Genomic DNA, 57671 nt, shown 5'->3' with positions numbered 1-57671 from the left:
ACCTAACTTACTAGGTTTGACGGTGTTTGTATTTGTTCCGATGGTCTATGCATTCTATGTAAGTCTTCATGATTGGAATGCATTAAGCCCAAAGGTATTTATTGGTTTTGATAATTATAAAAAACTAGCTGAAGATAAAGATTGGTGGCAATCGGTTTATCGAACCTTTATTTTTACGATTATCTATGTTCCACTTCTGGTGGGTTCATCGTTGTTTTTCGCTGTTGTCATGAATAATATAAAGAAAAAATTTGAAGGGTTGGCAAGAACGCTGTTTCTACTTCCTTTCGCGATTACTTCGGTTATTTCAGCTGTGATTTGGATGTTTTTATATGATCCACGTAACGGCTTCATTAATCAATTTTTCGATCTTATAGGGATTCCAACACAACAATTTTTGGGATCAACGAGTCAAGCGATGATTTCTATAATTATCGTCATTCTATGGATAAACCTCGGCTATAATATGATGATTTTCCTGGCTGCGATTAAGGAAATTCCAACAGATTATTATGAAGCTGCTCAAATAGATGGGGCGACTGGCTGGAGAGCCTTTTGGAACATCACGCTCCCTTTGCTGCGCCCAACGACAATTTTTATCCTGATTGTTACGACAATTGGTTCATTTCAAGTGTTTGACCAAATCATGGTTATGACAAAAGGTGGACCTGCAAATTCAACCATGGTAAGTGTACTTTATATCTATAAACAGGCATTTGAATTTTTAAATATGGGTTATGCCTCTGCATTAGCTGTTGTATTGTTCTTAATTATTTTTGTACTTTCACTTACTCAGCTAAGGATGTATTCCGATAAAGATTAGGAGGTGCAATAATTTATGACGAAAAATAAACGACTGTTAACCATCTTTACAATAGCGTGCGGAATTCTAATTGTTCTTCCTATTTTCTTTTTGGTCATCAGTTCTTTTAAAGCTCCAGAAGATGTTTTTAAACCAAATTTAAACATTACAAAACTGACGATGGAAAATTTCGAAGCAGTTTTGGAAAAAAATATCTTGCGGGCAATCTGGAACTCTCTAATTGTCTCAACTACAGTCACCGTCATTGCATTGCTTTTCCATTCCATGAGTGGATATGCATTATCGCGCTTAAACTTTCCGGGTAAGAATTTAGTTTTTGGCTGGATGATCAGTACGTTAATGGTTCCATTTACCGTTATTATGATTCCTCTTTATATGGTGACGAAAAATTTAGGGATGGCCAACTCCTATTTAGGGTTAATTGTTCCGATGATTTTTAACGCGTATGGTATCTTTTTATTTCGACAATTCTACAAAGATTTTCCTAAAGAGCTGGAAGAAGCCGCCTATATGGAGGGGTTATCAATTGCCGGGACCTTCTTCCGGATTGTTCTGCCATTGTCGAAACCCATGATGATTCCTCTTACCATCGGCTTTTTCACAGCAAATTGGAACAATTATTTGTGGCCGCTGATTATCAATCAGAAAGAAGAACTGTGGGTTGTTCAAGTAGCACTGGCAAATATCGTTGGTGGCGGCTACGAAACACCTTGGAGTGTCGTTTTAGCTGCGGCATTATTATGTGCGGTTCCAACTTTCATCGTCTTCTTTTCGATGCAGAAGTATTTAGTCGAGGGGATTAAAACGTCAGGAATTAAATAATAGGAAAATGTCCTGCCAGTGTCCGCCGCTGGTGGGTTTTATTTATTTCACCAACAAAAGAATGGAAAGGTGTTGAAATAAAGTGGGTAAAGTTATATAGTAAATGTGTAAACGATTACACAATGAAATGTTCGTTCACTCTTTCAACAAGATAAATATACATATTTTCATCACATCAATTGTAGTAGAAATGATAGTAAAGGCTCTTTTCGTAAACTTCGTTGCTATTGGAGCTTTATAAGGGTCATAACTTAAGTTTCTAGGCAATTTTCGCACAGGTTCTTACGAAAAGATGCCACGAAGCATATAGGTATACGGGTTGATGAACTTATACGAAAAACAAGAATCTATGCGAAAATAGCCATAGGAAAAGAGAGGAGCAAATACTTTGGAAAAAATTGGTATTGTAAAAGTTGGAACGATTCCACAAGTCGTCAGCGTCGTAATTGATCGGTTAGTCTATTGGTTCCAACAGGATCCCAATACGCATGTAACGGGGATTTACACGAGCAATGTGAATGAATCAGCGCTGGAGGAATTAACGTTTAGCGAATTGGAACAAGGAACAAGGCTTCCGTCTATTTCATATTCTAGTTTGGTTGCTCATCTAGCAAGCGTTGTCGAGAAAAAAGATATTTTATTCCTATTTTATAATGAGAGGGAACAAATAGATTACGAGTGGCTGAAAGGAAATGATGCCTGCCGGATCCTATTAATCCCAATCAACCTCTTTAATGAACAAAATCCGAACCTGTACCCATTAGGATTTGATAGTGCGATAAATGAAGTGGTTAACAATATCAATAAAGTGAAAGATACCGCAGGTTCTTTGGTGTTCACAAATAAAAGGCTATTCCTGGTTAAGATTCCGGGCGAGATAACGGGAGCCTTTATACAAACAGCAGCAAAAGCGCTTGAATGTGAATATGTAAAGGGAGAATTGCAATCGGATTTTCAACAGATCGCTGGGAAGTTAGTCGAGAGATATCAAGAGGGAAGTAACTATGCCCTTTTATTATTTAATGAAATGGTAAACGAAGCAGAGATAAAAGAACAGATCTCAGGAAACATTGATGTGGATTTTCGGTCGGTCAGTATTGAAGAAGCACAGTGTATCGGTGGAAATCCAACGGTTTGTGATCGAGTCAATGCGATTGAATTAGCTGAGAAAATGGTTCACTGGGTAAGAACTGGCCAATCAGTTGATATCGTCCGATTTGAAAGAAGTGATCAAATTACCATCGATGCCCTTCATTAAGAACAATGGAATGGTGAATTCAGCTAGTGAATTAATGGGCATAAACATATCTACGAATCTATCATCATACCAATGAGCGAATGGAGTCATTAGCGAACATGTATAGAGGTTTCTCACTACCGAACATATGGGAGGGTTATCATGCCCACATTTACATCAAATGGTGTCCAGCTGCATTACGTTGAGGAAGGAAAGGGTATGCCTTTACTACTCATTCATGGCTTGGCATCAAGTGTTGCGATGTATAAAAATGAAATAGCCCATTTTAAAGAGGACTTTCGCGTTCTTGCTGTTGATCTCCGGGGGCATGGCAAATCAGACAAACCTCTGGAATACCTTCTTCGGGACCATGTTCAAGATGTGATCAACCTTTTGGATTACCTTGGCATCGAAAGAGTTAGCATCCTTGGTACATCAATGGGGAGTTATGTGGCACAGGGGGTAGCGATAAAGCGTCCTGAGCTTATAAACAAACTGATCCTAGTTGTTGCAAAGGCACATGGGAAATTCTCATCCTCACAAGAAATGTTAAACCGGCATGCTAATGAATTACCCCATTTAACAGCTGAAGAACAGCAAAGCTTCCTATTTCGGCATACCTTTCACAATATTCCAGCTGTCGTAAAGGTGATGGAGGAGAACCAACAAGATGAGATCCTATTAACACCTGCGCAACAAGCTGCGGCTAATAAGGCCTTAGAAGGTTTTGACTTTCGGCCGAAGCTTGGCGAGGTAACAGCCGATACCCTTGTTATTAGCGGAAGGTATGATGGCTTAAATCCCCCCGAACGCGGGATGGAAATCGTAAGACTGATCTCAAAGGCGGCTTTCGTTGAATTTACGAAATCTGGTCATGCCCCTCAAGTAGAGGAACCTGAGCTGTTCTTGGAGCAGGTGACGGATTTTCTGCAAAAATAAATGAGTACATCAGAGGAATCATAGATAAAACCCTGCAGCCTAAATTACTGTAGGGTTTTATACAGTTTAGCGATATTGCTGCCTAAATTTAAGTGGAGTGATATGCATTTGCTGTGAAAAGGAACGGGTAAAAAACTGGATGGTTGAAAAACCAACCCTTTCAGAAATTTCACCGATAGAGATGTCTGAGTTTAACAGGTAAATCTTTGCTTGTTCAATCCTATATTTTTTCACATACTCCTGCGGTGTGCATCCATACACCTGCTTCATGCATCTTGTAATATACACAGGATGGAAATTCAATTCTTCACTTAGCTTTTCATTTGTAATGGACTTTTGAAAGTTTTGCTGCAAATAGTGAGCGGCCTTCTCAGCAACCTGAATGACAGAAGAATGTACCCTCGGCTTTTGTTCGCCATGCAATTGAACCAACAATTCTTGAAAAAGTGTTTGTTCCTGCCATCTTGCAGTTAGGGAAGGCTGTTTGGATAATAAGATGAGCTTTTGCAATTTTTCAAAGAAATCCACTTTATTCGTTAACGTACTGGTACGCGGCAAGGAAATTCTAAAAAGGTCACTTTGGTGGAATGGGGGAATTGGAAAGTTGAAGGGTGACAGGGTATCCCCTTCATGATCGTCTAATTCCTGCCATGTTCCTTTTGTCTGAAAATGAACCCAATAAAAATGGGTTTCCGTCACACACGGCTTTAGTGCGTAATGGTATTTGTCTGGTCTAAGGATCAGCATATGATCCGGTCCCAGCTCCCACTCTAATCCTTCTTCTTCGCCAATAAACAATTCTCCTTTTGTCACGACAATGAGGTCAAAAACATCAATATTTCTTCGATTGGGGTGGGCTTGATTTGGTATGTATGTATCTTCTCCACTCAATATATAATGCGGGAGTGGCGGAACGCTAAACTCAAAGTGCTTCATAGTGGGGTCCCTGCTTACTAATTAGTTTAGATTGGATAAAAACTAGTTTAAAAACCAAGTTTTTTTACAAAAGTATACCATATAAAATTCTAGGTAAGCAGTGGAAGAAGGCTGTTTTAAAATATTGGAAGAGGTGACGGATAGATGACTACCTATGTTCACAATCAAAAACCATTACAAAGCACACCATTCATAGAATTACCACTAGGAGCCATTGAACCGAGGGGCTGGATCCGCGATCAATTGGAAATCCAAGCGAACGGGTTCACAGGGAAACTTGGTGACCATTGGGATGATGTCGGCAGTAATAGTGGCTGGCTTGGTGGTACAGGAGAAAGCTGGGAGCGAGGACCCTATTATCTAGATGGTTTATTACCGTTAGCCTATCTACTAAAGGACGAGGTCTTAATCAAAAAGGTACAGCCGTGGGTGGAATGGACATTAAACAGCCAGCAAGAAAATGGCCAATTTGGTCCTGTAACGAATGACGATTGGTGGAGTCGGGTCGTCATGTTAAAAGTGCTCATTCAATATGAGGAAGTAAGCGGCGATGAAAGAGTCATCCCATTTATAGAAAGGTATTTTCACTACCAACGCAAACATATTGAAGCACGTCCCTTACAAGAGTGGGCAGAAGCGCGCGGAGGGGAACATCTAATCTGCCTGTATTGGCTGTATAATCGTACGGGTGAAGACTGGTTACTGGAATTAGCAGATATAATTAGAAAACAGACAATTGATTGGACGAATATCTTTGCAAAATTCCCATTTTGGCGCTACCAAACAAAGTTCGACCATCGTGTCCATGTTGTAAATGTCGCCATGGGTCTCAAGTATCCGGCCCTTTATTATCTGCAAACAGGGCAACAATTGGATTTTTCTGCTTCTTGGCAGGGAATTGACAGTCTGATGCATTATCATGGCCAGGTTCATGGAATGTTTTCAGGGGATGAATGGCTGGCGGGAACCCATCCAAGCCAAGGGGTAGAGCTATGTGCTGTTGTTGAATATATGTATACGTTGGAACATCTTGTACGAGTTTTTGGAGAGGGGAGATATGGAGATATCCTTGAAAAGGTGGCTTTTAATGCGCTTCCTGCTACGATTTCACCAGATTGGCGTGGACATCAATATGACCAGCAGGTAAATCAAGCTATTTGTAGCATTGCCCATCGGAATTGGACGCAGAACGCCGATGACTCTAATATCTTTGGGCTTGAGCCAAACTTTGGGTGTTGTACAGCAAATATGCATCAAGGATGGCCAAAATTAGTCGCTAGATTATGGATGGCGACAGAGGATCATGGGTTAGCAGTGGTTTCATATGCCCCATGCCACGTAAATGCTCTTGTCGCTAACGGAGTCGAGACATCGATTGAGGTGGATAGTCAGTATCCTTTTAATGAGAAAATTATCATGTCTGTAGAGCCAGCTAAAAAGGTTACCTTCCCTATTAAACTACGAATTCCGCAGTGGTGTACGACGCCAATCATAAAGGTGAATGGACAACTGATTGAATTAGCGAAAGCAGTCAAAGGGTATGTCACGATTACAAGGGAATGGAATAAAGGGGACCGAATTGAATTAGAGTTGGCGATGGAGATTCAGCTTGACTATAGAGGACATCATGCAGTCGGGGTTAATCGCGGACCGCTTGTTTATGCCTTACCGGTCGAAGAGTCATGGATTAAACGGGGCGGAAATGATATGTTTCCTAATATGGAGATATTCCCAACTTCCGCCTGGAATTATGGAATCTCCTTAAATGAAGAGAATCCAAATGATTCATTCCAGGTAGAAACAGCGCCATTGGAGAAACAGCCTTTTCAGGCAAAAGCAGCACCGATTAAATTAATTGGTAAAGGAAAACGGATTCCAGAGTGGACCATTGAAAATAATTCAGCAGGGACACCACCAATTGGGCCAGTCATCTCCAATGAGCCAGAAGAGATTATTGAATTGGTTCCATATGGCAGCGCAAAATTGCGGATAGGAGAAATTCCACTGATAAAAACCACCTAAGGGATTGGTATCCACCGTTTGAAATTGATCCTATAATTAAACAGCAAAAAAGGTATAATCCCTTGAATAACGAGGAATTATACCTTTTTAAATTTAGGCTGTTTAATATGACCTTATTAATTGGAGCGGAAGGCACGAAGACTCCTGCGGGAGGACGGGGCTGGGGAGACCCCACAGGCGCTTGCGCCGAGGAGGCTCCCCGGACCGCCCGCGGAAAGCGAAGTGCCTGGAGCGGAAATTAACATCTAAATTCGACACAGCCTAAATTTAAGGGACATTTTCAGTGACCTCCCCCAATAGGGTCAGGTTATTTTTGCTGTTTGATTTTTAGCTACCGTTTTTTCTTGAATCTTCATAAATGTCCGGTGCGAAATACTGGTCAATAAAATACAGAGAAGACTGCCACTAAAGAATGGGAGCAGAAAGGTAAAGGACTTATTTAAATAAACAACCACCAAAGCGGTAGCTAACATATAAGTAGAACGCAAAGGATATGTGATTGCCATTAAAAAAGAAAATTTAATAATCTGAAATAGTTTAATATCGTAAAATACTATAGTAGGAAAAATGTATAAGGTTGTGAGTAAAAACATTACCCCCATGATAAATAAGACATAATAAACTACCTCAAATAGGATTCCTTCAAGGTCCTGGATATAACGCAGATCCATAAACAAAATAAACCCGATGGCGAACAAGACAAGACCCATGATATTTGCTCTAAAGAAGTCCCTTCGATATGTTTTCCAAAATAGTTTAAAAACGGGTACATGATCATTTCCTTGTATCCATTTACGGGTCACTGTAAACATGGCAACCGTAGCAGGCATGAATCCCAATAGAACGAAGCCTAGCGCCGTAAATAAAATCCATAATAAATTTACATAGGCCAACCGCATAATCCATTCAGACACCGTATACACTTTTCCCCATTTCCCATCCAAATGCTCATCCCCCTCGTTTTAGAGAATTGTTTTTAAGAGAATATTAAATTTTGTATGGAACGATAGATTCTTTCACAAGTAAAGTTGGTTCTAATTGAATCTTAACTTTTTCAGAGATAGGGATTTTTCCTTCAATTTTATCAATTAATATTTCACATGCTTTTTTTCCTATTTCTTCAATAGGGGTTGAAATAGTGGTTAGCGTCGGATCAATAATAGAACCTAAGTACACCCCCTCGTATCCACCGATGGAAACTTGTTCAGGAATCTTTAGTCCCAATCTTTTGACAACAATATAAACAAAGGAAGCAGTAATATCGTTACAAACGAATAATGCCGTTGGCCGTTTAGCGCTATTCATACGTTCAGTAAAAACAGCATTTTCCTGTACTAAGCTTTGATGATTTGTTTTATTATAGTTTTGCAAATTAAAAGGAATCAGTAAATCTTCATCAAATTTCAAGCCATGATCTTGCAGGGCTGTCCTATATCCTCTTTTCCGTTCAAGCACTTCTGAAGATGTCATTAGGTGAGAATCAAATACAAAGGCAATGTGTGTGTGACCTTGTTCAATCATATACTTCGTCATCTTATAGCCACCATTAAAATCATTGCAAATGACATAATCAGTATCCATATCAGGGAAATATTTGGTGTAGAGAACAAACGGGATATCCTTACTCTGCAGCTCTTTATACGTATCCCTATTATTGCAATGGAAGGCTAGATAGCCATCTACCATCATATTGTTATACTTTTTTATAAATGAGTTTTCTATTATTGGATCGCATTCTGCGGGACCAATAGAAATGGTATAACCTCTTTCTAAGGCATAGGGTATGGCCCCTTTAATAAATAAATTTTGATAATCGTCATGCAAATATCCACCAATTAACAGTCCGATATTATAGGAACGTCCTGTTGTTAATCCTTGGGCCATACGGTTGGGAATATAGCCTAATTCGGCAGCAATTTCTTTTATCTGTTTAGAGGTTCCATTACTAATGGAAGGATCTCCACGCAAAGCTAGTGAAACGGTCATCTTTGAAACACCAGCAATTTTTGCTATATCTTCTAGTTTAATAGGTTTATTAATAAGAACTCCCCCAATTGTATGATATTGGTAAAATTATTTTATTATAACATTGGTGTGAGAACAAGTAACTTTTATATTGAAAGAGTATCGGATTGCTATCATTTAATCAAGCCTGAAATATTATAATTTTAGAAAAATATTGAATATACAAAAAATATATGATATTTTTACTTTACCGTTAAAACTACTTTACCGTTAAAATGGTAAGCCCTATCAAGAACAACGTTTAAAGTGGATCTAAAAGTGTCCTAATCCATCTGTGGAGATAAAGGACTTTTAAGTTTACTTAAATGAAAGCGTTTTAGCTAGAAGGGGTAGAGATGCATCTTCATTGAGAGAAATGAACGGTAGAGCAATGACTAGATTTGATCAAAAAAGGGGAGGGTTATGGGTGAGAAAAACAATCAAAATGACAGTTTGTTTCTTGATTCTACTTACTATGATTATTTCTTCAGCATGTTCACCAAAGAGCAGTGAAACATCGTCAAGCGGTAAAAAAGTAGAAATTCGGTTTGCTTTCTGGGGAGTTCCAGAAGAAAAAGAAGTTCAAGAGAAATTGAAGAATCGTTTTGAAGAGTTACATCCAAATATAACGGTCAAGTTAGAACATATTACAGGTGACTATTATCCGCCACTTTTAACACAAATTGCCGGTGGAAATGCACCTGATGTCTTCTATATTGGGGAGGCCATGGTCAGCAGTCTTGCTGATAAAGGGGTACTAATGGATTTAATGCCATACGCCAAAAAGGATAATGTTGACTTTAATGCCTATTTTGAAGAAATACTTAAACCGGTTGGTGTAGATGAAAACAAAATGTGGGCGTTTCCGAAAGATACAACACCATACATGATGTACTACAACAAGGATCTATTTGACAAGGCTGGTGTAGAGTATCCAACAGAAGATTGGACATGGAAAGAATTTGAGGAAAAAGCTAAAGCGTTAACAATCACTGAAAACGGGAAAAAGACTCAATACGGATTCGCACAGGATTTAGGATGGACAGCTTATATGACAGCGATTTATAGGAATGGCGGAAACATCCTTAGCAAGGATCATAAGTCATTTGCCTTAGATGATCCGAAAACCATGGAGGCATTAGAATGGTTTAAAGATCTTATGTACAAGGATGGGGGTGTCTCACCGAGTCCAGAAGGGTTAAAAAGCCTTGGTGTCGGCCAACAAGACTTATTTAACTCGCAAAAGGCCGCGATGATTTCAGGTGGAAGATGGATTTCTTTCTTTATTAAAGATGTCAAAGCAAAGTGGGGCGTTGTACCATTCCCTAAGAATAGTGATAATGCAGCATCGCCACTCCTTTTTGTCACACTTGCAGCACCTAAAGCTACCAAACATCCAAAAGAAGCATGGGAGTTTATTAAGTTTGTTACTTCAGAAGAAGGACAAAAAATTAATGCCTCAACAGGACTTGGAATGCCAGTATTAAAGTCCGTCACGGAATCCGGTGACTGGTTACAAGCGGGAGAGCCGAAAGAGCATATTGATATTTATACAAATCAAATGAATCAAGCTAGAAACCTGCCATTCCATCCTCAGTGGGGGAAAACCATTGATGAACTGGCTGCCAGAGAATTGGATAAATTTTTTAGAAATAAAGCCACGGTAGAGGACACAGTAAAGAAAATTGCCGAAGAGGGTAATCCTGAGCTTAACAAGAATTAGTGCAAAATTTCTCGATAATTGTAAGACATTCAGTAGTAGATCAAGGAAGTTTGAGGACTTCCTTGATTCCTCTTTTTTGTACGGATGATGTCAGAGGTTTGGAAAGGGGTTAACAATGAATGAAACAAATATTGTTATAGAAAGTGTAGTACCTAAAAAGACTGTCATTAATAAGGCAAGGCGAAGAGAAGCACTAAGCGGTTATTTATTTATCGTTCCCAATTTATTAGCCATGTTTGTTTTTGTCGTTATTCCCATTTTAACTTCTTTAGTGTTGAGCTTTACAAACTGGGATCTATTAAATCCTCCGCAATTCGTTGGACTCGAGAATTATACGAAGAAAATGATGGAAGATGATCAATTTTGGATATCGTTAAAGCATACTGCCGTATTTTCTCTTATTACGATCCCTGTAGGAATAACTCTTTCGTTATTTTTTGCGTTACTTCTTAACCAAGCGATAAAAGGTGTCAATATTTATCGGGCTGTTGTTTTTTTGCCGGTAGTTATTTCGATGATCTCTATTTCCATGGTATGGCGCTGGGTGTTTAATACCGATGTAGGGATCTTGAATTATCTTTTGAACTTTTTTGGCATCGACCCTATCGGGTGGATTTCAGATGAGAAATTTGCTTTGGTTTCCGTAGCGATCGTAGCCATTTGGAAGTCAATCGGCTTTAATATGGTGATCTTACTTGCAGGGTTAAAAAATGTTCCACCACATCTATATGAAGCCGCTAAGATAGATGGAGCAGGTACTATGACGAAATTGTTTAAAATTACGATCCCGCTCTTAACACCTTCCCTTTTCTTTGTGACGATTATGTCGATCATAGGTTCCTTTCAGGTATTTGATGTAGTTTACATGATTACAGGGGGCGGACCAGGGGATTCAACAAGGGTTTTATATTATTGGTTGTGGCAAAACGCATTTAATTTCTTCCAAATGGGTTATGCCTCGGCACTTGCGTGGGTAGTGTTCATTCTTTTGTTTATTGTCACACTCTTACAAATGAAGTTCTTTGGAAATAAAGTAAATTATGAATTGGATTAGGTGATCAAGAATGAAAAAATCTCAACACTTTTCCATTAAAAAGCTAGTGACCCACCTTATTCTTATTTTGTCAGGCATTACGTTTGTTTTTCCTTTTTTCTGGATGATTATTACTTCGTTAAAATCTCCAAATGAAATATTTAGTTGGCCGCCTATTTTTATACCAGAGAAAATTATGTGGAGTAACTATGCTGATGTGTTCTCTTCGATTCCCATTATTAGAATGTTTTTTAATTCCTTATTTGTCTCTGTTACCGTGACGCTCGGTACAGTCATATTTTGTGCCTTGGCCGCCTATTCGTTTGCGAGACTTCGTTTTCCTGGAAGAGAATTTATATTTAAATTGTACCTTGGCACCATGATGGTTCCTGTTATGGTAACGATGATTCCCATGTTTGTCATTATGAAATATTTTGGCTGGATTGATACCTACTACGCCTTAATCGTTCCAGGCTTTTTTGGGAATGCATTTGGGACGTTTCTTCTACGCCAGTTTTTTATGAGTCTGCCCACTCAATTAGATGATGCTGCACGGATCGATGGGTGCTCATACTTCAGCACTTTCTATCGTATCTTACTGCCATTAATGAAACCACCAATGGCGGCACTCGCTGTCTTTACATTTATGGGTGTGTGGAATGATTTTCTCTGGCCTTTGATTACCGTCCAAAGCGATGAGATGAAGACACTTAGTATCGGGCTGGCATCCTTCCAAGGGTTATATGCGACACAATACCACTTATTGATGGCAGCAGCCGTTATCTCGGTTATTCCAGTTTTAATTGCTTACTTGAGTAGCCAGAAATATTTCATTGAAGGAATTACTCTTACAGGGATGAAGGGGTAAATTAACCGTGTTCATGAGTTTGCCCGGCATTTGAAATGATTCTCATGTAATATGGCGCTGAAAATGTAAAGGTCTTGTAGACCCTTTACATTTTCTTTTTTTTCTCCAAAAGGAGTGTGGTGCTAGTAAACATTCGTTGGAACATGGATAGATAAACAACAATCTATAGAAGACAGATATTTGTTAATAAGTACGATCAATCAGGAGGGTAAGAGATGCCAGTTATTCAAAAACACGAACAAAGTCATTTCCCTGAGTGGAGTGAAATTAATCATTATGGAATTAATCAGTTAAAGGTAGGTCAAGAAGTACCATTACACTATCATAGCTGTAATGAATATTGGATTATTATCAGTGGTAAAGGGATTTGCACAAGTGAGGGGGTCACCTATGAAATCGGTCCCGGCGACATGGTTTTAACCAAAAAAGGGGATGAACATTCATTAATTGTGACCGAAGAAATGGTCGCGGTATATATTTATGGAATATTAGGCCCTGATGGTCAAATTGGTTACCTCTATCGATAAAAATAATAAAGGCTCTTTTCGTAAACTTTGGTGCTATTGGAGCTTTATAAGGGTCATTTATTAAGTTTCTAGGCAATTTTCGCAAATGTTCTTACGAAAATATGCCACGAAGCATATAGTTTTACGGGTTGATGAACTTATACGAAAAACAACAATCTTTGCGAAAATAGCTATGATAAAAAACAAGGATGGTGGATATGAAATTAAAACTTATTCAGGTGGGGCTTGGAGCCCATGGCACAAATGTAGGGAAACATTTTGTCTTGTCTTCACAAGATTTTGAGTATGTAGGATTAGTTGATATCGATGAAAAGCGTCTTGAGGAGTGCGCAAAACTTTTTGATGTTCCGAAAGAGTGTTGCTACAGCCATTACCAAGAGGCCTTTCAAAATCTACAAGCAGACGCCATTCTCATTACGGCTATCTCACCTGCCCATTATGATATTTGTAAAGCAGCCCTTCTTCATGGTTTACATGTATTGCTAGAAAAACCATTTGTATTAAATATGAATGATGCTATTAAGTTAGTAGAACTGGGGATAAGCAGGAAGAAACATATCATGATCAATCAAAATTACCGTTTTTTTCATACGGTGCAACTAGTAAAAAAAGCACTGCAGCAGAAAATATTTGGAAATCCTTTATTTGTAAATGCCCAGTTTTATTTTAATCATCAAGGTAAACCCTATCAGATGGTGATGCATGATTATATGTTATTAGAAATGGCTGTTCATCACATTGATATGATTAGGTTTTTGTTTGATAGTAATATAGAAAATGTTCGTGGAAAGACATGGAATCTAACGGAAAGTGGTTATAAAGGTGATCCCAATGTAAGTGCCATATATGAATTAGACACAGGTCTACCTGTATTTTACTTTGGTAGTCTGTTGGCAAAAGGCCTGGCAACACCATGGGAAGGCACATGGAGAATCCAATGCGAAGAAGGATCGATTCATTTGGATGATTTAGGACAGGGCTATGGAGTCTACTTGGTGGACGCGAATCAGCAGAAGGTCAAATGGACTGAACAGATCACGAATCCTGATGGTATTCATGGGACTTTAATAGAATTTGCCTTATCTATTCGTGAGGATCGCCAACCAATGTCATCTGGTCAAGATAATCTTCATACATTAGCTGCATTATTTGCAACAAGTACCTCTTCAAAGGATGGAAAAGTAATGTATCCGATAGATTTAATTACATCCAACTTGTAATTCTATTGACATATTAGGATGAAATTTTAAAAAGGCGTCTTTCTAAAAGCATAAATTAATATTGTTTTAAAAATTTTACAAAAAAATCTGAAAAAGTTGAATGATTTTTATTGAAAAATATCTAGAGTATGTAATAATATTAATGTGTAATCGTTTACAGAAAGAATAATAGTTTTAAATGAAAACGCTGTATATTCTATCTTATGAAAACGATGCAGATTACAAACCTGCTTAAGTTTAATTGGAAAAGTGGGTTTGAATAGTACTGTTATTTTTTCGGTGGAATGGAAAATTGAAATTCATACAAATTGGAGGAACCAATAATGTTTAATGGTTTTGGTATGGGCTTAGGCCAGTTGTCTCGTTTATCACATGCAAAGACTCGTTCGATTAGTCCTGAGAATTTTACCGGTGAGAAAGGTAAAGGGGGAATGGCAACTGAAGGGACAGGGGCTTCGTGTGCAAGAGATTTAGGTCAAGGATGGAAAGTATCCCCTTCAGTTCTAATAAATAAACAATCTACCCTAACAATGGCGGAAATCCATGATTCCGGAGTGATTCAGCATATTTGGCTAACCTGTCATCCCGATACCTGGAGAAAACTAATTTTCCGTATATATTGGGATGGGGAAGAAAATCCCTCTGTAGAAGCGCCGATTGGTGACTTCTTTTGTAATGGCTGGTGTGAGCGTAGTAATGTCAATTCCTTGCCAATCGCTGTGAATCCGGCAGGTGGTATGAATAGCTACTGGGAAATGCCATTCCGTAAAGCTGCTAAGATTACCGTTGAAAATATTTCTAATGACGATATTATTCTTTATTACCAAGTGGATTACACATTGACCGATCTTCCTGAGGATGTTGCTTATTTCCATGCTCAATGGAATCGGACAAACCCCGTCAGCTACAAAGACGTCCATACAATCATTGATGGGGTTAAAGGTCATGGTCATTATGTCGGAACCTATATTGCTTGGCAGGTTAACAGCTGCGGCTGGTGGGGTGAGGGAGAAATTAAGTTTTATTTAGATGGAGATCAGGAATTCCCAACTATATGTGGCACCGGGACCGAAGATTATTTTGGCGGGGCTTGGAACTGGGAGCAGCCAAAGGGTGAGTATTGCACCTATTCCACACCGTATTTAGGAATGCATCAAGTGATTAAACCGGACGGACTTTATCGGAGCCAGCAAAGATTTGGTATGTACCGCTGGCATGTGATGGATCCAATCCGTTTTGAAGAAGACTTAAAAGTAACCATTCAAGCTTTGGGCTGGCGCTCAGAAGGCAGATATTTGCCATTACAGGATGATATTGCCTCAGTTGCGTATTGGTATCAAGCAGAGCCGCATAACGCATTTCCGAAAATGCCTGGTAAGGATGAGCTTGAAGTTATTTAATAATCATACATGTATGGCGCACTAGAAAAATTGGTAACATATTAACTAGACGACAAATTCAGTAGTTGATTATCGGAGGGATAGTAACATGATTGGAACTTCATTAAGAGATTTATATAAACCTAGAAAAGGAAAAAGCAAACGTGCATCCAGCTATGATACAACTGGGGGGAACAGAGACTTTTTAAAAGTATATCCTGGAGATGTGATAGATGTATGTAATATCACTGGGTCCGGATGTATTACCCATATTTGGATGACGATGGCGCCACTTGAAGATACAGGAGTGGAGGAGTTCCTTCATCGGAAGGTTGTTTTACGCATGTATTGGGACGGAGAGACCAATCCAAGTGTCCAAGCACCAATCGGCGACTTCTTTGGTATGGGCCATGGTATTACTAGGAATTTTAGCTCTGCCCCATTAGCAATGAGTCCAGAGGATGGTCGTTCATTAAATAGTTTCTTCCCTATGCCTTTTGGTAAACAGGCACGCATTGAAATCGAGAATAATGCAGATGCCCCGATTAAATTCTATTTCTATATCGATCATGAAATATATGATGAAGAAATTGACAGCCCGCTTCGTTTTCATGCCCTCTGGAAGAGAGAATTAACAGATGGAATTGTGGACAATATTTCAAATGCCTTGTTTGAATTCGGCGGTAAAAATACTACAGGTGATGGAAATTATGTTTTCTTTGAAGCAGAAGGAAAGGGTCATTATGTAGGTTGTAATCTAAATATTCATAATTTACGGATGACGAGAGAGTGGAACTGGTATGGTGAAGGAGATGATATGATCTTCATCGATGGAGAACCATGGCCTCCTTCATTACATGGAACAGGGATGGAGGATTACTTTAATACCGCTTGGTGCCCAACCCAAGAATATAACTCTCCATATCACGGCATCATTCTTGGCGGTGGACCAAACTGGTCTGGCAAGGTTTCTTATTACCGTTTCCATATCCAGGACCCAATTATGTTCGACAAATCCATAAAAGTTACGATTGAACATGGTCATAATAATAACCGCAGTGATGATTATTCAAGTACGGCTTATTGGTATCAGACTGAACCACACAAGGATCATCCAATCATTCTACCAGTAGCAAGAAGGCTGCCATTATCCGATATTTTAGGGTTTAATGAAGATGATTTGAAGAAGTGCTTTGATTATTAAGATCGACTGCACGATTATGGAGTGACTTTCTTGAAAAGAAAATGTAAGGGTATTTTTATACCTATTACATTTTCTTTTTATCTTTATGGAAGAACTAAGGGGGTTCAAATAATGGTCCAATCTCTTATTAAATATAATTATGAATTCGAGAAAAAGCTTAAGGTTTGTTTCATTGGTGCTGGTGGTCATTCCTATCGAAATATATATCCGACATTCCAATATGCCCCTGTTGAATTATTAGCTATTTGTGATAAAGATGAGAAAAAAGCAGCAGCGTATGCGAAACAATTTGGTGCCAATGCCTATTATACTGACCACCTGAAAATGTTAGAGATGGAACGCCCTGATGCAGTCTTCATAGTGACCTCTTACCATCCGGATGGACGTGTCCAAGCAACCGATCTTGCCATGGATGCATTAAAAGCGGGTTCGCATGTCTGGATGGAGAAGCCGACAGCGGCCACACCGCAAGAAATCGAACAATTGTTAACTGTGAGTAAAAAATATAACCGCTATTGTATGACAGGCCTTAAAAAGATTTTCTTCCCAACTATAGAGAAGGTAAAGGAAATTATGAGTCTACCAGAGTTTGGGCGGCCATCCTCTATCTATATTCGTTATCCTCAACCAATGCCACCACTCCAAGACCGTCAAGATTTAACGAAAATTACAAGTTTACTAGATCATATATTTCATCCCGCCGCCATTATTCATTTTTTAATGGGGCAAATTGGCCAGATTACTTATGAATGGGAGCCTTTCAATGGTGGGAGTGTGACCTCCATAAGATTTTTATCGGGAGCGATTGGGACTTTGCACATGGCAGCAGGGATTTCTGGCAGCAGTCCATTAGAACGATTGGAAATTGTCGGAGAAGGAGCTAATATCGTTGTGGAAAATGGAGTCAAAGTAACCTACTACCGAAAGGCCTCATTACCAGCTTACGGCCGGGCTCCATCCTTCATGGTTGAAAATGAAGCAGCACCGTTACAGTGGGAACCTGAATTTTCATTAGGGCAACTCTATAATAAAAATCTCTTTTATTTAGGGTATGTACAAGAGGTAAATCATTTTTGTGAGAGCGTACTCAGCGGGAAACCACTCAAAAAAGGAACATTAGAAGAATCATTAGAAATTCTCAAGCTCCTAGACGCATATCGCAACACACCACCAGGAACGAAAGCAATTATAAATACAAATTGAAAGTTGGAGGGGAATCTATGGCGACTATTACTAATTTAAAAGACAAAAAGCATGTTTTAGAGATGGATTGGGGAAAAGTTCAATGGCTTTGCGGTCAAGAAATTGATCAAGAAGCTGAAATGACCTTCGGGATGGTGTATATCCATGCCGGCCAATCTAATTCAAGACACTATCATCCTAATTGTGAGGAATTAATTTTTGTCCTTTCAGGTGAATGTGATCACACATTAGGGGAAGAAACCTACCATTTGACACCTGGAATGATGCTTCGCATTCCAAGGAATGTTCCGCATAATGCGACGGTTACCAGCTGGGAGCCTTGCCGTATGATGATTGCATACTCAGCACCGGACAGACAAACCGTAAATGAATAATCACATTAACATACAATTCACCTTATCTTTTCTATCTTGTATATATGGAGGTTTCTTAAAAAAATGGCCGCTATAATTTCGATTGAAAATGTTGAAAGAGAATTTGGGAGCGGTGAGAAAAGAGTTCGAGTCCTTAAGGGAATCGACCTTTCCATAAAACAGCATACCCTTGTTGCATTGAAAGGAAGATCCGGGTCGGGGAAAACAACACTGCTTAATTTAATTGGTGCTCTGGATCAGCCCTCGAAAGGTTGTATTTTCTTTGAAGAAACAGACATTGGTCAATTTTCTGAGAAGGAAAGAACTGAGTTTAGAAGAAAAAGACTGGGTTTAATCTTTCAATCTTTTGGTCTTGTTCCCTTTATGACAGTTGAAGAAAATGTTGAATTTGGCCTTCGCGTTGCCGGGACCCCACGGGAAGAGTGGCAAACTCGAATCAAGGATGCCCTTGAGCTGGTTGGTTTAACAAAAAGGGCAAAGCATCTTCCCTTTGAATTATCGGGAGGAGAACAACAAAGATGCGCCATCGCTAGAACGATTGCATCATCGCCTTCTGTCATTTTAGCGGATGAACCAACAGCTGAACTTGATAGTAAAATGGCTTTTCATATTATCAAACAATTTAAGTATTTAGTAGATACGAAAAAAACGACAATCATCATGACTACACATGATCAGGACATTTTGGACATGATGGAACATGTTTTTGAATTGGAGGATGGAAGAATTGCCCATGAAAAAACAGAAGCATTTTCATAATATCCAAACAAAATTATTAGCAGCAGGATCGATTATGGGACTATTGGTGCTGCCTCTATCAGCTTGTTCTTTGTTACCGAAAGAGGAAGCAGCTCTTGCACCACCGTTGGTTCAGCCCGCTAAAGTTCAATATAATGTGGCTGAAGTAAAACAAGGCAATATCGTGAAAAGGGTAAAAGGGGTCGGAACGTTAACCCCGATAAATAACAATAATTTATTCTATTCCGAAGCGGGTGGCAGACTTAAAAAGATTCATGTTGCAGAAGGTGACGTGGTGAAAAAAGGGCAGGTGTTGGCAGAAATCGATAATGGAAATCTTAACTTTGATATTAAGCAAACGGAAATAGACCAGAAAAAGGCTGAAATTCACCTGAAACAATTACAAAGCCAGCAGGCTGATCAATATGCGATTGATATTGCTAAATTGGACGTAGAGTCAGTCCAATCGAAATTACAGAATTTAAAAGAACAGCAGGCAAAGTCTGTCTTAACATCGCCCATTAAGGGAATTGTTACATTTGTTGGAGAACAAAAAGCAGGCGATATCATTGAAGCGTTCAAGTCTATTATTCAAGTGGCCGATACGAAACAATTACAACTTTTATATACCTCAACAAGTGGTGATGAAATTGCCGATATAAAGATTGGGATGAAGGCAGGTTTGACGCTGAATGGAAAGGAGTTTACGGGAAAGGTAGTGCATACCCCGCAGGATATTCCAGCAGATATCGTTGCCGCCAATCCTGACTTATATAAAAATAGTATTTTTATCAGTATTGACTCCTTACCGAAAGCTGCTCATGTAGGAGATTCTGTCGATTTCGAGGTTATTACCAAGCAAAAAGATAACACATTAATTATTCCTAAAAATGGATTAAGGACATTAATTGGCCGTAATTATGTCCAAGTATTAGATCAAAATACAAAGCGAGAATTGGATATTGAAGTTGGGATTATTTCATCAACTGAAGTCGAGGTATTAAAAGGTCTTAATGCAGGAGATAAAGTCATTTTAAAATAAGGGGGCAAGCAGAATGGCGATTGCAAAGATAATTTTCCGGAAAATGCTTAATAATCGTTGGCTTGTTGGGAGTTTATTTCTTGGTCTTCTTATAACTTCATCCCTTGTAGCTAGTATTCCTACCTATTCAGCCAGTATTCTCTCAAAATTACTTATAAAAGAATTAGAAAATTATCAAATAAAAGAGAATCACTATCCTGGGGAGTATTCCTTCTATCTAGATACACAAAAAGATCCGTCCATCAATCAAAATAAGTTTGTAGAAGAACTAGATAGGATGAATGATCGGCTAACAAAGGATACTGGCCTGCCGCTTAAAACCAAAGTGACAGTTATTAGTACGATTCCGATGGCCGTTTCAAAACAGGAGGGTGACCAGTCTACTAGTAAACCACAAAAGTATGGGAGTATTAAATCACTCACGGAGCTTCAGAAGCATATGGTTTTAACAGATGGCCGATTACCAAATTTATCAGTCAAAGATGGGGTTTACGAAGTATTAGTAACAGAAATGGCCTTACAAAAAAGAGATATGGTATTAAATAAAATCCTATTAGCGGGTGAAGGGAAAAAACAGATAAAAATAAAACCTGTTGGTACATTTAAGGCGAAAGATGAACGAGATCCTTATTGGTTCCTGTCTCCGGATTCTTATAGTAATGATTTTATTCTTCCTGAAACAACATTTAGAGACTCCTTTTTAAAGGGCAATGATAAGTGGATTGAAAATATAAGGTATTTTACAGCCTTTGATTATCATGCCATTAACATGGAAAAATTTAATGTATTATTGGCTCTTGAGGCAAAGACAAAGGCATCAATTAGTGAGATAAGTAATGCAAAAGTGTTTGTGAATTTCCCAATTAAAGAGATTTTAGTTACTTATAATGAAAAAAGCAGTCAATTGAAAACGATGCTATGGTCACTTAATGTCCCCATTCTAATTATGGTAGGGATTTATCTATTCATGGTAACAAGGCTAATCATCGAACGACAGCGGAATGAAATTGCCGTTTTAAATAGCAGAGGGGCCAAAAAGTCACAGATCCTACTTATTTATTTGCTGGAGATTAGTTCGCTAAGTCTGATCGCCTTTCTTTTGGGGCCATTTATTGGATTATTCTTATGTAAAATGTTAGGTGCAACAAATGGATTTCTACAATTTGTACAACGATCACCCCTGGAATTAAGGATTATGAAGGAAGCGTTCCTCTATGAAATATGGGCCATTTGTGCTTGTATCTTGATGATGATGATTCCTATCTACCAAGCTGCTAGTAAAAGCATTGTCCATCATAAACAAACAATGACTCGTATAGCGGGAAATGCCGGTTGGTACACGATTTTCATCGATCTAGCATTGATGGGCCTGTCATTGTATGGTTGGAAAAGTTTTAGCCGCCGTCAACAAGATTTAATGACTTTTTCTGATGGTGGAAGCAATTTCTCTGTCGATCCGCTTTTATTTTTTGTTCCAACGGCCTTTATTATTGGCTTAGGCTTATTATTGCTTCGTCTATATCCAATTTTATTAAAAAGCCTATTTATATTAGGCAAAAGATATTGGCCGTTATCATTATACAGTACACTTGTCCAAGTAAGCAGGGCATCAAAACAATACCTGTATTTAATGTTATTTCTCATTTTGACTATAGCTGTAGGGGTGTATAGCGCAAGTGCGGCCAGAACAATTAACAGTAATCTAGAAGAGCAGTTAAGATATGAAAATGGAGCTGACTTGGCCGTGAATGTATTGTGGTCAAGTGTGAATCCAGGCAGTTCACAGGCACAACAATATGGTCCAAATGCGACAGAGAGCAAGAAGGATTCTAAGGAGGAGGAGGTTGAAGCAAGCTCAACTCCGATATACTCCGAGCCACCCTTTGATCCCTTTTTAAAACTAAAGGATATTGAACATGCCACAAAAGTGTTCCGGAAGAAAGATGTAATTGCCCATGCAAAAGGGGAAGATATACCGGCCGTGGAGTTAATGGGAATTGAACCAAAGGATTTTGGGCAAACAGCGTGGTTTAAAACTACTCTTTTAGAGCATCATTGGTATCAATATTTAAACTTATTGGCTAAAGAGCCAAGTGCAGTCCTTATTTCGAATGCAGTAGCTGAAAAACTAGGTGTGAAAACAGGAGATTATCTGACACTTAATTGGAATGGATCAGACACGGTTGAATTTGTCGTGTATGGCATCGTTAAATACTGGCCTAGCTTTAATCCTGCTAAAGTAAATGATAGTGAAGCAGGGAACACAGCTCCTGCCTTGGTGGTAGCGAACCTTACATATGTACAAACCTTTATGGGATTAGAGCCTTACGAGGTATGGCTTAAGACTAAGCCAAATTCAACTAGAGCATCCCTGTACAAGGATATGAAGAAACAAGGAATTCCACTAACATCTGTTCAGGATGTGCAGCCAAAGCTAAACGAGTTAAAAAATGGGGCATTTTTACTGGGGATTAATGGTACATTGTCACTAGGATTTGTGATTTCTATTATGATCACCTTTATTGGATTCTTAATCTATTGGATTTTAACCATGAAATCTAGAATCCTACAATATGGAATATATCGAGCAATGGGGATCCCACTCAAACAATTAATTGGAATACTTTTCTATGAACAGCTACTAACTTCAGGTGTAGCATGTGTCATTGGTATAGGAATTGGCAGTATCACAAGTACACTGTTTGTACCATTATTTCAACTATCCTTTAACTCCGCCAATGTCGCACCACCATTTCAAGTCATCTTCGATCCGAGCGATGAACTTAGAATTTACTCGTTAGTTATCCTGATTCTAACCATTGGATTAACTATATTGGGAGTTTTATTGAAAAATATTCGTGTCCATCAAGCGATTAAGTTAGGTGAAGATTAGATGATCCATTGTAGAAATTTGATGAAAATTTACAAGCTTAATAATGAGATTGAAGTAATTGCACTCCAAGGCTTAGATCTCGATGTAGAGGCAGGCGAATTGATAGGGATTATCGGTAGTAGCGGAAGTGGTAAATCAACGCTTTTAAACATTTTAGGAGGCTTGGATCGACCCAGCGCAGGAAAAATAGTGGTTGATGGGAAAGATTTGCTTAGAATCTCTGACAAGGAATTGGTCAAATATAAATTAGAAACAGTTGGTTTTGTTTGGCAAAATAATGCGAGAAATTTACTGCCCTATTTAACTGCCGTCGAAAATGTCGAGCTGCCAATGATGTTAAAGGGTCGTCACAAAAGGGAACGGGCGATCGAGCTGCTAGAGATGGTAGGAATGGGGCATCGTAAACATAGTCGACTGCAGCAATTGTCTGGTGGAGAACAGCAACGGGTGGCGATTGCCATTGGTCTTGCTAATAATCCTCGTATTCTTTTAGCAGATGAACCGACAGGTAGTGTCGATACGAGAACAGCAGATATTATCCTTGATGTGTTCCGACATTTAAATCAAACGTTGGGTGTCACGATTGTCATAGTGACCCATGACACTCAATTAATGAAGAAGATGGATCGTGTGGTAGCGATCAGAGATGGAAAAACATCAAGCGAAATTCTGCGACGAAAAATATTTGATGAAGAATCATTGGATCGAGCAATTCCGATCGAGGATGAAGAATCACATGTAGAGCTTGCCGTGCTAGATAGTGCAGGGAGAATTCAAATCCCGCGCGATTATTTAGATGGAATTGGGTTAGGAGAGATGAACAAATTAAGTGTGGAATTGGAAGATGGGAAAATCATTTTGAAGAATCCTCTCAGTAAAGTAAATGGATAGACACAATAAGTGAGGGTAAGTTAAATGTTCATCTTACCCTTACTGAAGAAAAATGTTTGATAGTTCCAAAAAAGACAATAACTTTTTTATAAAAACTACTTGTCAGAATATTTTAAGTGGTATAAAATCAAGTATGTAAACGATTACCGAAAGTAAACAGATAAAGAAAAATGGCAAATGCCAAGGGGGGAATTTACCGTTTCTGGTACTCTGCTTATCATTTCATTCTAGAAATATTTCCATCCATGAAAACGTTTACAGAAAGTTGCGAAACTTCTTAGATCCTCATACCATTCTAGTAAATACTTCGTGCAGAAGCTTTATTAAAAAATAAAATCAGGGGAGAAATGTCCATAATGGCTCATTTAAAACGAAACAAAATTATTGGTTTATTGTTCGCAGCTGTTATAGTATTATCGTCTATCCTTACAGGGTGCAGTGGTACAGGTCCAGGAGGAGAAAAAGCCTCGGGCTCCAAAACTGAGGACGGCAAGACAGTAGTTGAATTTTGGTGCTCTTGGGGAGATAGTAAAAAGGACTATTTCGACAAATGGATTAATAAATTTAATGAATCTCAAGATAAAATTGTGGTTAAAGCCACCTATATCGCTGGAGATGCCTGGGATCAAAGAATAACAGCCGCTCAAGCAGCTGGTACAGGTCCTGATGTTATGACTATGAACTACGGTAAAATTGCTTATTCCGCAGATCAAGGGAAAATCAAAGCTCTAGATGAATACATCGATGCAACTAAATGGGATGACCTTTATGATTGGTCCAATGATATGGTTTCTGTAAATGGTAAGCATTATGCCTATCCGTTTAACGCTGAGCCAGGCTCTATTCTTTTATACCGTAAAGATTTCTTTGAAGAAGCTGGATTAGATCCAGAAAACCCACCAAAAACATGGGATGAATTAATTGAATATGGTAAAAAACTAACAAATGATAAGCATTATGGTTTAACAGCAGCTGGTACAACCGCTGATATGGCTTGGTCCCACTGGGGTATGCAAGCAATGATGGGTGGATTAGCGATTAATGATGACTGGTCAAAGGCTACTGTCAACAGTGAAGGTAATAAGAAGCTATTTAATTTCTGGAATACACTATACAAAGAGAAAATTTTCCCTAAACAAATGCCGGGATTATATACAGAAATTGAACCACTTGTAGATGGTCGTACAGCTATGATGTTTAATGGATCTTTCGTATTTGATGCTCTAAGAAATAAATATGCAGATGTAGTCGATAAAATTGGCGTTGCACCACTTCCAACTCCAGATGGTGATTACAAAAAACCAACAGCTACTTTAGGTGGATGGACATTTGTTGTAGATGGCAACTCCAAACATCCAAAAGAAGCAGCACAATTCATTGATTACATGCTTGCAGGCGATCCTGAAGTTATGGTTGATTTCTTTAATCTTTCGAAATTCTCTAGCTTCACAGGTCGTAAGTCAGTGGATGCAGCTTTAGAAAATAACGAATATGCAAAAAATGATGAATGGCGTAAAATGATCCAAGAAAAAGTGTTACCTTATGCTATTCCAGAACCAATCTATGCATGGGATATCAGTTTGTCATATGCGAATGCTCTTGAACGAGTATACCTAAAAGGTGAAGACATTGATAAATCCCTTTCTCAAGCAGAAAAGGAAATCAATGATTATATCAAAAATAACAATTATGCTGGTACAAATCCTAAAATGAAGAAATAATGTAAGTAAGCTCTGATTGGGAGATCTGAAATGAAAATTTCAGTCTCCCAATTTCATAGGATGGTGAAAAAATGAATAGTAAATTTATTTTAAAGCGAAACGATCGAAAAACAGCCTATCTCATGCTTCTGCCAATCATTGTTTTATTAACTTGTTTCGTTGTGATTCCGTTAATTTATGCAATCTATGTAAGTTTCTTTGAATGGAGTTTTTATAAAGAATCTATTTTTGTTGGCTTTACCAATTTTAAGCGAGTCCTAAATGATCATTTGTTTTATAAGGCCATATGGACTGGTGTCAAATTTGCACTGATTGTGGTTCCGACCCAATTTGTGCTAGCCTTTCTATTTGCAAATTTAATCAAGAATTTGGGGGGACGACTGGCTGGTTTTATTAAATCATCCATTTATATCCCATATGTCATTTCTGGGGTAGTTGCCTCTATCATATTTTTATTCATATATGATTATGATGGTGGGATTGCCAACTACATCATTGGGTTATTTGGTTTAGAAAATGTAGCATGGTTAATTGATGTTAAAGTTGTTTTAGGTAGTATATCTCTTCCAGCCATTTGGCTTGGCTTTGGTTTTACTACACTGATTATATTATCAGGATTGAATGATATTCCAGGCTCATATTATGAGGCAGCGGAAATAGATGGTGCTAATGGGCTGCAAAAAATGTTTTACATTACCATCCCATTGCTAAGAAATATCTTTTTGTACGTAATAGTAGTCGGAATGACAGGAGCTATTCAACAATTTGACCTGCCATTTATCATGACTAAGGGTGGTCCACTAAATGCTACGATGACCCCAAACTTGTTTATTTATAATCACTTTGTAAATGATCCTTACTTGGGCTATACCATTGCCTCGGCTTTACTGCTCTTTGTGATGATCGCGATACTAGCTGGGATTATATTTAAGTTAGGGAACTCAAAGAAATCTATGGATAGCTAAACTTGAGGTGAATGAGAAATGAAAAAAATTATACAAATTATTATAGGTGTTGCGGTATCACTAATATCGATTTTCCCTCTAGTTTGGATGGCAATTGCGGGCTTCAAACCGGAAAGTGAAGTTTTGTCTTATCCGTTTAAATTCTTTCCATCAAAATGGGATGTGTCGAATTACGCTAAGTTATTGGAAAATCCGGCTTTTATCCGTTCTATTCTGGTGACCCTGCTAGGGGCTTTAATTTTTACAGTCCTAGTCTTATTTGTAAACTCAATGGCAGCTTATGTTTTCGCAAGACTAGATTTTCCATTTAAAAATACGCTTTTTGTTTATGTCATCATTACCATGTTTATTCCTGGAATGGCTATATTGATTCCATCGTATATCGTGGTAGCCAAATTACACATGCTTAACACATTAGCGGTTCTGATTGTACCAGGCATTGCTTCAGCCGTAAATATGTTCCTAATGCGTCAATTTTATTTAAATATTCCAGCAGAATTAGAAGAAGCAGCATTGATTGATGGGGCATCCAGATTCAAAATTTACTGGCATATATTTGTACCACTATCCCTGCCGGTATTTGTTCTCGTTGGTATTAGCTCGTTTTTAGGTTATTGGAATTCCTTGATTTGGCCGATTATGACGATCTCTGATGAAAACTTATATCAAATCATGCAGTTATTAGCCTTCTTCCGTTCAAATGAAACTAACCAATGGGCGATGATTATGGCAGGATCAACGATTGCGGCATTACCAACCATTATCATATTCCTTATTTTCCAAAAACACCTTGTCGAGGGTATGAAGCTTTCTGGATTAAAATAACAGTTTTGCGAACATTTCTGTTAATGAATATTCATTTTTCGTGTGATTGGAACTTTCTAATCCAGTTAGGGCCAAATGTAAAAGTGTACCCCTGAGGAGGGAAACGATGATTTTATTGGAAAATGAGCATATTTCTATTTCATTTAGCGAGGCAACAGGTTCGATTTCTGGAATCTATGATAAGCAAAAAGGAATTCACTATATTTCTTCGCAACGATTGCCAACAGATCCTTTTCGTGTAGAAATTGATGGGGAACTTATAAGCCAATTCCAACGTTTCTCCTTTACATCTATTCCTCCAGAGGAGAATAGTCATGGCGTGTTGTTCACATGGAGTCTATCAGACTACCTTATTGTTATTGCAAAAGTGCAATTACAGAATGAATCAAATGAGGTCATATTTGAATGTGAGGTACAAAATCAGTCCGATCAGTCTGTTTCAAGTTTAGAATATCCAATTATTCCAAATATAACGACCATAACAGATGGTGGAAGCAATGATTACCTTGCACATAGTTTTGCTACAGGTTTTAAAATTCACAATCCACTAAAGAACTTTACGGAAGATTCAAATGGATTTAGATTCATGCCTTATCCCGAAGGGTTCTCGGGTTCAACGATGCAATTTTTTAGTTACTATGGACTGGAAAAAGGCGGTCTCTATTTCGCAACATATGATCAAGAAGCCTATTTAAAATGGTTCAATTTTTATAAGAATAATAATGGTTTACTAGAGGCCACATTTATTCATGGTTGTGAGGATATCGGACCACAAAAAGGACTGAAGGTTTCTTATCCAATCATTGTAAAATTGCTTGATGGCCGCGATTGGTATGAAGCAGCAGATATTTATAAAAACTGGTCAGTAAACCAATTTTGGTGTCAAAAGGGTGTATTGGCTGATGTAGATGAAAAGCATAAAGCTACATGGCTATTGGAAGATATAGGTGTGACTACCTTTGGGATAAATGCTGGTCATGATCGTGCTGAATGGATAGACCATTATCATAAATATATGAACACAAAGATCTTTCATATCCTTGGGCCGGATTGGGCGGGAAAAACTCAGGACTTTTGCAATTGTGTTCCTGGTGGGCATGATGATTGGTTTCCTACTAGATTCAATCAAGCTAATTTAGATGTGATGAAATCCTATGATGATAAATATGCTCCATTTGAATTCGATTATTTATTTAATATTAATGGAGCGGATGGAGAGGCCGGAAAAAAGGCGTTGCAGCAGATACCAAAATCGCCAACAAAGAGTATTGATCACTATCCATTTCCATTTGTTTGCCCAGTAGATCCATTTGTTCAGGAACTCCATGTCCGTCGAGATGAAAAATTGCAGCAAGATGTAAATGTGGATTCCATCTATTATGATATTTCCGCAAGCAATATTATGAAAACCTGTATGGATCCTACCCATGGTCATCATGTTGGCGCAGGTCGTAAAGTGACAATGGCCTATCGTAAGAATTATATCGATACAAAAGAGGCAATGATCAAGGCAGCGGATGATCGCTACATTCCAATGGGAACAGAAATGATGAATGAAGTGTTCCTTGATATTCTTGATTACTATCAGGCACGTGCCGGTGCACAGCCTGCAGCTCCGCTGGAGGGTTGGAATATTAGAGAGCTGTTAATGTCAGGAGAAGCGGAGCTTATTCCGATGTTCACTTACGTGTACCATGAATATGGAGCAATAAGGCTGGATGGCTGGGGGAAATTAGTGAAGGAGATTGGCGATTTATTCTATTATACTGTTGCAAGAACGTATTTATGGGGCGGCCTATATGAACTAAATTATGAGTACAGTCCAATGGAGGCAATTGCCGAAAAGGAAAATAGGTTTGAAGAGCATTACTATCCTTTTGAACAAAGAGGCTATCCATTCGATTCTGAACGAGCACAGTATCTTTCTAAATTTGCCAATATTAGAACCGGAGTAGGTAATAAATATTTAGCCTATGGCAGGATGTTAAGACCACTGGAGTTTGAATGTGAAAAAATAGGACTAAACTGGTTCCTCTATAATTGTGACAAGATGTTCAAAGAATACAATACATCGGGTGAGCTAGATGTGGACGCAGTCGTTCATTCAGCATGGCAATATCGTGATGAAAGCATTGGGCTTTTTTTTGCCAATGTGAGTGATACACAACAACAGGTGGAATTCAAACTAAATCGTACCTGTTATCAACTCCAATCACAGCAACTAACCATCCGGATGCACACAGACAAGGGTGTGGAGGAGTTATTCGTTTTAGAACCAAATGAGGAGAGATGTGTCAGCATCTTCTTACCGAAGAAAAATGTTGTTTTAATTGAATTATCATGAGGCAAATAAAAAAAGGATGATGGACAAAATCATCCTTTTTTCTTTACCGGTAAAGTGAGAGTAAGCCCTTATAAAGACGGTCAAGGAATTATGAATAGGATTAGTAAAGGGATTTTTCAAGACGAGCCTGAGTTTCCTAGATGGAAAGAATCATAGCAAAGGTGTATTAACGATTTCATAGGAGAGTGATAAAAAAATGGAAGAGAAAATATATATTGGTTCCACCTATTATCCTGAACATTGGCCGAGAGAACGGTGGCAGGAAGATATTCACTTGATGAAAGAAGCGGGGGTTAATATATTACGACTTGCTGATTGTGCCTGGGCAAAATTGGAGCCAACCAATGGAACATTTGATTTAACTTGGCTGGATGATTTTATCGATATGGCTTCTAAGGAAGGCATTCAAATTGTCATGGCCACTCCAATTGAATCATCGCCTGTTTGGCTTCGTCAACTCCATCCCGAAGTGGTTGCTACCGATGAATTTGGCCGTATCCATGCTGACAGAGGTCATCATTGTCATAATAACTCCATCTATGCCTTTTACGTTGATCGCTTAGTCAATAAAATGGCCAAACATTATGCGGCAAATCCGGCGATTATCGGCTGGCAAATTGATAATGAACTAAGAGCGGTACCTTGTTATTGCAAGGAGTGTACGAAAGCATTTCGGAAATGGCTCGAGCACCGATATCACTCGATAGAAACACTTAATAAAGAATGGGGAACTGTTTTTTGGAGTCAGGTATATCAAGAGTGGGAGGAAATCCAACTCCCCACAGCTGATCAACTGACAAAATCAGTGAGTCAAATTGTTGATTATAATCGGTTTGCATCCTATTCCACTGTGAATTATGTAAATCGTCAAATTGACATTTTGAAATCCTATGAGCCCAATCATTTTGTAACCCATAATTCCCTCGGCTTGTATCAGGGTCTCGATGTATATAAGCTGGGGGAAAATCTTGATTTTATGGGTGTTGATTTATATCCGGATGTGGATGAGGACAATATTTATACGATTTTTAATCTAGATCTTCATCGGAGCACAAAACGAGAAAATTTTTGGGTATTGGAACAGAAAAATGGCTATTTCAACTACAGTGATTATAATTTAGCAATTGAACCAGGGTTAGTTCGGTTATGGGGTTATCAAGATATAGCCAGAGGAGCGAATGCGGTATTATTTTATCGCTGGAGGGCGAACCGTTACAGCTGGGAGCAAAATCCAAATGGTATCCTCCGTCATGATGGATCTCCAAGAAGGGCTTATTATGAGCTGCAGCAAATGAACATTGAGCTTAAGGAGTTCAGTGATGAACTGGTTTCGACGAAAGTAGATGCACCGGTAGGGATCATTCATAGCTATGATCATATTTGGGCATTTGAGGCTCACAAACAATATAAGAATTTTGAATACCGTGAGCATATTAAGTCGTATTATCATGCTTTAAACAAAATGGGAATCACATCTGATTTGGTTGACCCGCGAATGGATCTGTCCCGATACAAGTTCGTGATTGCACCTTCATTAATGATGGTTAATGAGGAGATACAAGCTAACCTACAAACCTATGTAGAAAACGGCGGCTGCTTGCTGATTGGGGCAAGGAGTGGATTTAAAACATGGGCAAATGCCACAATTGATACCCCGTGGCCAGGGTTATTGACTGATTTAGCCGGCGTGTTGGTGGATGAGTTCGAAGTGCTGCCCGATAAGTATTCTAATACCATTACCTATAAGGAAAAACCATACGAAGTAAAAGTGTGGCTTGATCTGTTAGAAACCACGAGTGCAGAAGCCTTGGCTGTCTATAGGGATAAATTCTATGCAGGGAGAACAGCCATTTCAAAAAATAACTACGGCAGCGGGAGAGTTTATTATGTCGGAGTGATGGGGAATGACGAGCTTGTCAGTGACTTATTGCTTGATATTGTCAAAGAGCGGGAAATCCCGTACGTTCATTTGCCTGAAGGGGTATTTGTTACACAACGAAAGAGCGAATCGACGTGCTTCACGTTCTATATTAATAAAAGTACTGAGACAAGAACGGTTCCGTTACTAGAAAAAGGCTTTGATGTCATAAATGGTAAACCAGTAGTTGACCAGATCTTGATGAATGGGTTAGAAGTAGTCGTTGTCAGGTCAGCTAGTAAATGATGATAGGATAGATAGGAGTTTTTCAAATGGCCGTAAAAAGTGAGATTTCAGTGAATAAGGATCTTGCACCATATCTTGAAAAAATAGAAGTTAATCGATTGGGCGGGGAGAGTCCAGTTGTTTCGCAGCAGACGATTAATGAACATTTGGTAAAAATCAATCTGTTCTTTCATTTGGATCAGGAGATACACCAAGATGACTGGCAAGTGAACCTATATCCAACGTTTTTACCGGACTTCCACTGGGCGCCCCATTTAACCCCGACAGATGAGAACATCATTGACCAGCATAGCTTCCGGTCACCAAGCTTGATCGTTAATAACCGGAAAAAGGCCGTCATGGTGATCCCTGACTTAGATCTTATCAGGAAGGATACACCTGTCAGGTGGTATCTTGATCTAAATGCCGTGGCGAATAAGCTTACATTAGGCATGAGCAACTATGAGGTTTCAGAACATGTTTTATTTGTCCGGAAACCAGGTGCGATTTATCCGAAAGGGAATGTGGAATTTGGATTCTATATCATGATGTCTGATGATGAAGAGATCATTGCTAATCCATGGCGTCCCGTGCTCCAGTTTTTATGGGAAAATTGGGGGCGAAAGCTGTACGAACAAGGGCAACCATTACACGGCAATCTGGATCATTATGTAGAACATACTTATCAATGGGCTTTTGCTAATTGGAAGAGCAGTGTTTGGCAGGAGTTTGAACTTGGTGGTAAAAAAGTCGGGGCCCCCGCCTTTATTGTTAACGTTACACAGAGTCCTAATTACCAAGGAGTATTGAATGAACGAGAGTTTCGCTCGATTTGGAATCAGGCATGGTTCAGTTCCCTCAGGTCTGCAAGCGGATTATATCGGTATGCAAGCAGGACGAGTAATGAAGAGCTGCGTAATAAAGCACTCTTAACCAAGGAATTGGCTTTATCGGCCCCAAGGGTCAATGGCTTTTTCCCGGCCGTCATTGCCACAGAGATGGAAGAATTAGAAGTGAATGGTGAAATGGTCAGGCGTTCAAAGGGCTGGGAATCCTTTTATTGGGGGAATTCAAACCGGAACCCGATTACTCATGATCCCAAGTGTGCTCCTTACCATGTCCTCGATATGAGCTGGACATCGTTAATGATGCTAAGATGGTATGATGAACTAGAAAAGGATGAACGCTTGTTAACATATGCCGTCGAATATGCAGATTCACTGTTGAACCTTCAGGATAGGAAGGGGTATTTTCCTGCCTGGCTTGATCATGAGACATTAGAACCAATAGGGATCTTAGCAGATTCACCGGAAACGACCTTATCCATTACCTTCCTTCTACAATTGCATAGCTTAACAGGGGATGAAAGATACAAAGAGTCAGCCCTTCGTGCGATGGAAGCTGTTTGCAGTGAGGTGGTCTTCTCGGGGAGATGGGAGGATTTCGAGACCTATTGGTCGTGCAGCCATTATGGAAATGACTCCTTAGTCGGTAAAAAGTTTGCTCGCAACAATATGTACAAACAATGTAACCTATCTATTTTCTGGACAGCAGAGGCATTACTTGAGTGTTATAAGCTGACGGGACATGAGAGATTCCTGAAGTATGGAAGCCGTTGTCTGGATGAAATGTTAATGACTCAAGCCTCGTGGCAGCCACCCTATATGCATATTGATACATTAGGGGGCTTCGGGGTTATGAATGCAGACGGTGAATGGAATGACTCGAGGCAATGCCTGTTTGCTGAACTCATTATCAGGTATGGGATGGAACTCGAGAGGCAGGAATATGTCCAACGAGGTCTGGCAGCATTGCGAAGTGCGTTTACGATGATGTATTGTCCTGAAAATGAGAAGACAAAACAGCAATGGGAAAAAAGATGGAGCTTTTTCAATGAACTGGATTATGGTTTTATGATGGAGAACTACGGTCATGATGGCAAAGTAGATGCCGATGGCTTAGGGATTGGTGAGTTTACCATTTATGATTGGGGAAATGGGGCGGCAGCCGAGAGTTATTTAAGGATGAAAGACCACTACGGCACTAATTTCGTTGATAAGTTATAAGGGGAAAAGGAACCTTATATAGTTGGAAAATTCTTATGTGTTTTTTTGGAATGTTTAGACTACATATGTTGATATTCTTTCCCCATCTATTATAATAAATATGATAACGATTACTGCTTTAGTGCGTGAATCCATATAATGGGGATGATCATTTGAATAATGTAACAATAAAGGATGTCGCGAAAGAATCGGGTGTGTCAACCGCAACTGTTTCAAGAGTACTTAGTAATAAAGGATATGCAAGTAATGAGATAAGAGAAAAGGTTCTTTCTACTGCAAAGAGATTAAATTATCAGCCCAATGCTCTTGCAAGAAGTTTAAAGAACCAACAGACTTATACCATTGGGGTCGTTATTCCTGATATTGCAAATCCCTATTTTATGAAGATTTCAAAAGGGATTGAAGATACCGTTTACAAAAATAATTATAATCTAATTTTCGCAAGCGCTGAGGAACAACCAATAAAGGAAAAGCAATTGTTAAACGTGTTGTTTGAGAAAAGGGTCGATGCGATCGTGTTAGCAACGTCGGGACAAAACGAGGAAACGGTTGAGAAAATTAAAAAAAGTGGTATTCCCATTATTCTAGTGGATAGGGAATTAAAAGAGCATGATGAATCCATTGATTTTATCGCTGAAGATAACTGTAAGGCAGCATTTGAATTAACCAACCATCTGTTAAAACAAGGTCATTCGAAGATTGGGGTTATCAATGGTTCCTTACAGGTAAGTACGGGTCTAGAACGATTCAATGGATTTAAGGAGGCTATTAAGGAGAATGGTCTCGAGCTAAATCCTGACTTTATTTATAATGGGAACTTTAATCAAGAAGATGGAGAAAAAGCGATTAAGCTTTTTTTTGAGAAAAAAGATAAACCAACTGCGATTGTATCTTTTAATAATACGATGTCCTTCGGAGCGCTGCTTCAGTTAACTCGGATGGGGTATAGTCTGCCGCAAGATGTTGTAATGGCTTCCTTTGGTGAAGTAGAAGCAGCCCAATTGTTGAAATCACCTAAGATTGTGTATGTAAACCAATCTCCATACGAAATGGGCGTTCGGGTGGGCGAAATATTAATGAACCGTTTATTGAATCACGAAAAGGAACCGATTATTGAAAAATTTCGCCCGAAGTTAATGTTAACTTAGAAATAATTATTTGAATAAGCAATGATCCATTCAAGAGGTTTTCTGTGAGAGAAGATCTCTTTTTTTTTTTGAATCTGTTTCAGCGCATTTTGGTAAGAAAAAAAAGGCAATTTAAAAAAATATTTAAAAATTTTCTGAATCATATTGAAAAATAAAAAGGGATGTAATAAGATTTATGTGTAATCGTTTACAGGTTACGGTAATCGTTTACATACTTTGCCGTAAATCGTTTACACACTTTCGGTGATTGTTTACTAGTTTTAAAGAAATGTATTTTAATTTGCAAAAAATTTCACTTTGACGTTTGGCAGGGTTTAAAAACAGCAAGAATTTCGTTGCAGAATAATTTCCATATGAAGTTCGAAAAGGTAAGGGGGAGAAGCGATGACAATTTTATATGAAATGAAGCGTGTTATGGAATTAGAAGCATCCTCTATTAAAGCGCTTTCTGAAGCGATTGGCGCTAATTATGAAGAGGCTGTAAATTTAATTTTTAATTGCAAAGGGAAGGTCGTTGTAACCGGGGTGGGCAAATCTGGTCATGTGGGGAAAAAAATTGCCGCCTCATTAGCGAGCACAGGAACGCCGGCATTTTTTGTTCACAGTACGGAAGGGGTCCATGGTGACTTAGGGATGATTCAAAAGGATGATGTGGTTATCATGATCTCTAATAGCGGGGAAACGAAAGAGGTTCTTAGTTTGATGCCTTCGTTAGAAAAGATCGGCTCTAAGCGAATAGCTATTACATCTAAACCAGAATCCACGTTAGCTAAATTTTGTGATGTAGCACTTGCCTATGAATATGAAAAAGAGGCTGACCATTTAAGATTAGCACCTACCACAAGTTCAACCATTACATTAGTTATTGGGGATGCATTAGCTGTAGCCCTATCGATTTTAAAAGATTTTAAAAAGGAAGATTTCCACGTCTTTCACCCTGGTGGCAGCTTAGGAAAACAATTATCAAACGATAAATAAGATAGGGGTAATTCCAATGGGGATATTAGTAATTGGTAGTTTTATGATGGACCTTGTTGTACGCACACCACGTGCTCCACAGAGTGGGGAAACCATTATTGGTCATAGTTTCTCAAAATTTCCTGGAGGAAAAGGTGCAAATCAAGCTGTTGCTGCTGCGCGGCTCGGTGGTAGTGTTACCATGGCTGGTAAAGTAGGAACGGATGAGTATGGGCAAACAGCCTTGCAAACTCTAGAAAAAGAAAAAATTAACACTCAAAATATATTAAAAGATGACGAGCATGCAACAGGAGTTGGCTTTATAACGCTTGAAGAAAGTGGAAGCAATCGGATTATTGTCGTCCCGGGTGCCAATCTTGCTTACACTGTACCTAACTTGGATGAGATTAAAAGTCGCATAAAAAGTTCGAAAGTATTAGTACTCCAGCTAGAAATGGATTTGGAAATGATTGAACAGGCCGTATCATATGCGGCAAGCTTTGATGTACCAGTTATTTTAAATCCGGCGCCAGCCCAAAAATTAGAGGATAGCTTACTTAGAAAAGTAACCTATTTAACTCCAAATGAATCCGAAGCAGAACTATTAACCGGTATGAAGATCACGTCACTGGAAGATGCAGAAGCTGCCGGAAAGCTTCTCTTAGGAAAAGGTGTAAAAAATGTCATTATCACCCTAGCTGAAAAGGGATCATTAATCGTTACAGAATCCGGTACCGCTCATGTACCTGGTTACACAGTAAATCTCGTTGATTCCGTGGCGGCAGGCGATTCCTTTAATGGTGCTCTTGCAGTGGGGATCGCGCAGGGAAAACCATTGGATGAAATAGTCCAGTTTGCCAATGCGGTGGGGGCTCTAACTGTAACAAAAGAAGGAGCGATTCCATCCCTGCCATACCTATCAGAAGTAGAAGACTTTATGAACAAAAACAAAGAATTAGCAAAACTAAAAAACAACGACTAGACATACAAAAATGCGTGAAGAAGCCTCTTACAATGATGTAACAGTGTCAGTAACGGTGTCAGGCACCATCCGTGGACAAATTGTTCACATTGTCCACGTGTGACGGACAGATGTGGAAATGGTGCCTGGCACTTCTCTAGTCGAGAAAGTATTTTTGGGTCATTCTTCTTGGATTGCTTTTTTAGGCAGTAAGGGAAATATACTTACCGAAATTGGAAGCGCTCTCGCCAATTCTACAGATTAAAGGAGAGGAGATTGTCAAAGGGGGAAATATGGTTGAATAATAATAATCGCAGAACAATCGTCTCTATTATTCTCATTTTAGTAGTCATGGTATCTCTTACACTCCCATCATTTGCCGAAACTACCATGAATTCCACAGATTCTACCGATCCATTTGAACTCATAGCAATGAAAGCTAAAAAAGTAGCCCGTGTAACGGGTAAAACACTCGAAGGAGAAACCCTTCCAAATCCTAACCAGACCCCAACTAAATATGGTCTTACGGGTACAGATTTAGGAATCGTTTGGGATGCAACCACTGATCCAAATGATAAAAAAATGATGGTCGCCTTTGGTGACTCCTATGATGATGGCTGGGGTGGATTTGGTGGTGGCGGAGATGTGAAAGGCTGGAGGAGTAATCTTCTCGCCATCTCTAAGGATACAGACCCTTCTGATGGGCTAACCTTCTCTTCCATGATAACAGACCCAAGTAAACCAAATTATGCAAAGGAAATTATTCATTCTGATCATATCACAGATGGAAAGAGTGATTTTACAGCAATCCCAACGGCAGGTGTGACCGCTGGAAAGAGACATTTCATCCACTATATGCAAATTAAAAATTGGGGCGCAAACGGAAGATGGAATACTAACTTCTCAGAAATTGCCTACTCAGATGATGAGGGACAAACATGGACAAAGTCAGGTGTAAAGTGGGGTGCAACAAGTAAGTTTGCCCAAGCAGCCTATGTAAAAGAGGATGGCTATATTTACATGTTCGGAACTCCTGCCGGTCGATTCGATGCGGCTTACTTGGCAAGAGTTTCCGAAGCGGACATGCTCAATAAAGGGAAGTATGAGTACTGGAACGGTTCACAGTGGGTTGTAAATAACGAAGCAGCTGCCACTGCCGTTGTCGATGCACCAGTGAGTGAACTTTCCGTTGCCTATAATTCTTATTATAAAAAATGGATTATGGTCTACCTGAATGAAAACCGCTATGCGATTGTAATGAGAAGTTCTTCCGAGCTGACTGGAGGCTGGTCTGCTGAGACTGAAATTGCTAGAGGTGCAGAATATCCAGGCCTGTACGGTGGATTCATATATCCATGGAAAAATGACGGAAAAGACTTATATTTCCTTATGTCAGAATGGGGACCATACAATGTTGTCTTAATGCATACTACTTTGGAAAAAGGGACTCCAGCACAGAATCTGGTCTCTGACCCTTCTTTTGAAAAACAAACATCTGGCACCATCTCCGCACCTTGGATTCTTGAAGGTGGAAAAGGGGGAATCGACAGTGGTACTGGAACGTCAAGAGCTGGGACAAAGAACATGTACTTGAGAAATGATACAGGTTGGAATGGGATAAAACAGAATATTACAGTCACACCAAATACAGAATATGTCCTCTCTGGTTATGTAAAAACCTCACAAAACAACAATGCTGGATACTTTGGTGTCCGAGCTGCTGATGGACATATTATTAAAGAACAAAAATTTGAACGAAATGATAATTACACGAAACTCACAGTCCGCTTTAACTCTGGCGACAACACAACTGTAACCATTTTTACGGGGATGTGGACCAATGGCGATACATGGGTCCAAGCTGATGACTATCTGGTAGAAGCAGTAGATTCGACCCCGCCGTTGATTACCTTAAAGGGAAATGAAACGATTGATTTAACGTTAGGAGATTCCTTTACTGATCCAGGTGCAACCGCATCTGATAGTCAAGATGGTGATCTATCCGACAAAATTGAAGTTACCGGTAAGGTGGATCCGAACATCATTGGCAGGTATACCTTGACTTACAATGTAAAAGATTCAGATGGGAATGCTGCGAAGGCAGTTACCAGAACAGTCAATGTCACGGGTGAGGACTATACAGTGAGTAATGTGGCTTTTAAGGGTAGTGATGGCAGTTCATTAACCACACTACCAAAAAAAGGATTGATTTCCGCCAGAGCGGATATTCGAAATAACACAGGAAAAGCAAAAGAGATTTCTCTTGTTGTCGCATTGTATAATAAAAAGGGCGAAGTTGAAAATCTTTCTGGAGTAACCAAGGCACTGCCTTCAGGCTCTAAGGAAACGATTACTGGTGGTTTTAACATGCCGGGCGATAATTCTGGTTATCATGTGGAAATCTTCGTCGCAGATTCTTTAACAGGATTAAAGCCATTATCGAATATTGCTAGATTAGAATTAAAATAGGCTGAATAGTGTAAAGCTAGCTGTCAGGCACCAGCGTGGACAAAAGTTCATAGAGTGCCTGACATTTTTTATGTTACTTCAAAAAATTCTTTTAGTAGTTGATTAGAAACTATAAAAGTTGTACATCCATATCCCAGTTTAAAGGGCATCCCGAAACTATGCTTAAATTTAAAAATTATTTATTAATTAATTTAATTAATAATCGTTGACTCAAGTTTTGGAGAAGTGTATATTCAGAGTATGGTGAAAATTTAGTAATATTTTAGTGTTTTTTGATAACATATGAAAACGCAATCAATTTAGATTTTGAAAAGGGAAAATGATCAACAAACAGGTGGTGAGCTTAAAAGGAGGGGGAAAGAGGATAAGAGAATGATAGGAATACGCCATCGTAATAAATCAAAATCAATCGGTCTAATAGCTTTTGTAATCATACTCGTATTGGCAGGAAGTGAGGCGTTGTTGGCTTATATGAATGATGAAAAGACAATCACTTACAAGAATCCTGTCGGAGGAATGACCAGCATAGGTGATCCCTTCGTGTTAAAGGATGGGGACAAATACTTTATGTATGCAACCTCTGCAGCGACAATTGGATTCAGAGTTTGGCAGTCAGATAATTTGGTAGATTGGGAAGAAAAAGGAATGGCCTATGATATTGGAGAACAGTCTAACCAATGGGCCACCGGTGATTTTTGGGCTCCTGAAGTAATAAAGCATAATAATCAGTATTACATGACATACAGTGCCCGGAATCAAGAAGGACATTTGCAGATTTCAGTTGCAATTAGTAAGGACCCATTAGGACCATTTCAAGATATCAGTACAGAAATTATCAAACAAGAAGGCTCTTACATCGATGGTGATATTTTTATTGAGGAAGATGGGACTCCTTATTTCTACTATGTTAAAGATTGTTCAGAGAATGTCATAAATGGAAAGCATGTAAGTCAAATTTTTGTTCAAAAGATGAATAAAGACCTTACTAGCTTGCTAGGAGAACCACAGTTATTAGTAGAGCCCGATCAGAAATGGGAAGGCTTAAACGGAGATTATCAATGGAATGAAGGACCCTTTGTTTTGAAACACGGTGGAAAATACTACCTGATGTATTCCTCAAACTATTATGCAAGCGCGGATTATGGAGTGGGATACGCTGTTGCCGATCATCCGATTGGGCCTTTTATAAAAGCAGAGGAAAATCCTGTTTTGTCTAAGGATCTTGCAAATGATATATCGGGCCCAGGTCATAATAGTGTGACCATGGGGCTTGATGGGAAAACACTCTACACTGTTTATCATACACATACCTTTCCTGAGGATCCAAGTGGAGACCGGCAGATGAACATAGATAGGCTTTATTTTGAAAATGGGAAGTTGAAAATTGATGGACCATCTTATACAGAAAAGAAAATAATTGTAGGGGGAAAGTAATATGAAAAAGTATAAATTTCTCTTGGTTTTTGCATTAATAGCTTCTTTAATGTTAGCCGCCTGTAGTAAAGAATCAGAAAAAGCATCTAGTGAGAGTGGAAAGAAAGAAATCCTAATGTGGAGCGGTACGACGGGACCTGATGGTGATCTTATTCAAAAAAATATTGACCAATACAATGCCACAAACCCGGACTATAAAGTAAAGTTGGTAAAAATGAAAGGTGATGTTTTAGGTAATAAGCTAGCAACCGTTACACGTTCTGGTAAAGGTGTACCTGACATTGCGATGATCGCTTCAGAAAGTGTTTCCACTTATAATAGTCAAAAAATGCTAGAGCCTTGGGATCAATATCTCGATGGTACAAAAGTGAATGCTGAAAGCTATTTAGAGGAAGCTTGGAATGTAGGAACAGTAGATGGTAAACAATACGGCTTGCCTGCAACAATGGGCAGCTGGGTAATGTATTACAACAAGGATTTGGTTGACAAGTACGCTCCAGGAGCTGCTGATGATAATGTTATCACTTATGAAGAAATAGAAAAAGCAGGAGCGGCAGCTAAAGCTGATGGGATATTAGCTTATGGCTTTAGCTGGCCGATGCAGAACTTTAACAATCTTTATTTGCAAATGGGTGGTAAGTTCGCTGAAGGTGGTAAACCAACCATTGATAATGAAACAGCTGTAGCGGCTTTCGAGGAATTCAAAAAGTTAGAAGAAAAAGGTTACATGAATAAAAAAGGCGAAGATACAACCAAACTTTTCAAAAATGGAAAAGTGATCTTCCTTCCAGAAGGAACTTGGATGTTAGCTGAGATGAGCAAAATTACGAATTTTAAATGGGCAGAGACATTCACACCACAATGGGATGCAACCAATATTGTTCAAGGAAGCGGTGCTGACCAATTTGCCATGTTTAAAAGTAAAGAGCGGTCAGAGGAAAAAATCAAAGGTACTGTGAAATTTATTGAGTGGTTACAGAGCAATCAGTTGGAATGGATTAAGTCAGGAGCGAATCCAACTGCATTAGGCATGTTGGACAACGAAGAATATACAAAAATGCCACAATCATTCTTACTTAAGTCAGATCAAGCACGTGATGCTGTTACAATCGTCACTGATCCTGGAAGTTCTTATATTTTCGGAGAAGTTGATGCTGCGGCTTGGGATGTAATCTCAGGTAAGGTTGAAATTAAAGATTCGTTGAAGAAGATCCAACAAACCGTCAACGATAAAATGAATCAATAAAAGAAATAAGAGGAGGAATTTATTCCTCCTTTTCTTCTTTATAGTTATACGGGTTGATGTACTTATACGAAAAACAACATTCCATGCGAAAATAGCTTTACTAATTGAGGTGAAATGAATGGAAACAATGATTAATAAACCGCTGAAAAAAAATGTAAATCAAAAAATACCAAAATGGTTAAATCTTTGGCCTGCATTATTTGTTGGACCCCATCTGCTTCTTTTTATTATGTTTTTCCTCATTCCATCTGTTTTTGGGATTTATATCTCATTTACAAAATGGGACTTGTTTACCTCTCCTGAGTTTGTCGGTTTAGATAATTTCAAGACGATCCTTTTTGACAAAGACTCGAGTTTTTATTCGCAGTTTTATACCGGAATGGAGAATACATTTACCTTTGTACTTATTTCTGTCCCATTTTGTATTATAGTCCCACTATTAGTGGCTACTGCTTTAGCTGCAAAACCGAAATTAAATCGTCTGTTTCAATCAGTATTTTACTTACCTTCCTTATTTGCGATTTCGGCTGTCATGATTATCTGGCAATTTCTATTGAGTGTTTCCTATGGTCCACTTGAAAATTACTTTGATATCTCAACAAATATGCTGGATAATCAGCCGCACGCATGGATATCGCTGGTAATTGTTACAGTGTGGTGGACAATCGGCGGTAACATGGTTATTTATTTGGCGGCATTAAACGGCGTTCCGAAAGATTTAATCGAAGCGGCTGAATTGGACGGAGCAGGTGTTTTTAGTAAGTTTTTCAAAATAACACTCCCTAGTATCAAATATCAAATTCTATTTACCACAGTCATGACGACTATTGCTCAATTTAATGTCTATGGACAGCCATTAATGCTGACAGGTGGAGGTCCAAGTGATTCGACTCATGTACTCCTCATGTACATTCAGGAAAACGCCTTCGGATCTGGGCTATCCATTGCCGGTATTTCCTCTGCAATGGCCGTTATGTTAGGTGTATGTATCATGGTTGTCTCAGCTATTCAATTTTTCTTATTAAGGGATAAGGATTAGAGGTGAGTATAGATGAAACAAAGTAAAACAACAAAAATAGTAGCTTTCCTTTTTTTGCTGTTGATGGCTATTATCTGGGTATTCCCACTTATATGGGGAATCTTTACCTCTTTTAAATCATCTGAAGAAATTCAATCAGCAGCGGTTAGTTTTTTACCGATTCATTGGACCTTAAGTAATTATAGCGATTTGCTGTTTAATAATGCTTCCAGTCCCGTCATAAAATGGTTTACGAATTCTTTGATCATTTCGGTCAGTCATACAGCATTAGTTCTAGTGGTTGTCTCATTAGCAGCTTATGGTTACACGCGTTTACAATTCAAAGGCCGTGACTTATTGTTTGGGATTTTACTGGGTTCAATGATGTTCCCAGGAATTGTTAATTTGATCCCATTGTATAGCATCATGGATCAGTTAGGATGGGTAAACAATTTGCTAGCAGTTATCGTCCCTGGTGCTGCTGGAGTTTTTAATATTTTTCTTGTACGCCAGTTTGTTTTAGGAATACCAAAAACCTTTGATGAATCTGCCAGAATAGATGGTGCGAATGAATTCCAAATTTATTACTTAATCATTCTGCCGCTCATTCGCCCAGTTTTAACCGTAGTTGCTTTGTTTAGTTTTACAGGATCATGGAATGACTTCTTATGGCCTTCCATTGTTCTTAATGATATTGACAAGCTGCCCATTACGCCTGGGCTGCAGTTGCTCCAAGGACAGTACCTTACCTATCCGGAAATTGGAACAGCAGGAGCTTTAATTGCATTAGTACCAACCTTCCTCCTATACTTGTTTGCCCAGAAGTACTTTATGCAGTCAATGTCGTTGTCATCTGGTGTAAAAGGATAATCCTACACAGAGAAATCATCAGTAAGGAGTGGATGTAATGAGCAGGTCCTTTGAACGCAAACTGATATATACGGCTAGTGGATGGCAATTCATAACTGGCTTGATCACAATGTTTTACTATTCACTTTATATAAAAAAGCAAGGGTCAGACGTAGCGAACTTATCATTACTAGAGCAAAAGGGGATCCAATCCCTTTTCGACAGTCTCTATAGTTTCACTGTCACTTACGGCCTCTTATTTATTGTTATTGCTGGCCTTAATATTATTTTTGTTAAAAGGCTAATGAAGGATGACACGCTGCAGTACAAGCTTCCATTGTATTGGATCTTCTTAGCTGCTGCATTCTACTTTTTATCAGATTTTATTAGTTTGACTCTCTGCCTGGCAGCAGCTGTTATGGCATTAGCGAAAAATAAACCGATAAAAGCCGCATTAGGCATAATTAAGGAGAGAGAAATATGAATTTTAGACCCGAATATCCAAGACCCCAATTAGCAAGAAAACAATGGGTAAATTTAAATGGCGAATGGGACTTCGCTTTCGATGATAAAAATGTAGGAGTAAAGGAAAAATGGTTTCAACAAGCTCAATTTGATAGGAAAATTAATGTACCGTTTGCCTATCAATCTGAACTTAGTGGAATTAATGATCATTCCTTTCACGATGTTGTATGGTACTCTCGTCAATTTAAGATACCAGATGAATGGAACAATCAGCGAGTAATCCTCCATTTTGGCGCGGTAGACTACCGTGCATGGATTTATATAAATGGACAATATGCGGGTTTTCATGAAGGCGGTCACGTATCCTTTTCATTAGATATTACTGATAATTTAACAGGTGGGAACGAAACCGTGGTTGTAAGAGTAGAGGATCCTTCAACAGATGAAACCATCCCTAGAGGGAAGCAATTCTGGATTGAAAAATCTGATGCTATTTGGTACACCAGAACTACAGGGATATGGCAAACGGTTTGGTTAGAGCCTGTAAGTCCTACAAGTATATCTAAATTAAGATTTACTCCAGACATTGATCATGGAGATGTTATTATTGAATTCGATGTCTTAGGTGAATATCTTCACAAGAAAGTAGACATTGAGATTGGGTTTCAGGGTGAAATGGTAGCAAAGGATACAATAGAGTTATATGAATCCTATAATAAGCGCTCAATTAACCTATATAATAGACAGATTTTCAGAACTTCTTTTCATCATATTGGTTGGAATTGGTCACCGGAGAATCCCAATTTATTTGATATCAAGATCACATTAAGAGATAAAGAAAATCAAGTAAATTTAGATGAAGTTGACTCCTACTTCGGAATGAGAAAGGTTCATATTGAAAATGGTATGGTTTATTTAAATAACAAGCCATATTATCAAAAATTAGTTCTCGATCAGGGGTATTGGCCGGAAGGGTTATTAACGGCTCCAACGGACGAGTCTTTGAAAAAGGATATTGAATTAGCATTAGAAATGGGCTTTAACGGATGCAGAAAACATCAAAAAGTGGAGGATCCGCGTTTCCTTTATTGGGCTGATCAATTAGGGTTCTTAGTATGGGGTGAATGTGCGGCATTTCCTTCCTATAGTGAGGATGCGGCTTCAAGGTTAACAAAAGAATGGCTCGAAATTATCAATAGGGATTATAACCACCCATCCATTGTTGCTTGGGTTCCAGTCAACGAAAGCTGGGGCGTTCCTTTTATTAAAGGGAACAAACAGCAGCAGCACCATTCATTAGCCATGTACTATCTCATTCATTCACTTGATACGACTCGTTTAGTTATCTCAAATGATGGCTGGGAGCTTACAGAGACGGATATTTGCGCAATCCATAATTATAATCATGGTTCAAACGATGAAAAAGCGAAATATGAAGCCTTCAAGGAATCCTTATCAACAAAGGAATCACTTCTAAGCTCAAAGCCGGCTAATCGTGGAATTTATGCCGATGGGTTTGAACACAGAGGAGAACCCATTTTATTAACAGAGTTTGGCGGGATTGGATTTAAAGTCGGTGAAGATAACGGCTGGGGCTATACATCTGTAAAAAATGAAGAAGAGTTTATAGCCGATTATCGTAGAATTATGGAAGCGGTATATGCCTCTAAAGCTTTACACGGCTATTGTTATACGCAGTTAACAGATGTAGAGCAAGAAATCAACGGGTTATTATCCTATAATAGAGAACCAAAATGTGAACTGACTAAAATAAGAGAAATTAATGATATGTGGCATTCTAAGCTAGTGAGGTTCTAAGTTGGCGATAGTGAAGATTTTTATTAAGGCTATTTTCGCATAGATTGTTGTTTTTCGTATAAGTTCATCAACCCGTATACCTATATGCTTCGTGGCATCTTTTCGTAAGAACCTTTGCGGAAATTGCCTAGAAACTTAGTAAATGACCCTTATAAAGCTCCATTAGCAACAAAGTTTACGAAAAGAGCCTTTATTAAAAAGTGTATTACCCCCTTTCATATATGATTCAAAAAAAGCGAACGGTGCCTGACACCGTTCGCTTTTTTCTATTTATTAGCAGTGAGTGTGATATGATCTAAATCTATTTCTCCGGTTCCATTTTCAAGGGTTATATTATTAATACCCTCTTTTAGTTTCACTTGAATGGAAGAATACTGCCAATTGTTTTTTCCCGTTTTACTATAATGAATAAGACCTGCGTAGTCATCATTCGTGAAAATACTTTGTGAGCTAGGTACTTCAGTGGAGTATCGAACTTTCAAGTCATATGTTCCTGCTTTAGCAACCTTTATTGGAAACCGAACATGACTATCAATAGAAGTCTCTACTTTTTGAAAATTGGTAGAAAGCGAATCGTTAGCAATCTTTGCTTTATTCAAGTTTGCTAGTTCTGCTTCATACCTAAATATAGTTGTTTCCTTCGGAATTAATTCAATTGAGTCAATTTCAGCATATAGCTTTCCTTTTGAAATGCGGATGACGTTCTGCTCTTGGTTTAACGTTACATCCATATCTGCGTTTTTCCATGTATCCCAGCCATAGCTTTCATAAAGAAGCTCCGAAGCATTACCTCCATTTACAGATACATAATGGCTAGATGTTTGCCCCATGCCATTTCCATAACGTACCTTCAAAGTATAATCACCTTTAGGGACTTGAACATTAAATTCAACAAAACTGTCTGCAAAGTCTATATTTCCGACTTTCCCTCCACCGGAAGCACTTGTATTTTTCACAATCCTTGCTTGATTCACTTTTGCTTCTTCCGCCTCATACTTATAAACGACTCCTGGCTGGGAAGGAACTAATCTACCTTCAGATTCTCCAGATGGCACACGTTGCAGCGTCTCTACAGAAACAGGTACGCCAAAATTTGGTGTTCCATCTTTATTCCATTCAAATTTTTGCATACGGACATTACGATTCCAGCCTGCACCACTGAATTTAGCTGCATGATAAACGATCCAATCTTCCTTGCCATCCGGAGATTTTATAAAGCTATTATGCCCAGGTCCAAAAACGCCAACGGAAGGATTCTTTTGAAATACAGGTTCCGGGTTCTTAACCCAGCCATCCTTGTTCAATGGATTGTCGCCAGTTAAAGTCAGCATGCCAAGACAATAATCATTGGTCCAGCTGCCGCTTGCTGAATACACGATAAATACTTGGCCTTTTTTATTCTGAAGCACTTGTGGACCTTCATTAATGAACGGGGTACCATTTAATTCCCAATCCAGTTCTGGCCTTGATATTTCAACTCTATCTCCACTTATGGTCCATGGATTGCTCATAGGAGCAATATATAATTGTTGACTAACATTTACATCGCCCTCCCATCCCGACCAGACGAAGTATAATTGATCATTTAACTCAAGTACGGTTCCATCAATTGCCCACTTATTAGTTGGATCTGTAATCTGTCCATAATATGTACCTTCAGGATGATGGTACGGTCCAAATGGATCAGAGCCTTCTGACTCTAAAACGTACATTCTTTGTTTTGTGGAATCTCCAGTGGATGCAGCATAGTATATATACCATTTGCCATTAATAAAATGCATCTCAGGGGCCCAAATAGCATCTCGATTGGGTGCATCGGGAGCAGCCTTCCAAACCACCTTTTTCTCACCCTTGCCAATATCAGAAAGATTTTTAGACTTCCAGATGGTGATATTATTGCCTGTTGTATTTGTATAATAGTAGTACCCATCGGAATGTTTAACGATCCATGGATCTGCACCATCTCCAACGATTGGGTTTTGAAAAAGATCAAATGCCTGTTTTCCATAAGCGGTGCCTGGATTCTCTTTCATTTCTGAAGAAAACTTCATCGATGCACTAGAATCATAAGGATAAGCCGCTAATACGATAGGAATAAGTAGTGCAGCAATTTTAAGCTTACCTGATTTCTTTCGTTTCATCATCAATCCTCCGGGAACTATTATTAGTTAATTTCAATAATTAATTAACTTAATTAATTATAATTTGGTGCCAAAATTTAGTAAATCATACTATTGGACTATTCTGAATATAACGTGAAGTAAATAAAGAAGGCTGTTTTCGCAAATATTGTTGTTTTTTTAAAATTCAGACTCCTAAACAGTTCAATTTGGGTGTAAAATTACACCTTGTCAGGGTTAATAATGATATATCAGCGCATTTTAGAGTTTTATCAGCGGAAAATAGCATTTTATCAGCGAATTTATACATTTATCAGCGAATCCAAAAAGCAACAAACTTTTAGAAAAGAGCCATAAAAAATGAGTTGAACCATTTTTATGATCCAACTCATTTTTATAAGACTAAAATATATATGATTCGACTTTGAGAATTGTCTAGTTCCAGGCGCCTTGCGCATTTCTTATAATTCATCTGTTTTAAACATTCTTTGTAAAACTAAGGTCACGGCTCCTAATACCATGCCGGTCTTTCCAAGTTTAGAACAACTAACTGAGATTTCTTCATTAGAGCTTTTAAAGGTAAATTTTTCAATCCTTTTTTGAAGGGGTGATAGAACAAAATCCCCTTCTTCAAAAATACTCCCCTCTACGATCAGTTTCGAAGGCTTGAGAATATTAATCATATTGGCCGCCGCTAATCCAAGAGATTGACCAGCTTCTTCTAATAGCAATTTGGCTAAGCGATCCCCTTCCGTAGCAGCTTTAAACACCATTTTTATCGTGAGTTCTTCATTTCCATCCTTTAACCATTCATGGAGGAGCGAATCATGATTATTTTTTAATTCATCTTTAACTCTCTTTAGAATAGCGGATTCCGAAGCGTATGCCTCTAAGCAGCCATTATTTCCGCATTGGCATTTTGGTCCGTTCACATCTAAAATGGTGTGTCCTATTTCTCCTGCCGTATTAAAAGAGCTCTTATAGATCTCATTATTGATAAAGATTCCTGAACCAATCCCTCTTCCTACACTAAGACAGATAAAATCTGAGACTCCTTGTCCTTGTCCAAACCAGCTTTCCGCAATGGCTAATGCTCGTACATCATTTTCAACAATCACTGGGATATCGAATTCTTTTTCTAAGCTATCCTTGATTGGTATATTCTCTAAATGTAAGTGCGGAGAAAAAATGGCCAAGCCTTTATCTGGGTCTACGAGGCCGTGCATGGCAAAACCAATGCCAAGGATGATCTCTCTATTTATTTGCATGTTATTTAGGACGTGGTGGATGCTCTCCTTGATCATGCTCATAAATTCTGTTTTAGAAGGAAGTTCAGTAATATCTTTACTAAAATCGGATACAATCTTTCCATCCATTGAAGTCAATATCACACGGATGACCTCTGCAGCCGCATAGACTCCAATGATATAATGGGCGGAATAGTTAATTCGAAGCATGATGGGCTTTCTTCCACCTACCTTCGATTTAGTGCTATGTTCCTCTGTAATAAGATTTTTGTCTATTAGCTCATTAACCAATGAACTGACAGTTGGTGGTGTTAATTTTGTTAACTTGGCAATTTCTGCTCTTGAAATCGGTTCCTTTAGTCGAATCATATTTAACACAGTAGATTGATTAAGAGATTTCATTCGTTCAAAACTACCCGTTTTGGTAGTATAATCCAAATTGCATCACGCCTTTTTTTATTAGCTTTAGTACATTAGAAGCGTTTCTTTTATACGGACATTTCATTTATTGATAGTATTATCAATTTTAGCACATAAGAGGCTCGAAAAATACCGCATTCAACTTTACATTGGCATATTACCAATATGCTTTAATATAGCCTTATAAAAACTGCGAGGACTAGATGAAAAAAAGGGTGCTTGAACCAAAAAAACAATCCCACCGCAGTTATTGTTGGTGGGATTTACTGTATCTATTTAAAATATACTTCCAGTTCTCCAATCGAAGTGAAAGTTGCCTCTCCACCAGGAGCTCCGATAATTCTTACGCCATCGCCCCATGTTTTATCAAAGGTAAAGGTGTAGGACTGGTTCTTGCCAGCAGAGTTGTTATTCGGGTAGGCGGGTTCACCTTCTAGGTTTTCTACATCAACCCATTTGAAATTCTGTCTTACTTGTACTTTAATATCATTGAACCAGCCGCCATCAGGGAAGATATTCCCCGTTGTATAAACGACTTTATTCATGTTATAGGCTTGAGACCAAGTATAGCCCCACGAATCTTCCTGCTTGCGTAACCCATTCCAGCTGTCTTCCGATTGACTCTTGTTTCCATCATTTAAAAATTTCAAATTTGAACCATGTGCACTGTAAATGGAAACTGGAGTCACATTACTTGAATTAGCCGGAAGCGCTAAGTTAAGATCACTGCTTTCATTAGTGGGTGTTGTTTCTTTATAAGGTGTTGCTTTTAATTTTCTAAAAGAGAGATTATATTTCTGCAGCCCTCCCATAAAGGTGTTAGAGTTTACCCACATTTCCGTGCCATCTTTACTGATATATTTGGATGGCATAACGACACCATAACCACCGTGGTGATGATTAAACCAAGGATAAACACCAAAGTCTTTTGATAAAAATTTCTTCCATGGACCATGCGGGGTAGGGGACTCATAAAATTCAAACGTAAACTCAGTCCAGGAAGTATAAATATATCGGTTTAAAGGCTTGTTATAAACTACACTTCCTTGTGATAGAACGGTAGAATTGTCAGGATTGGTGGCAAAAAGTGTATCCGTGTAAACTCTTCTTTCATCCTGGAGGACAGGCTTCTTCTGTTTAATATTTTTCGTCCACTTTTCCTCACCCTTCAGGTCCCCAGAATAAAACTCCCAGGTTGAGCGGTCTTGGATACTCGTTTTAGGTACCCTTGCAAGATAAAGGCCGGTTGGGTCAGGAACCGTGTCAATAAAAGAGTCGCGCCAATTATAATCCAAACCATAAGCATATACATATCCATCTGAATTGTTTCCACTGTCTTTTCCATAATCTAAAAACATAATTGTTGTGAAGATGTAGTCGTCAAACATCGGTTTACTTTTATCCCATTCCCACGTTTTCCCCTTGTCCGTAGACTTAAGAATCGTAGCCGAAGGTGCATCATTGAAAGCTCTCCAACCTCCGCCTTTATTAAGATCCTGCACAGCAAGATATAAATCGCCATCTACAGAAATCATTCCTGTCGGCTTTCGATTATATTCATTTGGATCATTCCAAACGGAACCTACTTGATCACCACTTGATAGCCTTGTTCCAGTAATGTTTTTTGATGCTGGATTTCCTCCCGTAATCTGGTTTACGACGATATCCGACCAGGGGGCACCTAAATTAAATCCTTTTCCATCTCCATTTGCCGCATAGACCATATCATCATCAGACCAGGCAGTCGGCCATAAATCACCATCACTGGTCGTGTTATATGAAGAATTTTCCTCGATCGAAACGGTCGAGAAAAAGGTACTTTCTTCAGCAGTTACCAAGGACTCCGCTTGGTTATTCTTTCGGGCATTCGGATAAGGTTTAGCAGGATTGAGGTTGTTTTTTCCGTAACTTTGAACGATTTTCCCATCATTTTTAGCAATGGCATCTAGAGGTGAAAAATTGTAGAAGGAAGAACCTAATAAAACAGCACTAGTAAGTAAGATAGACGCACCTTTTGTTTTTGCTTTCAACCAATACACTTCCTTTTTGATAAAATTAGATTGTTGTATTTACCGGTAAAGTTATAGACAAAAAATAAAAACTCCTTTCTCTAAAGGACTTTAACGGTAAAGTACCAATTTGAATTTACCATAGAATGAAAAGGTTTTCAATTAAATTCTTAATTTTCAAAAAAATAATCCCATGATAAAATACAGCTGTAATCAGAATTGTTAATTCGTGAATCTACCATATGCTGTATAAATGAAAAGGCGTCATCCTAAAAGTGGATGACGCCTTTTCTAGATTTTAACTTTTATTTTTTTAGGGCATTAACAACTTCGTCAATTGTTTTTTCACTGGCTTTCAAACCGTTGATAGTCCAGTTGCTTGGGTCATTCATTTCATATACATGTCCATTTTTAACAGCATCAAGTCCATTCCAAATGGAACTCTTGGCTAGTAGGTCTAAACCAGCTTCCCCTTTTTTGCTGACAAGGAAGATATGGTCTGCTTTGATTTCTGGCAATTTTTCAAGAGCGATTGGATCCCACTGAACAGCGGCTCCACCAAGACCTTCAACGAAGGCAGGCTGTTTAATGCCTAAATCGCCGTAAAGGACATTGGCACTGAAACGATTATTTTCCATTAGATAAAACTTATCGGCCATGACCCAGAGGATGGCTGCTGATTCATCACCAATTGCATCGTGGACTTTTGTCTTTGCGTCCGCTACTTTGGTATCGTAATTCGCTAACGCTTCTTTTGCTTCTGCCTGTTTACTTAAGATCTCACCCATTTGTGACAGTTGTTTGCGCCAATCGGCACTTACTTCGTCCTTATAGACGTAGGTTGGAGCAATTTTTTTATACTCTTCATATTGTCCTTTTTGGATGGCAGATGGAGAGCTGAAAATAATTAAATCAGGGTTGTTGTTGATAACTTGTTCAAGTGGAAGGTCCCAACCGATTTTTGGAACATCCTTTAACTCAGGCTGTAAATAATCTAAAACTGTATCACCGATCGACCATTGTGCTGCAGGTCTTACCCCTAATGCCACTAATGAATCCTCTAAATAAGGAGCGATGATTCGCTTAGGATTAGCAGGGATCACCACTTCACCCTTAGCATCGGTTAATGTCACCTCGGTATTTTTCTTGTCTGTGGCCTTTTCTGTTTTTGTATTATCAGAATTACTGCAAGCACTTACCAAAAGTAACATCAGTAATAAAGTAAAAGATAAATAAAGGCGCTTTTTAAGCATGTTTTAAACCTCCTAGATAGTGAATACCCGTTATGATGGTAATGATAATCATTTTCATTTTCGAAGTCAATAAACAAAACCATTCAAATGGGGTTAATTTGTGAAGGAATTTTGAAGGATATTTCTGGGAGCCGCATTTATACCGTAAACGTATTGAAAAATGAGTGGTTAATATCTATACTTAATGATAATGATTATCATTCTTTTTACTTTTTTCATTATTAATTTAGTAATATACCCAATTTTTCTTTTTTATCAGAAGAGGTGTTAGTTCTTGAATGGAATTGGAAATGCGAAGCAACAAGAGGGCGATTCTTTTGCCCTTCATAAAAAAAGAGTAAGAACATCCATTAAAGGAACTTTTGTATTTATCGTAGGAATGATACTAATCCTAATCTCAATGGGTTTATCGATTACTTACGGTGCAGCTGATATAAAAATGGCTACGGTTTGGGAGGCAGTCTCCCATTTTAATCCTGAAATTACTTCTCATCAAATTATTCAAGAAATTCGCATGCCGAGAGCCATCGGTGCTGTTTTAGTTGGAGCATTTTTAGCTGTTTCAGGCGCAGTCATGCAGGGTTTAACCCGGAATCCGCTTGCTTCTCCATCTATTATGGGCGTGACTGACGGGGCAGCTTTTGCACTAGTCATCACCCTTGCCTTTATTCCTACCGCGACGATGTTAGGGTTAACCATTTCTTCGTTTGTCGGAGCCGGACTTGGCGTGATCCTTGTTTTTACCATTGGAGCTTTTTCTAAGGGAGGATTGACCCCAGTAAAACTCGCCCTTGCTGGGGTGGCGGTGGGTTCGATGCTCAGTGCTTTTTCAAGTGCCATTGCCCTTCATACACAAGTGGCAAAGGATATGAGCTTTTGGTATGCCGGAGGATTAACAACAGTCAATTGGGGATCCATTAAAATTCTGCTCATTACTGGTGGATTGGGGTTAGTACTTGCACTTTACATCTCCAGGTCAATCACCATCCTTAGTTTAGGGGAAGAAGTGTCAAAAGGACTTGGACAAAATACACTTTTAGTAAAATCCCTAGGCGTGATTGTTGTATTAGTGCTAACTGGTGCTGCTGTATCTGTAGCAGGTGCAATCGGTTTTATAGGGCTAGTCATTCCGCACATCACTCGTTTTATGATCGGATCAGATTACCGCTGGATTATTCCAATTTCTGCAGTACTAGGCGGACTGTTACTCGTACTTGCTGATATTGCAGCAAGAATGGTGAATGCCCCGTTTGAGACTCCCGTTGGAGCAATAACGGCGATCATCGGTGTTCCCTTCTTCTTATACCTAGCTCGTGGGGAAAGGAGAGGGCTGTAATGAATCAATCGAACGCTAAGAAGAAAAAATTTATCGTCCTCATTATCCTTTTATTTATCTTAACAATTATCACTTTTGTTATAAGTTTAAATCTTGGTGTGGTAAGGATTGCCCCTATTGATGTTTTCAAAACATTGTTGGGAAAGGGAACGGCCCGCGATCAACTTGTTTTAGTGGATTTTCGGCTGCCAAGAATGATTTTGGCATTATTGATTGGGGCGGGATTAGCCGTCTCTGGGGCGATTTTGCAAGGTGTAACGAAGAATGAATTAGCCGATCCTGGTATATTAGGTATCAATTCAGGGGCAGGGTTCATGGTTATCCTATTTATCTACTTCTTTCAAGGGTCCATGAACAGTATTAATACACTTGGCATCTTTTTAATGCCTCTATTTGCCTTAGCGGGAGCAGTACTTGCTGCATTCTTGATTTACGTATTAGCCTGGAAAAAAGGGATTGACCCAGTTCGGTTAATTTTAGTGGGGATTGGCGTGAATTCAGGGTTTGGAGCCGCGATTATTATTTTTCAATTAAAAATGAACCCGCAAGACTTCATGCAGGCGGCAGTCTGGCTGTCAGGTGATATTTGGGGAACGAATTGGAAGTTTGTTGCGATCCTCACACCGTTAATCTTGCTGCTTCTTCCTTTTGCTTTATATAAAGCACATATTTTAAATATCATGAATTTAGGTGACCAAGTCGCGACAGGATTAGGCATTCAGGTAGAAAAAGAAAGACGATTATTGCTTTTAGCAGCAGTGGCGCTTGCAGGATTTAGTGTTGCAGCTGGAGGCGGAATCGCGTTTCTTGGATTAGTTGCACCGCATATTGCTAAACGATTAATTGGGCCAAAGCACCAGCTATTTCTACCGATAACGGCCGTGTTAGGGGCGTTCGTGCTTTTATTAGCGGACACGATTGGTAAAAACCTTCTCACCCCAACCCAAATACCGGTGGGGATCGTGGTAGCGATATTTAGTGCACCATATTTTATTTTTTTACTAATGAAAGCAAAATAAGGGGGAACGGATTGTGGTTTCACTTTCTACCGAGAATCTTCAGATTGGTTATGGAGATAAGACAATTGTTGAAAACTTGAATTTACACATAAATAAAGGAGAAATTACCACGATAATCGGTGCCAATGGCTGCGGTAAATCCACTATTTTAAAAACATTAGCGCGTGTCCATGCAGCCACATCTGGAATCGTCTATTTAGATGGAAAGATGATTCACAAAGTCCCAACAAAAGAAATTGCTCGGAAAATGGCTGTTCTTCCACAAAGTCCTGAGGCGCCGAACGGTTTAACTGTCTATGAATTGATTTCTTTTGGGCGTTCTCCACATCAAAGTGGATTCGGGAGACTGACGGATAAAGATCGCCAGGTAATTGAATGGGCGTTGGAAGTGACTGGGCTTAGTCTATTTGCTGATCATCCAGTGGATGCTCTTTCCGGAGGACAGCGTCAACGCGCTTGGATTGCCATGGCCATTGCCCAAGAGACGGATCTATTGCTGCTTGATGAGCCAACCACATACCTTGATATGGCGCACCAGCTGGAGATTTTGCAGCTGCTTGAAAAATTGAATAAGGAACAAAATCGGACGATTGTGATGGTTATTCACGATTTGAATCATGCATCGCGGTTTTCCCATCAGATGGTTGCTCTTTGTAAGGGGAATATTGTCAAAGAGGGAAGCGCAGAGGAAGTAATGACTCCAGATGTTTTGAAAACTGTTTTTCAAATAGATGCCGAAATTGTGAAAGATCCACGGACGAAAAAACCAGTATGTCTTTGCTATGATTTAATTCAGAAGGAGCCGGAGTTAGAGCATCGCAAAGTCATGAATTTCTAGTGAAATGGGATTGGATGGGGAAGAAATGAAATTATACGATGTAACCATCATCGGTGGCGGGCCAGTTGGTTTATTTACGGCTTTTTATTGTGGGATGAGAGAGATGGAAACGAAAATCATTGAATTTCTCCCTTACTTAGGCGGGAAGGTTTCTTACTTCTATCCAGAAAAGGTCATTCGCGATATTGGGGGAATTCCAGCTATTTCTGGAGAAAATCTCATTCAACAATTGGTGGAACAAGCACAAACCTTTCACCCGACGATTGTTTTAAATCAACAAGTAGTGGGATTAGAACGGTTAGCGGATGGAACTTTCCTATTAACAAGTCACAATGGGGAAAAGCACCATACCCGTACCATTATCTTAGCTACAGGATTCGGAACGTTAAAAAGTGCGAAGCTTGACGTAGTAAATGCTGATCGATATGAAGGACGGAACCTTCGTTATGCGGTGGAAAGACTGAATGACTATAAAGATAAACATGTGCTTATTTCCGGTGGTGGTAATTCGGCCGTTGATTGGGCAAACGAACTGCTCCCAATTGCGCGACAGATTACCGTTGTGCATCGCAGACATGAATTTTCAGGACTCGAGCGAAACATCAGTAATTTGCGGAAATCGGCTGCGACGATCCTGACCCCTCATGTATTGGAGGCGTTACATGGGGAGGGGGAACGGATTACGAGTGTAAGCGTTAAAAACATTGAAACAAACGACACTCAAAGGATTGAAGTGGACGAAGTTCTTGTTAATCATGGGTTCTGTATCGACCTAGGCCCGATTAAGGGATGGGGATTAGAGTTCGAATATGGAAACATCAAAATAGACAGTCAGATGCAAACGAATATCGAAGGAATCTTTGCAGCGGGCGACGTCGCAAACTACCCGAATAAATTACACCTAATCGCAGGCGGATTCTCCGAAGGTCCCACCGCCGTCAATAGCGCCAAAGCCTACATAGAACCCGAAAAAGAACTCAAACCCATCTACTCCACCACCCATTTTTAATGCTGTGTTAAAAAGTGGTTTAAAGAATATTGTTAAAAATGGTGTCAGGCACCATTCGTGGACACTTGTCCTCGTGGAGCGGACGAAATAAAAGGTAAAAAGGCACTGTCCGA

General features: G+C 39.0%; 45 protein-coding genes (1 of these 45 running past the window's edge). 38 read left to right on the top strand and 7 right to left on the bottom strand.

Going from position 1 to position 57671, the window contains the following annotated elements:
- From ACJ004_RS24095 to ACJ004_RS24080, 4 genes are all read left to right on the top strand, one after another.
- Window positions 1–823, top strand: the 3' portion of a protein-coding gene (locus ACJ004_RS24095; protein ID WP_410895675.1) for a carbohydrate ABC transporter permease. 47 nt of this gene lie to the left of the window's left edge; 823 of the gene's 870 nt are visible here — the last part of the coding sequence; the start codon falls outside the window, past its left edge; it ends in the stop codon at window positions 821–823.
- A 15-nt stretch (window positions 824–838) separates the two neighbouring features.
- Window positions 839–1645: a carbohydrate ABC transporter permease gene (locus ACJ004_RS24090; protein WP_410895674.1), complete on the top strand. Its 807-nt coding sequence runs from the start codon at window positions 839–841 to the stop codon at window positions 1643–1645.
- Between the two features lie 388 nt (window positions 1646–2033).
- A complete protein-coding gene (locus ACJ004_RS24085) occupies window positions 2034–2903 on the top strand; it encodes a 6-phosphofructokinase (RefSeq protein WP_410895673.1) in 870 nt (289 codons plus the stop codon).
- 141 nt (window positions 2904–3044) lie between these two features.
- Window positions 3045–3821, top strand: a complete 777-nt coding sequence (locus ACJ004_RS24080; RefSeq protein WP_410895672.1) for an alpha/beta fold hydrolase — start codon at window positions 3045–3047, stop codon at window positions 3819–3821.
- A 66-nt stretch (window positions 3822–3887) separates the two neighbouring features.
- Here the strand turns inward: ACJ004_RS24080 and ACJ004_RS24075 are convergent, their stop codons facing one another.
- Window positions 3888–4757 carry a helix-turn-helix transcriptional regulator gene (locus ACJ004_RS24075; RefSeq protein WP_410895671.1) on the bottom strand — a complete coding sequence of 290 codons (870 nt, stop codon included), beginning with the start codon at window positions 4755–4757 and terminating at the stop codon, window positions 3888–3890.
- A gap of 144 nt (window positions 4758–4901) precedes the next feature.
- On the opposite strand from ACJ004_RS24075, the gene ACJ004_RS24070 reads away from it, so the two are divergent.
- The gene (locus ACJ004_RS24070; protein ID WP_410895670.1) at window positions 4902–6779 is read left to right on the top strand and encodes a beta-L-arabinofuranosidase domain-containing protein; all 1878 of its coding nucleotides are present in this window, start codon (window positions 4902–4904) and stop codon (window positions 6777–6779) included.
- 302 nt (window positions 6780–7081) lie between these two features.
- Here the strand turns inward: ACJ004_RS24070 and ACJ004_RS24065 are convergent, their stop codons facing one another.
- Together ACJ004_RS24065 and ACJ004_RS24060 are read right to left on the bottom strand one after the other, a co-directional pair.
- Window positions 7082–7723 carry a YesL family protein gene (locus tag ACJ004_RS24065; protein ID WP_410895669.1) on the bottom strand — a complete coding sequence of 214 codons (642 nt, stop codon included), beginning with the start codon at window positions 7721–7723 and terminating at the stop codon, window positions 7082–7084.
- Between the two features lie 43 nt (window positions 7724–7766).
- Window positions 7767–8792: a LacI family DNA-binding transcriptional regulator gene (locus ACJ004_RS24060; protein ID WP_410895760.1), complete on the bottom strand. Its 1026-nt coding sequence runs from the start codon at window positions 8790–8792 to the stop codon at window positions 7767–7769.
- Window positions 8793–9210: 418 nt separating this feature from the next.
- On the opposite strand from ACJ004_RS24060, the gene ACJ004_RS24055 reads away from it, so the two are divergent.
- From ACJ004_RS24055 to ACJ004_RS23915, 29 genes are all read left to right on the top strand, one after another.
- Window positions 9211–10506, top strand: a complete 1296-nt coding sequence (locus ACJ004_RS24055; RefSeq protein WP_410895668.1) for an ABC transporter substrate-binding protein — start codon at window positions 9211–9213, stop codon at window positions 10504–10506.
- 115 nt (window positions 10507–10621) lie between these two features.
- Window positions 10622–11560, top strand: a complete 939-nt coding sequence (locus ACJ004_RS24050; RefSeq protein ID WP_410895667.1) for a carbohydrate ABC transporter permease — start codon at window positions 10622–10624, stop codon at window positions 11558–11560.
- A 10-nt stretch (window positions 11561–11570) separates the two neighbouring features.
- Entirely contained in the window at window positions 11571–12407 is an 837-nt protein-coding gene (locus ACJ004_RS24045) for a carbohydrate ABC transporter permease (protein WP_410895666.1), read from the top strand.
- Window positions 12408–12622: 215 nt separating this feature from the next.
- A complete protein-coding gene (locus tag ACJ004_RS24040) occupies window positions 12623–12934 on the top strand; it encodes a cupin domain-containing protein (RefSeq protein ID WP_410895665.1) in 312 nt (103 codons plus the stop codon).
- Window positions 12935–13131: 197 nt separating this feature from the next.
- Window positions 13132–14154 carry a Gfo/Idh/MocA family protein gene (locus ACJ004_RS24035; RefSeq protein WP_410895664.1) on the top strand — a complete coding sequence of 341 codons (1023 nt, stop codon included), beginning with the start codon at window positions 13132–13134 and terminating at the stop codon, window positions 14152–14154.
- A gap of 323 nt (window positions 14155–14477) precedes the next feature.
- Window positions 14478–15554, top strand: coding sequence for a glycoside hydrolase family 172 protein (locus ACJ004_RS24030; RefSeq protein ID WP_410895663.1), 1077 nt, complete (start codon window positions 14478–14480; stop codon window positions 15552–15554).
- 88 nt (window positions 15555–15642) lie between these two features.
- Window positions 15643–16737: a glycoside hydrolase family 172 protein gene (locus tag ACJ004_RS24025; RefSeq protein WP_410895662.1), complete on the top strand. Its 1095-nt coding sequence runs from the start codon at window positions 15643–15645 to the stop codon at window positions 16735–16737.
- Window positions 16738–16848: 111 nt separating this feature from the next.
- Window positions 16849–17940 (top strand): Gfo/Idh/MocA family protein, encoded by a 1092-nt coding sequence (locus ACJ004_RS24020; RefSeq protein ID WP_410895661.1) that lies wholly within the window; start codon window positions 16849–16851, stop codon window positions 17938–17940.
- Window positions 17941–17957: 17 nt separating this feature from the next.
- Entirely contained in the window at window positions 17958–18314 is a 357-nt protein-coding gene (locus ACJ004_RS24015; protein ID WP_410895660.1) for a cupin domain-containing protein, read from the top strand.
- A 63-nt stretch (window positions 18315–18377) separates the two neighbouring features.
- Window positions 18378–19073, top strand: coding sequence for an ABC transporter ATP-binding protein (locus tag ACJ004_RS24010; protein WP_410895659.1), 696 nt, complete (start codon window positions 18378–18380; stop codon window positions 19071–19073).
- Entirely contained in the window at window positions 19048–20094 is a 1047-nt protein-coding gene (locus ACJ004_RS24005) for an efflux RND transporter periplasmic adaptor subunit (RefSeq protein WP_410895658.1), read from the top strand. Before ACJ004_RS24010 ends, ACJ004_RS24005 begins: the two co-directional genes overlap by 26 nt.
- Before the next feature lie 13 nt (window positions 20095–20107).
- Entirely contained in the window at window positions 20108–22987 is a 2880-nt protein-coding gene (locus ACJ004_RS24000) for an ABC transporter permease (RefSeq protein ID WP_410895657.1), read from the top strand.
- Window positions 22988–23878 (top strand): ABC transporter ATP-binding protein, encoded by an 891-nt coding sequence (locus ACJ004_RS23995; protein WP_410895656.1) that lies wholly within the window; start codon window positions 22988–22990, stop codon window positions 23876–23878.
- Between the two features lie 356 nt (window positions 23879–24234).
- Window positions 24235–25599 (top strand): ABC transporter substrate-binding protein, encoded by a 1365-nt coding sequence (locus ACJ004_RS23990; RefSeq protein WP_410895655.1) that lies wholly within the window; start codon window positions 24235–24237, stop codon window positions 25597–25599.
- A gap of 71 nt (window positions 25600–25670) precedes the next feature.
- A complete protein-coding gene (locus ACJ004_RS23985) occupies window positions 25671–26564 on the top strand; it encodes a carbohydrate ABC transporter permease (RefSeq protein ID WP_410895654.1) in 894 nt (297 codons plus the stop codon).
- 18 nt (window positions 26565–26582) lie between these two features.
- The gene (locus ACJ004_RS23980; RefSeq protein WP_410895653.1) at window positions 26583–27389 is read left to right on the top strand and encodes a carbohydrate ABC transporter permease; all 807 of its coding nucleotides are present in this window, start codon (window positions 26583–26585) and stop codon (window positions 27387–27389) included.
- Between the two features lie 106 nt (window positions 27390–27495).
- Window positions 27496–29733 (top strand): DUF6259 domain-containing protein, encoded by a 2238-nt coding sequence (locus ACJ004_RS23975; RefSeq protein ID WP_410895652.1) that lies wholly within the window; start codon window positions 27496–27498, stop codon window positions 29731–29733.
- A 196-nt stretch (window positions 29734–29929) separates the two neighbouring features.
- Window positions 29930–31897, top strand: coding sequence for a beta-galactosidase (locus tag ACJ004_RS23970; RefSeq protein WP_410895651.1), 1968 nt, complete (start codon window positions 29930–29932; stop codon window positions 31895–31897).
- A 26-nt stretch (window positions 31898–31923) separates the two neighbouring features.
- Window positions 31924–33942 (top strand): hypothetical protein, encoded by a 2019-nt coding sequence (locus tag ACJ004_RS23965; protein ID WP_410895650.1) that lies wholly within the window; start codon window positions 31924–31926, stop codon window positions 33940–33942.
- 152 nt (window positions 33943–34094) lie between these two features.
- Window positions 34095–35090 carry a LacI family DNA-binding transcriptional regulator gene (locus tag ACJ004_RS23960; protein ID WP_410895649.1) on the top strand — a complete coding sequence of 332 codons (996 nt, stop codon included), beginning with the start codon at window positions 34095–34097 and terminating at the stop codon, window positions 35088–35090.
- 384 nt (window positions 35091–35474) lie between these two features.
- Entirely contained in the window at window positions 35475–36068 is a 594-nt protein-coding gene (locus ACJ004_RS23955; protein ID WP_410895648.1) for a KpsF/GutQ family sugar-phosphate isomerase, read from the top strand.
- Between the two features lie 16 nt (window positions 36069–36084).
- Window positions 36085–37029, top strand: a complete 945-nt coding sequence (rbsK, locus tag ACJ004_RS23950; protein ID WP_410895647.1) for a ribokinase — start codon at window positions 36085–36087, stop codon at window positions 37027–37029.
- A 276-nt stretch (window positions 37030–37305) separates the two neighbouring features.
- The gene (locus ACJ004_RS23945; RefSeq protein WP_410895646.1) at window positions 37306–39477 is read left to right on the top strand and encodes a DUF4185 domain-containing protein; all 2172 of its coding nucleotides are present in this window, start codon (window positions 37306–37308) and stop codon (window positions 39475–39477) included.
- Window positions 39478–39849: 372 nt separating this feature from the next.
- The gene (locus tag ACJ004_RS23940; RefSeq protein WP_410895645.1) at window positions 39850–40911 is read left to right on the top strand and encodes a glycoside hydrolase family 43 protein; all 1062 of its coding nucleotides are present in this window, start codon (window positions 39850–39852) and stop codon (window positions 40909–40911) included.
- Window position 40912: 1 nt separating this feature from the next.
- A complete protein-coding gene (locus ACJ004_RS23935; protein WP_410895644.1) occupies window positions 40913–42157 on the top strand; it encodes an extracellular solute-binding protein in 1245 nt (414 codons plus the stop codon).
- Window positions 42158–42275: 118 nt separating this feature from the next.
- Entirely contained in the window at window positions 42276–43196 is a 921-nt protein-coding gene (locus ACJ004_RS23930; RefSeq protein WP_410895643.1) for a carbohydrate ABC transporter permease, read from the top strand.
- Between the two features lie 12 nt (window positions 43197–43208).
- A complete protein-coding gene (locus ACJ004_RS23925; protein WP_410895642.1) occupies window positions 43209–44045 on the top strand; it encodes a carbohydrate ABC transporter permease in 837 nt (278 codons plus the stop codon).
- A gap of 37 nt (window positions 44046–44082) precedes the next feature.
- Window positions 44083–44508, top strand: coding sequence for a hypothetical protein (locus ACJ004_RS23920; protein WP_410895641.1), 426 nt, complete (start codon window positions 44083–44085; stop codon window positions 44506–44508).
- Entirely contained in the window at window positions 44505–46307 is a 1803-nt protein-coding gene (locus tag ACJ004_RS23915; protein ID WP_410895640.1) for a glycoside hydrolase family 2 protein, read from the top strand. The genes ACJ004_RS23920 and ACJ004_RS23915 overlap by 4 nt, the downstream gene beginning before the upstream one ends.
- Before the next feature lie 266 nt (window positions 46308–46573).
- Here the strand turns inward: ACJ004_RS23915 and ACJ004_RS23910 are convergent, their stop codons facing one another.
- The 4 genes from ACJ004_RS23910 to ACJ004_RS23895 form a co-directional block, all read right to left on the bottom strand.
- On the bottom strand, window positions 46574–48448 hold the full coding sequence (locus ACJ004_RS23910; RefSeq protein WP_410895639.1) for a family 43 glycosylhydrolase: 1875 nt from the start codon (window positions 48446–48448) through the stop codon (window positions 46574–46576).
- Between the two features lie 440 nt (window positions 48449–48888).
- On the bottom strand, window positions 48889–50112 hold the full coding sequence (locus ACJ004_RS23905; protein ID WP_410895638.1) for an ROK family transcriptional regulator: 1224 nt from the start codon (window positions 50110–50112) through the stop codon (window positions 48889–48891).
- A 254-nt stretch (window positions 50113–50366) separates the two neighbouring features.
- Window positions 50367–52124 (bottom strand): glycoside hydrolase family 183 protein, encoded by a 1758-nt coding sequence (locus ACJ004_RS23900; protein WP_410895637.1) that lies wholly within the window; start codon window positions 52122–52124, stop codon window positions 50367–50369.
- Window positions 52125–52408: 284 nt separating this feature from the next.
- On the bottom strand, window positions 52409–53356 hold the full coding sequence (locus ACJ004_RS23895) for an iron-hydroxamate ABC transporter substrate-binding protein (RefSeq protein WP_410895636.1): 948 nt from the start codon (window positions 53354–53356) through the stop codon (window positions 52409–52411).
- Window positions 53357–53735: 379 nt separating this feature from the next.
- Between ACJ004_RS23895 and ACJ004_RS23890 the strand changes: the two genes are divergently transcribed.
- From ACJ004_RS23890 to ACJ004_RS23875, 4 genes are read left to right on the top strand one after another with little or no spacing between them, the layout of a single operon-like run.
- Window positions 53736–54692: a FecCD family ABC transporter permease gene (locus tag ACJ004_RS23890; protein ID WP_410895759.1), complete on the top strand. Its 957-nt coding sequence runs from the start codon at window positions 53736–53738 to the stop codon at window positions 54690–54692.
- On the top strand, window positions 54692–55711 hold the full coding sequence (locus tag ACJ004_RS23885) for a FecCD family ABC transporter permease (protein ID WP_410895635.1): 1020 nt from the start codon (window positions 54692–54694) through the stop codon (window positions 55709–55711). The genes ACJ004_RS23890 and ACJ004_RS23885 overlap by 1 nt, the downstream gene beginning before the upstream one ends.
- A gap of 13 nt (window positions 55712–55724) precedes the next feature.
- Entirely contained in the window at window positions 55725–56549 is an 825-nt protein-coding gene (locus ACJ004_RS23880; RefSeq protein WP_410895634.1) for an ABC transporter ATP-binding protein, read from the top strand.
- Between the two features lie 4 nt (window positions 56550–56553).
- Window positions 56554–57558, top strand: a complete 1005-nt coding sequence (locus ACJ004_RS23875) for an NAD(P)/FAD-dependent oxidoreductase (protein WP_410895633.1) — start codon at window positions 56554–56556, stop codon at window positions 57556–57558.
- The last annotated feature ends 113 nt before the right edge of the window (window positions 57559–57671 follow it).

The sequence above is a fragment of the Neobacillus sp. 204 genome, from assembly GCF_046562815.1.
Lineage (GTDB): Bacteria > Bacillota > Bacilli > Bacillales > Cytobacillaceae > Neobacillus.
Note: the sequence above shows the minus strand (reverse complement) of the source record. Positions and strands in the feature narration are given on the sequence as shown.

What these genes read in the sequence shown, in the direction of transcription:
- ACJ004_RS24090 (WP_410895674.1), top strand. Translation starts at nt 839, where the DNA reads ATGACGAAAAATAAACGACTGTTAACCATCTTTACAATAGCGTGCGGA.
- ACJ004_RS24080 (WP_410895672.1), top strand. Translation starts at nt 3,045, where the DNA reads ATGCCCACATTTACATCAAATGGTGTCCAGCTGCATTACGTTGAGGAA.
- ACJ004_RS24075 (WP_410895671.1), bottom strand. Translation starts at nt 4,757, where the DNA reads ATGAAGCACTTTGAGTTTAGCGTTCCGCCACTCCCGCATTATATATTG.
- ACJ004_RS24070 (WP_410895670.1), top strand. Translation starts at nt 4,902, where the DNA reads ATGACTACCTATGTTCACAATCAAAAACCATTACAAAGCACACCATTC.
- ACJ004_RS24050 (WP_410895667.1), top strand. Translation starts at nt 10,622, where the DNA reads ATGAATGAAACAAATATTGTTATAGAAAGTGTAGTACCTAAAAAGACT.
- ACJ004_RS24045 (WP_410895666.1), top strand. Translation starts at nt 11,571, where the DNA reads ATGAAAAAATCTCAACACTTTTCCATTAAAAAGCTAGTGACCCACCTT.
- ACJ004_RS24040 (WP_410895665.1), top strand. Translation starts at nt 12,623, where the DNA reads ATGCCAGTTATTCAAAAACACGAACAAAGTCATTTCCCTGAGTGGAGT.
- ACJ004_RS24035 (WP_410895664.1), top strand. Translation starts at nt 13,132, where the DNA reads ATGAAATTAAAACTTATTCAGGTGGGGCTTGGAGCCCATGGCACAAAT.
- ACJ004_RS24030 (WP_410895663.1), top strand. Translation starts at nt 14,478, where the DNA reads ATGTTTAATGGTTTTGGTATGGGCTTAGGCCAGTTGTCTCGTTTATCA.
- ACJ004_RS24025 (WP_410895662.1), top strand. Translation starts at nt 15,643, where the DNA reads ATGATTGGAACTTCATTAAGAGATTTATATAAACCTAGAAAAGGAAAA.
- ACJ004_RS24020 (WP_410895661.1), top strand. Translation starts at nt 16,849, where the DNA reads ATGGTCCAATCTCTTATTAAATATAATTATGAATTCGAGAAAAAGCTT.
- ACJ004_RS24015 (WP_410895660.1), top strand. Translation starts at nt 17,958, where the DNA reads ATGGCGACTATTACTAATTTAAAAGACAAAAAGCATGTTTTAGAGATG.
- ACJ004_RS24010 (WP_410895659.1), top strand. Translation starts at nt 18,378, where the DNA reads ATGGCCGCTATAATTTCGATTGAAAATGTTGAAAGAGAATTTGGGAGC.
- ACJ004_RS24005 (WP_410895658.1), top strand. Translation starts at nt 19,048, where the DNA reads ATGAAAAAACAGAAGCATTTTCATAATATCCAAACAAAATTATTAGCA.
- ACJ004_RS24000 (WP_410895657.1), top strand. Translation starts at nt 20,108, where the DNA reads ATGGCGATTGCAAAGATAATTTTCCGGAAAATGCTTAATAATCGTTGG.
- ACJ004_RS23995 (WP_410895656.1), top strand. Translation starts at nt 22,988, where the DNA reads ATGATCCATTGTAGAAATTTGATGAAAATTTACAAGCTTAATAATGAG.
- ACJ004_RS23990 (WP_410895655.1), top strand. Translation starts at nt 24,235, where the DNA reads ATGGCTCATTTAAAACGAAACAAAATTATTGGTTTATTGTTCGCAGCT.
- ACJ004_RS23985 (WP_410895654.1), top strand. Translation starts at nt 25,671, where the DNA reads ATGAATAGTAAATTTATTTTAAAGCGAAACGATCGAAAAACAGCCTAT.
- ACJ004_RS23980 (WP_410895653.1), top strand. Translation starts at nt 26,583, where the DNA reads ATGAAAAAAATTATACAAATTATTATAGGTGTTGCGGTATCACTAATA.
- ACJ004_RS23975 (WP_410895652.1), top strand. Translation starts at nt 27,496, where the DNA reads ATGATTTTATTGGAAAATGAGCATATTTCTATTTCATTTAGCGAGGCA.
- ACJ004_RS23970 (WP_410895651.1), top strand. Translation starts at nt 29,930, where the DNA reads ATGGAAGAGAAAATATATATTGGTTCCACCTATTATCCTGAACATTGG.
- ACJ004_RS23965 (WP_410895650.1), top strand. Translation starts at nt 31,924, where the DNA reads ATGGCCGTAAAAAGTGAGATTTCAGTGAATAAGGATCTTGCACCATAT.
- ACJ004_RS23955 (WP_410895648.1), top strand. Translation starts at nt 35,475, where the DNA reads ATGACAATTTTATATGAAATGAAGCGTGTTATGGAATTAGAAGCATCC.
- rbsK (WP_410895647.1), top strand. Translation starts at nt 36,085, where the DNA reads ATGGGGATATTAGTAATTGGTAGTTTTATGATGGACCTTGTTGTACGC.
- ACJ004_RS23940 (WP_410895645.1), top strand. Translation starts at nt 39,850, where the DNA reads ATGATAGGAATACGCCATCGTAATAAATCAAAATCAATCGGTCTAATA.
- ACJ004_RS23935 (WP_410895644.1), top strand. Translation starts at nt 40,913, where the DNA reads ATGAAAAAGTATAAATTTCTCTTGGTTTTTGCATTAATAGCTTCTTTA.
- ACJ004_RS23930 (WP_410895643.1), top strand. Translation starts at nt 42,276, where the DNA reads ATGGAAACAATGATTAATAAACCGCTGAAAAAAAATGTAAATCAAAAA.
- ACJ004_RS23925 (WP_410895642.1), top strand. Translation starts at nt 43,209, where the DNA reads ATGAAACAAAGTAAAACAACAAAAATAGTAGCTTTCCTTTTTTTGCTG.
- ACJ004_RS23920 (WP_410895641.1), top strand. Translation starts at nt 44,083, where the DNA reads ATGAGCAGGTCCTTTGAACGCAAACTGATATATACGGCTAGTGGATGG.
- ACJ004_RS23915 (WP_410895640.1), top strand. Translation starts at nt 44,505, where the DNA reads ATGAATTTTAGACCCGAATATCCAAGACCCCAATTAGCAAGAAAACAA.
- ACJ004_RS23910 (WP_410895639.1), bottom strand. Translation starts at nt 48,448, where the DNA reads ATGAAACGAAAGAAATCAGGTAAGCTTAAAATTGCTGCACTACTTATT.
- ACJ004_RS23895 (WP_410895636.1), bottom strand. Translation starts at nt 53,356, where the DNA reads ATGCTTAAAAAGCGCCTTTATTTATCTTTTACTTTATTACTGATGTTA.
- ACJ004_RS23890 (WP_410895759.1), top strand. Translation starts at nt 53,736, where the DNA reads ATGATACTAATCCTAATCTCAATGGGTTTATCGATTACTTACGGTGCA.
- ACJ004_RS23885 (WP_410895635.1), top strand. Translation starts at nt 54,692, where the DNA reads ATGAATCAATCGAACGCTAAGAAGAAAAAATTTATCGTCCTCATTATC.
- ACJ004_RS23875 (WP_410895633.1), top strand. Translation starts at nt 56,554, where the DNA reads ATGGGATTGGATGGGGAAGAAATGAAATTATACGATGTAACCATCATC.